Genomic DNA, 57671 nt, shown 5'->3' on the forward strand with positions numbered 1-57671 from the left:
ACGTCTGTGATGGCGGGATATAAAGACGTATCGGGTCAGGCTGGAGTGGGTGCTGACTTAGAGTCAGTGGTGCAGCCAGTTCTTGTGATGCCGGAAATAGCTGACTTGCTGACGGGCAGCGATGGAGCGAAGGCGTTAATGGTGTCAGGGACTTCGTTGGGCTTTAAAGCGAATACGAACTTGTCAGTTGTGATAGAGAGTGACAATGGCGTTGACAGTATGCCTACGCTTGTTGCACCGGTGGCGACAGATGGCACCTGGTCGACGACGGCGCAGAACCTATCGGGTTGGAAGTCGGGCACTTTGACGATTAAGGTGAGTGGTAAGAATGGTGAGCCAGGTAAGCAGCAGACGGTGGAGGCTTCTCAAGACGTAATACTCAGCGATTAAGTAGCCATTATTTACATCACGAGGAAGTAAAAAGAGCAATTACATAGCTAATTGCTCTTTTTCTTTATAAATTAATTGTTTGCACTCAAAATAACTAATAATCATTAGGTCAATTTACCTTTATATATAATATTCATCATTAATATGGATTTATTGTTCTAGTCATATTGGTATTTTGAATTAATAAATGATATTAATAACCTTGGTGATTGGTATATCTTATTTCATTTAAAATACATATTTATTATTTTTGTTGTTTTATTTTTTTAATGTATTGGTTTGTATTTATTTATTTTAAATTCAAATTGAATTATGTTGCTCACTTCTAATTTTTCAAAAAAAACATTCTAAGCAATTTTTATAAATATTCATTAGTAATCATTTCTACTGTTCTAATAGTGAAATTTGTTTGTATATAAATCTATTTTTTATTTGTTTGTATATAGATCGCCGTTCTTATTCTTATTATCTCTGGTTATTTTGCCGCGTTGTCATTATTAAATCGAGAAATATACTTTAGCCACTTTTTTGCAACGTCACATCGGCACCATGTTGGTATACAAAAATATAGCTAAGTTTTTTCTCACGATCATAGTCATCCTGTCACTGAGTTCCTGCGGTGGTGGGGGCGGTGGTGATTCATCACCAAGAGCCAGAGACAAGGGAACGATATCTGGAATCGTTTTTGATGCGCCTGTCACTCAAGCTGTGGTTACTGCTTATGAATATCAAAATGGCAAAGTGGGGCGTAAACTCGGCTCAGCAACGACTTCTCCATACGGCGAGTACTCAATCGAAGTTGATGCATCGTCAATGCCTTTGTATATCGAGGCAAAGGGCGGGGCTTATAAAGACCCTTTGACAGACGACATTGTTGAGACGAGTGAAGGCAAGCCGATACGTATAGTCAGTGTGATTAACTACGGTGAAGGAAATGATCAGGATGTAATGATCACGCCTTTAACCTACATGGTAACAGGGCTAGCCGAATATAAGATCCAGAACGGTATTGAAGCATCGTCTGCAATTGATGATGCGTTAAACACCATAAACGCTATGTATGGGTTTAATGTGAACTCTGTTAAACCGATCGATATTACCCGAGGCGGAATTAGTGGTTCTGCTACTGAAGGGCATCGCTATGGTGCGTTATTGACGGCTTACTCTTCTTATGCTTATGACTTTATTGATGAAAATGGTAATGCGGGTAATGTATATAGTTCTTTGAATCTGTCCGATATTGGCTATCGAGATATTTCTGCTGATGGTTACCTCAATGGTCAAGAATTGGATAGAACGGGGTCATTTTCCGAACCCATTTATTTTGGCATAGAGGAAGTTACATCTGATACGTATACCAACCAAATGGCCGAGCATACGTTAGTTGTCGTCAGTGATCCAAACCTTAACGTTTCCAAAACACCTATTGATGATTACCTGGCGATGACTGAGCACCTTAATGCATTGGGAACAAATGGCTCTGCCGATGGTGCCATTCCAGAGCGTGAAGAAACAGTGATTGATGATCAACCTCCGGTCGCAACACGATCTGATGAAGGTGTTTTGAAAGGTATAGCGTCTATTGACGTAGCTCTAACTGATGCGGTGGGAGTAAAGTCGGCGAGCGTAACTTTAAGACACAAATTTGACGAAGGGGACAGTTGGAGTGAATCAGCCTGCTCTTCGACACCTAATGAAGGTGATATATGTTGGGTTGATGTTAGTGAGTTTGTTGAAGGAACAAGGGAAACAAGCCTAACCGTCTATATTGATACAGAGCAATTGGATCCTGTTGAAGTCGAGCAATCGCCAGAGGCATATTTGTTAATCCAAGCCACGGATGTTATGGGTAACAGCAGTGGCCTCCTATCAGGCTCAGAGATTCCATTTGAGTGGGACAACATTGCTCCAATCATTGAAATAACCTCAGCTGAAACTATTAATAGTGAGATGAAAACCTATGTCCTCAAAGGACTGGTCAAAGAAAACCCTGAATATTTGAAAGACAAAAACGTACATGTTTCGTTGTCTAATGGAGAACCAGAATCTTATCCTTGCACCAAAATCTTTGGAGATGAAATCTGGTGTGAATTTGAAACTATTGGTTATTTGACCGAAAATTTTGGCGACAAAGCCAACTTCAGAGTCACCACAGAAGACATTCACGGTAACGTTGGTGTTTTGGACTTTACATTATATAACGATAACACTCCGCCTACGATATATCTAACATACCCCAACAAGCTCTTTTACGTCGAAGATGAAGTGGGGGATGTGTACCAAATTGATTATTCTGATACTACTTACAATCATGAGTCAGTAGAAAGTGCGACTCAGTACTTAAAAGTGCTCTACGATTACGCTTCTAAAGGTTTGGCCGCCACACTAGGTGCCATTGACCCTGATCTTGAATTTACAGATTTCATAGGCCAAGACTTAGTTGATCAATCCGTACCATACGTGTCTGCGACGATAAGTGATCAAAGTGATGGGGAAACGTATGGCTCTTCAGCGGAAAATTTGACGTTGAGAGTGAAGTATTATTCCAAAAAAGAAGGCGACGAGGAGTATCGCTATCACTATACCGCAGAGCAAGTCGCCAGCGACGCTGTGGAAGGTGAGAACAAAGGGATTCCTTTCGAAAAATTAGAATTTGAAGATGATAATACCGTACCTCGTATGACGTACATTATTCCCTATGTTAAAGAAGTACTAGGGCTGACCTATGGGGATAAAACATCGGAAGACATCCAAAAATTGGTTATCTCGGTTTTGGATGCTTCTGGCAATGAAAGTGAGCCGGAAGAAGTCTACTACCGTACTTCATTTGACATGCCTGAAGTGACGGTCGTTACTCCGTTTATTGATGCTCAGGTAAGGTTAGAAGGTTTAAGCTCATCTGGTTCCTTCAATTATTTGAATTCATGTGACACAGTACAAGTTGATGGTCAAAAGGATGTAGCGAGTTGTACAATTCCTTACGACTCGTCAGGTTATGAGTTCTTTAGGGTGTATTTAGGTAGCAAGAGTAATACACATTATTATCAATGGAGCCTAGACCAAAGTGCTTCAGTTTACATTCCCGCATCGGTCAATGTTGGAGCTTACTTTTCAGAAGTAGATAAAAATACTCTATACATAACAGAGTTTTCTAGCTACCACACAGGGCTATTTGATAGTCAGTGGAATAATTTAGACGGTGCTGACAAAACTGCAGAAAAAGCCCGCCTTATTCTGAATGAAGTCAATTCTGCCCTAGATACGCAGGAACGTTCAATGCTTGGGTTTGATCCTGTTACAACGGAGTATGCGACTAATCGAATGTTAAGTGCGCAACTACCCGATCCATTGACCGATAAGTTTATCTACCGTTTCTTACTGGAAAGCTTAACTAACATGGCAGAGGATAACTCGGCAACGAATTCGAGCACCTTTGACTATGCTTCCGCTTTTTATCGCGACTTGTCCTATGATGGTTTGGCTAATGGCGAAGACGCAAGCGGTCCAATAAAAATCGGTAACTACACACTATCTTCTGACACGTATCGCAATGAACTTGCTCAGGGCTACTATGATGTTGCGCATGGTATACACGGTGTAGAGTCCAAAGTAGCGTTAGAACAGGCCGACCACTTTGCGACAGCATATCCGGAGTTTGCCGACCAAAATGTTTTTGAAGATGAAGGTGGTAGTATCGATCAGCAGGCTCCCTCGGTTGTCGTTGCTCCAAATGATGTGCAAACACATGGATCATTTACAGAAGTAGGTAATGATACAGATTACAATATCGCTGGCATCATCCATTCCAAGGTAACGATTGAAGATATCGCAACAGTAAATGATCAACAGACCGTATTATCTGCCTATTGGATAGGTAACTCAAAAAAAAAGACGCCAACCAGTATAGAGTTTACTCTCAATGATGCCGAATCAACAGAGTATATAAAGGTCTACGACTTCATCATTAACTCTTTGTTACCCGAATATGATGGAGTCGAGAAATTTGAAATCGAAGCGACAGTCGAAGATGGAATTGGTAATAGCGAAGGCCCTTATATAGCATCAACCTATTATGTAGACAACGAACCGCCTGTTGGCAGTCTTACTACAGTGGCTCCTGAGCATCCAACTGAAGCAGATGATGTAACGGTAACACTACAGTTCGACGAACCAGTAACCGCGGTCGCTGCAACATTTGACGACATCGATATTGATTTTGGTGAATCTAAAGACTTCAAAGAGCTATGGACTGGAACAACGTCGGAAGTTATTTCACTCAACGCTGATGAGAATTCAAAAAAGTTAGTGGTGAGTGCCTATCACGATGAACTCAATAATATTGGTGAAGCGTTCTCGGAAGATGTCATCGTCACGCCAACTATCACCATCGATGATGTGACGGAAGACAACGAAGTGAACAGCGCAGATGATAACGTTAATAACATCAGCTTTAGTGGTTCAACGACAGGATTTTTAAAGGATAGTGAACTTTCAGTCAATGTGGTTTCAGACAAGCGCCCGAACATCGATAAGTTTGAATTCACTGAGGTCAAAGTAAACCAAGAAGGCATTTGGTCTATATCGAATCAAGATATGTCCAGCTGGGAAGAATCGGACTTCACGATTGAGGTGACAGGCCGAAATAGCGAAGAATCTGAGTATGTGACTGAAGAGAAGCCCTCCAAGTACGTTGATAGCATTGCCCCGGAAGTCATCCAATCTCAAATCTCCATGTCCGGTTCCGCGGTGACTTTACTTCCTGTTAATTCGGAAGAAGTGCTGATTGATGGGGAAATCGCGACGGTCACGTTGACCTTCAGTGAGCGAGTGAGTAAACCTGAGTCGCTCCTAAACGGACAACTCATAACCTTTAACCAGCCAGCCGATGGTGATGTTGCCAAAACTTGGATGGGGACGAGCCCAGAGCTTGTCCTTCCTGAGAGTGAATCGACATCGAAGCTAGTCGTTACAAACTACACAGACACAGCGGGCGAACCAAATTCAGGGGCTCCTTATGAGAAGACGGTTGACGTTAAACCCATCATCCTCATGCAGGACATTGAAGACTTAACGACCACCGAAGCGAGGGACTTTGTGGTATCAGGGACGGCGCGAGGGTTTGAGAATAGCGCTCAGTTAAGGGTAGTGGTTTCAAGCAGCAGCCCGCTTGGTGAGGACTTCAATGAGACAGTAGAAGTGACCAACGGGGCTTGGACGACGACGCCAAAGGACATTTCCTCATGGGAAAGCGGCACCTTGACCATCACGGTGGACGGCTCGAATGACGGTGGTCAGGCGGCGAAACAAGCGTCTCAGGAAGTCGTTCTAGAGGATGATATTGAGCCAAAGGTGAATGGGATTACCGTGAACTCAGGAGACCCTATCATCGATAACCAAACGGCCTTTGTCAGTCTGACCTTCAGCGAGCGCGTGGAGAATGTTGTTGCAGACGTTGGCGGTGTGGAGGTGCTGTTTACCTCTCGAAATGGGGCGAAGACGGTCTGGGAAGGGACCACGTCGGGTGTGGTGACGCTGAACGCCAATGAGATGTTCAAAACCGTGACCGTAACGGAATATCAGGATGCGCAAGGCAATAGCGGTGAGGAAGATTCAAGTGAAGCGCCGGTGAAACCCGTGATTGAGATTACGGACCGAGGTGACTCGATTGGTGAAGATGAGTCGAGTCGGGTGGTGATTTCTGGTACTGCACGAGGCTTTCAAGCGGGCGATACAGTAAGAGTCGTTGCTCAGTTGGCTGATGACCCAAGTAATTACAATTTTGATGAAACGAGAGTGGTCGCTGAAGATGGTGCTTGGGCGACTTCAGAGCAAAACATTCGTGACTGGCCAAGTGGGGATATTAATCTCACGGTTATTGGTCAGAATAATAATGGTGTGGAGGCGGATAACGCAAAAGACACTATTATCTACGAGGATGCCACGCCTCCAACAGTTGATGGTGAGATAGTCTTTAGTCCAGAATTTCCTGTGGATGGTCAGAACGTAACGATTACGGTGAATTTCAGTGAGCTAGTGACGAATGTGACGGCGACTGTGGGTGGTGTGGCAGTGAAGTTCGAGGGTAACGACCCCGCCCAGCAGTGGGTAGGTGAAACAGAGGGGCCGGTTACGCTATCGTCCAATGAAGACACGATTACCGCGGTGGTTAATAGGGGCTATCATGACCTCTCGGGTAATGAAGCGGGCAGTGATAAAGAGACAGCAACTGGGGTGAAGCCAATCATCCTTCTCTCGGACATTGAAGACTTAACGACCACCGAGGCAAGGGACTTTGTGGTATCAGGGACGGCGCGAGGGTTTGAGAATAACGCTCAGTTAAAGGTAGTGGTTTCGAGTGACAATCCAGTTAATGAAGGTGAGGAGCTTAATCTTACCGCGCTAGTGAACAACGGGACTTGGACGACGGCACCAGAGGACATTTCATCATGGGAAAGCGGCACGTTGACCATCACAGTGGACGGCTCGAATGATGGTGGGCAGGCGGCGGAACAAGCGTCTCAGGAAGTCGTTCTAGAGGATGACATTGAGCCAAAGGTGAATGGGATTACCGTGAACTCAGGAGACCCTATCATCGATAACCAAACGGCCTTCGTCAGCCTGACCTTCAGCGAGCGCGTGGAAAATGTTGTTGCGAATGTTGATGGTGTCGATGTGACGTTTATCTCTCGAGATGCGGCGAAGACGGTATGGGAAGGGACCACGTCAGAAGTGGTGACGCTGAACGCCAATGAGATGTTCAAAACCGTGACCGTAACGGAATATCAGGATGCGCAAGGCAATAGCGGTGAGGAAGACTCAATTGAAGCGCCCGTGAAACCCTTGATTGAGATTACGGAGCGAGGTGACTCGATTGATGAAGACGAGTCGAGTCAGGTGGTAATTTCTGGTACTGCACGAGGCTTTCAAGCGGGCGATACGGTAAGAGTCGTTGCTCAGTTGGCTGATGACCCAAGTAATTACAATTTTGATGAAACGAGAGTGGTCGCTGAAGATGGTGCTTGGGCGACTTCAGAGCAAAACATTCGTGACTGGCCAAGTGGGGATATTAATCTCACGGTGACGGGTACGAACGCTAACAGCCAAGAGGCGAAGGATACGTACACCGTTGCCTACGAGGATGTCACGCCACCAACAGTGACGGAGGAGATAGAGTTTAGTCCAGAATTCCCTGTGGATGGTGAGAAGGTAACGATTACGGTGAATTTCAGTGAGCTCGTGACGGATGTGACGGCGACTGTGGGTGGTGTGGCAGTGAAGTTCGAGGGTAACGACCCCGCCCAGCAGTGGGTAGGTGAAACGGAAGAGGCCGTTACGCTGTCGTCCAATGAAGACACGATTACGGCGGTGGTGAATGCGGGTTATAAGGACCTATCGGGTAATGAAGCGGGCAGTGATAAAGAGACAGCAACTGGGGTGAAGCCAGTACTGTCTCTAGATACCGTGGAAGATAACAATCAGATCGACTCTCAAGAAGCTGAGCATGTTGTTATCCATGGAACAGGCATTGGCTTCGCTGGAGATTCGCAAATGATTACCGTTACAGTGACCTCGCAAAAAGAGTCATCTTTTAATTGGCAAGAAACTGTGTCTATTTCTGAAGATGGAGTTTGGACTACAAACAGTAATGGTCAGGATATGTCCGATTGGCCATTAGGGTTCATTACAGTAGAAGTCTCTGGCTCGAACCAAAAAGGGATAGCCGCAGAGTCTGTGTTGAATGATAAGGTATCTATTGTGGATACCTTGCCCCCAAACGTAACGAGGGTGGAATCTCTCACGCCATCTGAACCTGAGTTTGATAGTACAGTGAGTTTAACCATCAATTTTGATGAACCTGTGAAAGAGTTGTCAGGGACCTTTGCTGGCGTGCCGATGAATTTCACTAAAGTCAGTATGATTGGCGAGCTATCTGATCAGTGGATGGCAGAAACGGGAAGTAGGATTGATTTGACGGCGGGCAGTGCGACGGAAGAGTTCGTATTGAACGCTTTTGAGGATGCTTCAGGTAATGCCGCAGTGCGAGAGTATAAAGAATCGTTTTTTGTTAAACCACTGATCGAAATCGACTTAGTAACAGGCGATAACGTTATTGAATCAGACGAAATTAGCGAGTTTTATATCACAGGGCAATCCAAAGGTATCGAACACAATGGCACGCTAACCGTGAAAGTTAAGCGGAACTTTAGTACCAAGCTTGATGAAGTTGTGACAGTAGAGTCAGATGGCTCTTGGTCTACCGGAAAGATCAATGCTTCAAGTTGGAACACCGGAGACTTTAATGTTCAGGTAACAGGAAAGAATAATGGAAATGTGAGTGCAAACGAAGCGACTCAAACAATTACCGTTCAATAATGACTAACCTCACCTGAGATAAAAAAGAGTAAATACCCTGCGTATTTACTCTTTTTTATTAGCCTTTTTCGCAAGAAAGCTGGTTTCCCGATTGCGCCGTCATTGAAATTTTACTTTCATTCACTGCCTTCAATTTCCATTTTTCGGTTACGGTAGGAAAAAGTTTATCAGTGATAACTTTCTGCAATTCTTCAGGCGAGTTGTCTGAAAAAGTAGTTTCCAGCTTATCAATCACTTCTAGTAACGAAGCGTTGCGTTTCATCCACTTCCCGCTACTGAGTATGTTGACGTCATAAGTGATGTCGGTGTCTAAATTGGTTATTTTCAGAAGTGACTCTTTTTCATAGTGTCCATCTTCGAAGTAATGGACGTTGTCACTGTACTTGAGGTTAACGAGTTCGATGGTTGATTCTGCGGAGCATTGCCACTGACCAGAGATGTCTTGTTCAAACTTTGGTGTGGTAACGCAGCCGGATATGGCAAGCGTAGCGGTTAGAATAGATAGCGATTTCATGATTTTAATATTCCGACCCAATACATCAGTGGAAGTGTGTTGGTATTTGTATTGATTATTTATTTGGTGGAATTCTATCAGTATTGGTTATGCTGATCGATATTGATAAATCACAAATCTATCAAATGGTTAGTCGTAAAAAAGCCAACCTTACGGTTGGCAAAGAAGTTACAAAGGACAAATGGTTAAATCGGCTTTGTGGCCGAATTCAGCCAATTCTGGGTATCTGAATCCAAATATGGGCTGAGTTGTTCTAGGCATTGTTGATGGTAAGTGTTGAGCCAGTGAACTTCGTCTTTCAACAGCAACGATTTATCCAACATGTTAGTCGCAATGGGCGCTAAAGTTATGGTTTCGAAACCATAAAACGTCCCAAACTCGTTTTCTTCCAGTTCAACCACTTTGAGGATATTCTCAATGCGAATCCCGTATTGATCTTGACGGTAAACGCCCGGTTCGTTGGTGATCACCATCCCCGGCTCTAAAGCAACTTCTGCTGGGTTTTGAGAGAAGTTCTGCGGCCCTTCATGGACATTCAGACAGATGCCAACGCCATGCCCAGTACCACATTTGTAATCTATACCGTGTTGCCACAGAACGCCGCGTGCCATGATATCCAAATTAGCACCAGTGGAGCCTTTCATAAAACGGGTTTGGGTGAGACGAATCACGGCCTTGAGCACTAAGGTGTAGTCTCGACGTTGTTGTTCCGATGGTTGACCAAAATGGAAAGTGCGGGTTATGTCTGTCGTCCCCCCTAGATATTGACCGCCTGAATCGACTAGAAAGAACTGGCTTTCATCAACGCGGTAATTGCTCTTATCGTCGGCAGCATAGTGCATTTTCGCACCATGCTCGGCGAAACCAGCAATGGTTCGAAAGCTCTCCCCAATATAGCCGTTAATTTCCTTGCGATATCCCATTAAGGTTTGTTCAGCGTTGAGCTCTGTCACCTTACCGCTGGGCACTTGTTCGTCTAGCCATTTCATAAACCTGACGACGGCGGCGCCATCTTTGCGTAACGTCTCCTCCATGCTGGCAAGCTCATTGTGATTCTTACGTGCTTTCATAGCAGTGACTGGGCAAGCCATATTGAGCAAATGTACTTGAGAAGGAATGTGACTGATCAACAAACTGTCGGTGTTTCTGCGATCATGAATGAGTACTGAATCAGGAGTGATAGCCGTTAACGTCTTGCTAAGCTGCGTGTAGTCTTCCATCTCTATGCCGTGCTCGGTCAGAGTAGCGAGCACGTCAGTTGTCAGCTTTTGCTTGTCGACAAAGAGTTGGCATCTCTTAAGGGTAATCAGCAAATAACTTTCAGAAATTGGACAGTATAGGGTGTCGCCGCCGCGAATATTGAGCGCCCACATTACATCATCAAGAGTGGAAACGAGCAGGGCATCAGCCGCTTTTTGCTCGAGTACGCGACGAATTCCTGTGATTTTTTCACTCGCTGTTTGTCCTGCAAATTCGAGTGGATGATTGAACAAAGCCGCGCTCGGTCTTGCAGGGCGGTCGGCCCATATTGGGCTGATCAAGTCCTGATCAAGTACCAGCTGTATCGACTTGGCTTTAAAGGCGGCTTTCAACTCCAGATAAAATTGCTGGCTGATGCTCCGTCCATCAACACCTACTCGACTGTTTTGCTCTAAACTGCTTGCAAGATACTGTGCAATGGTAGGAGTTTCAGGTAAGCGGGCTTTAAACAAGGCTAACCCCGAGCCCTGTAATTGCTCGGCAGCTTGGATATAGTAGCGTCCATCTGTCCACAGGCCGCCAGATTGTGTCGTGATGACGGCGTTACCCGCTGAGCCAGTGAAGCCTGAAATCCACTCTCTTGCCAGCCAGTAATCTGCCGAATATTCGCTGGAGTGCGGGTCATTGTTTGTCACTATGTAGGCGTCAAATTGGTGCTCAGCCATTTTCTCGCGCAGAGCATTAAGGCGCTGAGGAACGGTCGTTAAGGTCATGGGTTATAAGTTCCTATTTGTGTATGAGTACAGAAAATCTGATGGTCTGAATGTCCGCTAAGTGTGGGCTTTTGTTGAGCGCACTGGTCACTGGAGTCCGGGCAGCGCGTTCTAAACACGCAACCACTTGGCGGATTGAGAGGCGAGGGAAGGTCGCCGGGCAATAGCTGAACGTTCCTCTGTCTTGCCAAGGTAGGGTTGGCAACCGGGACCGCAGATAACAAGGCTTTGGTATAAGGGTGATGAGCGTCATCAAAGACTTTGTCGTATCGACCAATCTCCATCGGCTTACCCAGATACATCACCATGACTCGGTCACTGATGTGGCGCACCACGCTAAGATCATGAGCGATCATCACCATGGTTAATCCCATCTCTTGCTTAAGATCATCAAGAAGATTGATGACCTGCGCCTGAATAGAAACATCCAGTGCACTAACGGGTTCATCACAAACCACAAGATCGGGCTTGAGAATTAACGCTCTGGCAATCCCAACTCGCTGACATTGCCCGCCTGAAAACTCATGGGGGTAGCGGTTACGCTGGCTGGCTAAAAGACCGACTTTATCCATCATTTTAATCACGCGATGCTCCACTTCTGAGCGCGACAGGCTGGGCTCGTGAGTCAATAGAGGCTCGGCAATACACTCTGAGATCGTGAGTCTAGGGTTGAGGCAGGCCGATGGGTCTTGAAAGACCATCTGAAACTCACGCCGCTTATCGGCGAGTTGATGTTTCCCCAACGCTAACAGATCTTGCTCTTTCCAATGCAACTGCCCGCTTGAAGGTTCAATGAGCCTTATTAGCGCCCGCGCCAGTGTTGATTTACCGCAACCCGATTCGCCAACAATACCGAGTGTCTCGCCACGATAAACATCGAGGTCGATGCCATCCACCGCTTTGACCACTTTGCGCTTACTCGGCAGGAAGTGTTTGTTGATGTTAAAGTGCACGCGCAAATCACGCGCTGAAAGCAATACTTGCTGTTCCATTTCGCTCTCCTATGCTCGACGCGCTATCTGACTAACTGCCTGAGGTCCATTAACATGACAAGCCAGAGACTGATGTTGAGATAATGACCGAAATGGTGGTACTGACGCGTTACATTCTGGTCGATATTGATTACAGCGCTCTTTAAATGGGCAGCCTTTACGTTCTGTGAGAGCGCTCGGTGGGTTACCGGGAATGGTGGGAAGCCTGTCCATATCTTTAGTGATGGAAGGGATGGCTTCGAGTAGGCCTTGGGTATACGGATGAGCAGGATGGTTGAACAGAGAATCTGTATCCGCTTCTTCCATCTTCTGCCCACCGTACATAACCAACACCCGGTCGCACATCTCAGCAACCACGCCCATATCGTGCGTAATCAACAAGATTGCCGTGTGAAATTCAGACTGCAGATCGCGTAATAGAGAGAGAATCTGCGCTTGTACCGTCACGTCCAAAGCGGTGGTGGGCTCATCAGCAATCAGAAGTTCCGGCTTACACAATAAGGCCATCGCGATCATCACACGTTGTCGCATGCCACCAGACATCTCGTGAGGGTATTGAGCCATACGTGTGGCGGCGGAAGGGATCCTGACGGCATCAAGCATGGTGATCGCTTCGCGGTTTGCCTCACTGCGGTTCATGCCTTTGTGAACCATCAACACTTCGGCAAGTTGTTTACCGACTTTCATAAACGGGTTCAGCGATGTCATCGGATCTTGAAAGATCATGCCGATTTTTTCCGCGCGGATGTGGTTAAGCTGTTTTTTGGACATGCTGAGTAAATTCTCGCCATGAAAACTCGCTTGACCAGAAACAATACCGTTATCGGCAGTCAACCCCATCAAGGCAAAAACGGACTGACTTTTCCCTGATCCAGACTCACCAACAATACCCAGTGTTTCGCCTTTGTGGATGTTGTAGGACAGATTACTGACGGCATGAACTTCACCATCAGGCGTTTTGAAACGCACATTCATATCTTTGATCGTTAAAATACTCATGGGAGCTCCTTAGCGATCTTTAGGGTCGAGGGCGTCTCGCAGCCCGTCACCGATGAAGTTGAAGCAAAACAGGGTGGCGACTAAGAATATGGAAGGGAACATCAGTTGCCACAAAGCCACATCAATGGTCTTAGCGCCTTCCGCAATCAGAATGCCCCAGCTTGTATCGGGCGGCTGAACGCCGAGTCCGAGAAAACTAAGGAAGGATTCAAACATAATAAAACCGGGTACCATAAGTGAGGAGTACACCATCACAATGCCCAGGACGTTAGGCAGTACATGGCGGCGAACGATAGTGAAACGGGAGACACCAATGGAATGGGCGGCTTCGATAAACTCACGTTTCTTGATACTAAAGGTCACGCCGCGAACAACGCGGGCAATCCCGAGCCAAGACACCATGCCAATCACAACAAAAATCAGATAGATGTTGTTGCCGAACAGGGTGACAAACAAAATGACCATAAACATGAAGGGTACTGAGTCGAGTACTTCAATGATTCGCATCATCACACTATCGACCATACCTCCGATGTATCCGGATAATGCTCCCCAAGCCGTGCCGATAATCACGGCAACCAGTGCGCCCATAAACCCGACCATGATTGAGAGACGCCCACCTTGCATGGTGCGGGCAAAGATGTCCTGACCAAGATCATCGGTACCAAAGTAATGACCTGAACTAAACGATGGTTTACCTAGCTCATAGGGATCGACGACGACATTCCAGTCAATCTCATCATGGCCGAATGCCGCGACCTGCGGGCCAAAAATGATGCATACGATGATAAACATCAAGACATAAACCGACGTCATGGCGGCGCGGTTTTTACGAAAACGTGTCCAGGCATCCTGCCATAGACTCCTGCCTTCAACCGCTTCAATCTGAGCACTCATTTGCTCTGTCAGTTCCGTGGCATCAATGCGTTTGGTTAACATAGCGACGCTCCTAAATTCGAATGCGTGGGTCGATGATGGTGTAAAGGATGTCGACCACCAAATTGAAGAAGATGGTCAAAGAGGCGACGATCAGCGTTATGCCCATCACCAAACCGTAGTCGCGGTTGAGGGCACCTGAGACAAAATGCTGCCCCATGCCGCCAGTGCTGAAAAAGATGTCGATGATGACCGAACCTGTTACTACCGCGACGAAGCTGGGGCCGAGCATGGCAATGATAGGAATGAGTGAAGGGCGAAGCGCGTGATGAAACAGAATGTAGCTGGTCGACAGGCCTTTCGCCTTTGCAGTGCGGATGTATGGCTGATTGAGCGTCTCGATCATGGCACCGCGCATCACGCGCGCAATGCTGGCAACGGATCCAATCGCCAAGCTCAGCACGGGTAAGATCAAGAAAGAGAGCTCACCCCCTTCCCACCCACCGGCGGGTAGCCAACCGAGTTGAATCGAGAAAATCGTGACTAACACCGGAGCCAACACAAACGCTGGGATGACCACTCCGGTCATTGAAAGTGACATAAGTAAATAGTCAACTTTTCCATTGCGGTTCAAAGCAGCGATAGTGCCAACTAACATACCTAATGGCACAGAGATGCAAAACGAGATAACACCAAGGATCGCCGACACTGGCCAGGATTGAGCAACAAGCTGAGTGACGGTGAAATCCTGATAGACAAAGCTTGGGCCGAGATCGCCTTGAAGGAAGTTGGTGATGTAAATGAAAAACTGAACCAGAAAGGGTTCGTTCAAGTGAAATTTGGCTTCGATATTTGCCCGTACCACTTCTGGCATTGGACGTTCCATATCAAATGGGCCGCCGGGCGCGATATGCATTAACCAAAACGACACCAGTGCAATAAACAGCAATGTGGGTATGGCAATCAGGCAGCGGCGCAATATGTACAACAACATGACATTTCCTTGCGTAGAAAAAAGCCCGTAGCCTGTGCTAGGGATAAGTGACAGGCTCGGGCAAACTCGGGTTAATGTGCTTTCACATAGACATTTTTGCGGTAGTAAGAGGATTCTGGATTGGTACGCTCATAGCCACCAATGTAATCCTTGATCAGGTATTGATCGTTGCCATTGCGATACATAGGGATGATCGCCATGTCCTGAATCAGAAGCTTTTCCGCAGCAATGTATTCCTGTGACGGGTCACTGAGGCTTTTCGATTCAGCCATCAGGCGATCATATTCTGGGTTGTTGTACTTTGAGTCATTGTATTCACCGGTCGAGACAAAGATGTCCAGCCAGGTTGAGGCTTCGTTATAGTCAGCCGTCCAACCACCACGGTTAATGTTGCCCGGATCTTTCAGCGCATAGAATACCTTTGGCTCAAGTTGCTTAATTTCGACTTGTGCGCCTAACACACTTTTCCACATGCCCGCCATCGCGGTGGCCATTTTGACGTCTTTAGAAAAAGTCGGCACGGTGAAAGTGAGCTTAAGTGGATTACTCTTGCTGTAACCGGCCTTTTTAATCAGCGCTTTAGCCTTGGCGTTACGTTGTTGTTGAGTCCAAGTTGCGAATTCTGGTGTGTGAGATTTGAAACCATCGGTTTGAGGGGGAACCAGAGTGAACATTGGAATGCCGCCATTTTTGGCGATGGCTTTTGTGATGATGTTTCGGTCGATTGCGTAGGAGAGTGCCTGACGGACACGAAGGTCTTTGGTCGGGCCCTTAATGGTGTTGAGATAGTAGAACGTTGAGCCAAGTGATGCGCTGGTGTCCGCCACTTGCTCTGGATATTGTTTTAGAAGCTTGTTCTTTTGAGCCGCGGGAATCGACAGAGCTTGGTCAATTTCGCCGGCTAAGTAGCGGTTTAGTGCAACATTGGCATCTCCGATAGGTAGCCAAGTGATTTGGTCAAGTATGACGTTGTCAGCATCCCAGTATTTCTCATTCTTTGTCATCACCATTTTTTCGTTTACTTTCCACTCAGACACAGTGAAAGCGCCATTGGTGACGATGTTTTTTGGCTGAGTCCACTCGCTGGCGTATTTTTCTACCGTGGCTTTGTGAACTGGTGCAAGGACAGGGTGGCTCAGAAGTTTGATGAAGAAAGGTACCGGCTTTTCTAATGTCACTTCAAAGGTGTGATCATCAATGGCGCGCACGCCTAAGGTGTTAGCTGGTGCTTCACCTTTCATAATCTTGGCGGAGTTTTTGATTCCGGGAATCGCAGCAAACCAAGCATAAGGTGACGCGGTTTTCGGGTCGATAAGGCGCTGCCAGCTATAAACAAAATCGTGTGCCGTTAATGGGTCACCATTCGACCACTGAGACTGACGCAACGTAAAGGTGTAGACAGTGTTGTTGTCATTCGCTTGCCAGCTTTCAGCGATGCCGGGAATGGTTTTGCCTTGCTTATCCTGTACTGTCAGACCTTCAAACAAGTCTCGCCCTAGATTGAACGCTGGCTCTGCGGCCTGTTTTGCCGGATCAATTGAAGTGACCTCAGCTCCATTGTTTAAAACAATCTCTTGTTTTTCAGCGAGCTGCGTTCCTGATGGGTATGGTTTGGCGAGAGCATTGCTGGCAAATAATGCCGTTGCAATAGCACTCAGTGCGATCAGTTGTTTTGCTTTCATAGCTTCCTCGTAATGTCCTTATCGGATGAAATCCCTATCATCTGAAGGGAGGGAAATCAGACACTCAAAACGACCGGATTGGCGAGTACTGCACAGAGTGAAAGGGATAGAGAAAATGTATATTGTATAAAATCTTTCAACAATCGATATTTAACATTGTTGTAACAAGGTGGCAGTTTCAGAGACTTGTGGTCTTATAAAATGAGACTGAGCGAAAAATGAACAAATGAAAGTCTGAGAATGAATCCAGAGTCACAGAAAGTTGATGAAAATGATACGTCAAACTCGCTCTGGCCCTAGCGTCTGCGGAATTTTGCGGAAACCTGTTTAAGTAGCTCCCCATCTATCTCTGGTAGTCCGTCCGAGAAATAGATCTGCTGGCCGGGCGTCATTCGAAACAGCACATTGGTGAACTCACCCTCTTCGTTGGCGCAATTCGCCGCGTGCATTTCACTGACTTTACGATCCACTTCCTGTTCGAGTTTGAGCCTCTGCTCTTGGGTCAAACGCACTCTGGCCTGACAAACTTGAGAAAGGGTTGAGTCGTCCATCGAGATTGTTTCAAAACGGCGCTTGAATAAGGTATCGAGTGCAGTGCCTTCTTCCATGATAAATCGCCTGCCAGAGCGATACACGATCTTGTCGCCGTGCGCTTCCATATAGCCAAGGATTTCAGCAATGCTCAGGTAGAATCTCAGGCTGGTATCTGAGAGTTGGTACTGATCGGCAATTTGCTGCGGTGTTTGGTTACGTGAGGTGATGAGGTAGATAAAGTCGAGAAGGTAAGGGTGTTCAACAAACAGAGCGTTTTGCTCATCAGAGAGGAACTGCTCATTGTCTCGTTGGATCTGCACCGCCAATTGCGTCAGTTCCATCAGATCACTATTGAGGTGGTTGGTGTACATCAGGATCTTGTCCAGACCCAATGAAGGATTATGCAAATGCCGCTTTATGGTCGAAAGCGGCACCCCAGTTTTCTCAGACAATTCGCTATAGCACAAACCTTCGTTTTTGATTTTCTGGCGGATGGCAGCCAGCAAAAATTCTGGTCCTATATGCATGGGTTTCAGCCCTGATTGTTTTGGCGCTCGATAAGCAAGTTGCGAATATCAGCACCTGCTTCGAGGATGTGTTTTTTCAGCATGTATTTCGCCCCTTCAATATCACGGTTCTGGCACATTTCCAGCAGGGCGATATGCTCCTTGTCGGCTTTGACGATGCCTGATGTAAACAGAAGCTGCATACGAATATAGCGGTCACACTTTGTATTCAGGTTGTAGATCACATCCATGGTTTCTGGCATTTCGGCGGGCTCATACAAGGCTTTGTGCAACTCATAGTTGTAGTTGCTCCACTCTTCCACTTCATCTCCGCGGCTGACAACATCTTCAAATCGCTGACGAATTTCATTCGCTTTAGCGAGATCTTCATCGGTCATTTTCTGGATAGCACGTTCCAGAATAAAGCATTCTACGACGGCGCGAAGTTCAAATAGCTCATCAATTTTCTCAGGTGATAGCTCGGTAACGGTGGCGCCTTTATGCGCCTCAAACGCAACCAGTCCTTGTGCTTCCAACTGCATCAGAGCTTCACGCACAGGAATTCGGCTGACGTTGAACTCTTTGGCGAGGGCATCTTGACGTAGGGGTTGGCCCGTCTTTAATTCCCCTTTGAGGATCTTGGTTCGGATCGCTTCTTCGACCAACTGCGTTCGAGTTTTAAAAACAGGTTTTTGCGACATCCAAGTCTCCGCTCACATCATTCTTATTCAATATTTTATTCAATATACCATTAGCGTCCGGCATTGCGACCCTTGCAGCCGTTCACCTGTTTGTTTTTAGGGATGGGTCAAAACAAAAAGGTACCAGCTGGTACCTTTTTGAACAGTGACTACTGACCATCTATAGTCCGACGCACGTTAAGTGGGTTTGCTTGCTGCAGAGCCTGAGGCAATAACTGGTCCGGCATGGACTGATAAGCGACCGGACGCAACCAACGTTTTATCGCTTCCGCCCCCACTGATGTGCTCGCAGGCATGGTTGAAGCTGGGTAAGGACCGCCGTGCACCATGGCATAGCTGACTTCAACCCCGGTGGGCCAGCCATTAAACACTAAGCGACCAGCGACTTCTTCAAGCTCAGTCACCAGTGTCGCTGCGAGTGCATAATCTGCTTCTTCTGCCTGAATGGTAGCCGTCAGGCTTCCGACCAGATTTTGGCTCAACTCAAGCATGTCTTCGATGCTTTCACATTTGACGATAATGGATTGAGGACCAAAAATTTCTTCCTGCCATTGTGGGTTGCGTCGCCACTGTTCACTGGTGGTTTCAAATAGATACGCGGGTACACCTTGTTCAGGCTGGGATTGGGTGAGTGTCAGCCCTTGCTCGCGAGATCGCAGCTCACTTTGTTGCAGGTAACCCTGTTTGATCCCTTCTGTAAGCATGATCTGCCCAGGCTGGTTTTGAATCCCTTGGCGTACCGACGACAGGAATTGCTTGCCAGCGTTATCATCGACGATGAACACCACCGCAGGCTTAGTACAGAACTGACCGCAGCCCATGTTCATCGACAGCAGGTATTCTTCGGCTAAAGACTGACTATGCTGCGCCATACGTTGGGGCAGGATGAAGACAGGGTTGGAAGCGCCCAACTCACCGTAAAACGGAATTGGCTCTGGGCGCTGCTGCGCAATATCATAAAGTGCACGTCCGCCAACAATCGATCCGGTAAAGCCGACCGCCTTGATTTTAGGATGAGAAACCACGGACTGGCCTAACTCATGGCTGGTTCCTTGCAGCAGAGTAAATACCGCTTGAGGCAAACTCATCTCATTCAATGCTTTGGCAATACACTCAGCGACTTTCTCACTGGTGCCAGGGTGTGCCGGGTGCCCTTTGACGATCACTGGACAACCCGCTGCCAATGCTGATGCGCTATCCCCGCCGGCCGTGGAAAAAGCTAGAGGAAAGTTAGAGGCACCGAAAACCGCAACCGGGCCAAGAGCAATGTTCTGACGGCGAATATCCGGTTTTGGTAGTGGCGAACGTTGAGGATCTGCGGTGTCGAAAATCGCTTCCTGCCACAAGCCACTTTCTACGACATTGGCGAACAACTTAAGCTGCGCAGTTGTACGGCTTAGCTCGCCATTAAGTCTTGCATGCGGCAGTGCTGATTCAAGATGAGCTCGTTCCACAATACCTTCTCTGGCTTGCTCCAGTTGGTCGGCGATACAGTGTAACAGCTGAGCTCGAATCGCTGGGGAGGTTTGGCGAAATGATTTAGCTACCTCAGCCGCGGCATTGGCCGCAAAGTCGACATCAGATTGCTGATGCTCTGGAAATTGTCCTTCCAATACTTGCTCGTTTGCAGGATTGAGGGCAGAAAAAGTGCTGGTTTTATTCATGGTTGTGTCCTGTTGATCTTGGGCTATTTAAGTTCAAATCCAAATGCATATGGGTCGTCATCATCCACCCAGATGGTGTTGTGTCCGGTAACCTGCGCCCAGCCTTCAATACTGGGTAAGATGGCAGCTTTCCCATTGACTTCCGTAATGCCTTCGATGCGGCCAGTAAACAGACTGCCAATGATGCTTTCATGAATAAAATCATCACCTTGCTTTAGTTTTCCTTTAGCGTGCCATTGTGCCATCCGGGCGCTGGTACCTGTGCCACAAGGGGAACGATCGAGTGCTTTCTCACCATAGAAGACAGCGTTGCGAGCGGTAGCTTGGGGCTGAGTTGGTGAGCCAGTCCAGAGTACGTGTGAGACACCACATACTGTTGGATCGTCGGGGTGGATGCATTCAACGGCATCGGATACGGCTTTACGTACCCGAGGGCTAAACATCAGGATTTCGTCCGATGTGTAATGCTCCAGCCCCAGATAGTTTTCCTGAGGATCAACGATAACGTAGTAATTACCGCCATAAGATACGTCAACGGTGATCTCGCCAAGGCCTTCCACATCGACGGTGACATCTTGATGAGCGAGATAGGCAGGCACATTGAAGATCTTCACAGAAGTGATCTTTTCGCCATCGCGTTGATAGTGCACTTCTATTTGACCTGCTGGAACGTCAAGGATTAGTCGGCCTTCTTCTCGTGGAGTAATCAATTTTTGTTCTAATGCTGAGGTGACTGTGCCGATAGTGCCGTGTCCACACATAGGCAGGCAACCACTGGTTTCGATAAACAAGATCGAAGCATCAGCGTTTTCGCTACAAGGTGGCAGGACAACAGAACCAGACATCATGGCGTGACCGCGTGGCTCAAACATTAAGGATTGGCGGATCCAATCATAATGCTTAAGGAAGAACTGCCTTTTCTCACTCATTGTCTCGCCCTGCAGTGGCGGTACGCCACCCGCAACCAGACGCACTGGGTTACCACAGGTGTGTGCATCAATGCAGAAGAAGGTTCCTTGTCTCATTTCTCGCTCCTTGGATACGAAATTGGTTGAACTGCTTTGGATGAATGTTATCGTGATGTTAAGTATATTTTATACAATTTATTTTTTGAAACGTGATAAGGAGCAAAATAAATGGTGAACAAAAATTCCTCACAAGCGCAAAAAATTGCGGTCATTGGTGGTGGTATTATTGGACTTTGTATTGCGCTCAAGCTGCAAATGAATGGCGAAAAAGTCACGATATTTGAAAAAGACAATGCGGGAGAAGGATGCTCCAAAGGCAACGCTGGCCACTTCGCAACGGAGCAAATTTTTCCATTAGCAACACCGGCACTTATCCCGCAACTTCCTAAGATGTTATTGAGCCCATCAAGTCCGGTTTCTATCCGTTTTCAAGACATCCACAAAACGCTGCCATGGATGATTCGCTTTCTGATGAAAGCGAGAAAATCAGCCACTGAACACGCGACTCAAGCATTAACTGAACTCAATCATTCGGCGATGGAAAGTTGGCAACGCTTGTTAGAAGAGATTGGGCTGAGTCATCTAATTGTGGATGAAGGCTCACTACTTGTTTTCGAAGATTCTCAGCTATTTTCGGCTTACCAATCCACTTTGAATGCCATGGATGAGCAAGGAGTGAGTTATCAGGTTTGGGATAGAAATACGGTACGAGAAAAAGTGCCTAAACTTTCTCACTCGGTGAATCACGGTGTGTTCTTTCCAAAAACCTCACATAGCTTGAGCCCTTATGATATGTGCGTTGAGCTTAAGTCTTACTTTCAAGGCTTATTGGGGGAGTGGAGCAAAGGGGAGGTCGAAAACATCCAAGAAAAGGACGAGAAAATTGTCGTCACTGTTCAGGAACGTTCGCAGAGTTTTGATAAGGTCATTGTTGCCACAGGGGCAGAATCCGCTTCCCTGGTTAAGCAAATGACGGGAATAAAAGTGCCACTACAAGCGGAACGCGGCTACCATCTAATGATGCCAGATCTGGCGAAAACTCTGCCGTTTCCGGTGAGCTCAGCCGACAGAAAGTTCATCATGACGCCCATGCAGAATGGGTTGAGATTAGCGGGTACTGTCGAGTATGCCGACCTGAATTCACCAGCCAATATGCGCCGCGCAACCATGCTAAAAGATCTCGCGAAATCGGTGCTTAATCCAGAATGTAATCTGGAAAATACAGGAACATCCTGGATGGGAAATCGACCTTCATTACCGGATTCTTTACCTGTCATCGACAGCCTGAAAAACGGAAAAATGCTGTTTGCTTTCGGTCATCAACATCTGGGGCTGACTCAAGCGGCGGTGACTGCAGATTTAATTGTTCAACTTCATCGTGGCGAGCAACCACATATAAATTTAGCGCCATTTTGCCTAAATCGATTTGGCTAAAAAATTTTAAAATTTAATATTGTATAAAATATACTGTCGTATTATGTTAATAAAAAGTTAATGTGAATTTGGTGCCTAACAGCGGTATTCAGGCGTCTGAAAAATTCGGGTTAAACCTGATAAGACAACAACAAAGGAGCACAACATCATGTCAAGCAAGACATTTACACCACTGGCTTTATTGATAGCCATAACGCTGTTAGGTACGGCTGGTTCTGCCGTGGCGGGGGATAAGTTGACGATCGTTTCATGGGGAGGCGCGTTTACAAAGAGTCAGGTGGAGGCCTATCACAAGCCATACATTGAGAAAACTGGGGTCGAACTGGTGTCCGAAGACTTCAGTGGCGGCTTGGCGGAAATCAAAGCCCAAGTAGAAGCGGATAACGTTCGTTGGGATCTGGTGTCTTTGGATAAACCCGATATCGTTCGCGGTTGTGCGGAAGGGTTGCTCGAACCCGTTGATCCAAGCATTTTGCCAGCGGGCGCAGATGGTACTCCAGCGCAAGAGGATTTTATTCCCGGTGCGATCCATGAGTGTGCAGTGAATACCATCGTCGTATCTACAGTGCTTACCATTAACGAAGATGCATTCAAAGGTAAGTCGGCGCCTACCAAGCTAGTGGATCTTTTCGACTTGCAAAAATACCCAGGCCGACGTGCGTTACAAAAAATGCCACAGGGCAATTTGGAATGGGCACTGATTGCCGATGGTGTAAAGCCGGAAAATGTGTACCAGATGCTGGAGACTCGCGAAGGCCGACACCGCGCATTTGCCAAACTTGATAGCATCAAGCCTTACGTGGTTTGGTGGACGACAGGCGCACAACCGCCTCAGATGTTGGCTGATAAAGAAGTGATCATGGCATCAGCGTTTAATGGTCGTATCCATAGTGCGACAGAAGAAGAAGGCCAGCCGTTCAAAATCATCTGGGATCATCAACTTGGTTATATGAATGGTTGGGCGATTCCAAAAGGCAGCCCGAATACCCAACAAGCCCTAGATTTCATTAAGTTTTCTTCCGGGACTAAGCCATTGGCCGATCAAGCGAAGTACGTCGCTTATGGCCCAACCCGCAAGTCATCCTCTGCGCAGATCAGCCCAGAGATATTAGCCAGCCTGCCAACCGCACCAAACAACTTTAAAACGGCCTTTTTGATCGATGATGAGTGGTGGTCTGACTATGCCGATGAACTCAACGAAGAGTTCAATACTTGGCTACTTAACTAACGTGCAGGTCAGAGGCTGTGGCCTCTGACCATTTCTGGAGGATCTATGATTAATATCGACGCGCAGCAAATCGTCAATTGTCTTTCGATGCGAGGACTTATCGAATCGATGCGCCAAACCTACACTGAGCAGGCAACCATTCCGCAGCGTCGAGTGATGCCGCTTGAAGACGGTAGCTATGACGCATTTGCTCTGCTTCCTGCATGGAGCGAGTCGCTGATCACCGTTAAAGCGTTCACGTATTTCCCTAACAATGCTGAGCAAGGCAAAGACAGTCTGGCGTCGAAAATTCTCGCTTTTGATCGCGCTAACGGTGAGCCGCTTGCGCTACTCGATGGCAAAGTGTTGACCTTCTGGCGCACAGCGGCGGCGTCAGCGCTCGCGGCGGATTATCTGGCCAGACAAGATGCAAGCAGGCTGCTGATTTGCGGCACTGGAAATCTCGCCCCATACATGGCGTGGGCGTACGCAGCAGTACGACCTTTGAGCAAGGTATTGGTTTGGGGACGCGATGAAGCAAAAGCTCGTCAAACGATGGATGAGATTTTATCCGCTAGCGAATATCAAGCGTTGCCTGATTCAAAACGTTTTAGTGTTGAAGTGGTTGACTCCGTTGATCAAGCGCTGAGTGAAGTGGATATGGTGACGTGTGTAACAGGCGCGAGTCAGCCGCTGTTTAATGGAAGCAATGTTCGAGCTGGCACACACATCGATCTGATTGGCAACCACGACAAAGACAAACGAGAGTGTGATACGCAAGCGGTCACTCGCTCCACAGTGTTTGTCGACAGCAGAATCAACGTACTGGCGGAAGCCGGCGACCTATTGATCCCTATTGAAGAAGGTGTCTTCAGTGAGCAACAGATAAGTGCGGAACTGCCTGAACTGTGCAGTGGGCGCCATGTTGGCCGCGAAGACTCACAGCAAATCACACTCTATAAATCCGTGGGCAGTGCGCTGGCGGATTTGGCTGCTGTGAAGTTTGTTTTAACGCAGAAACAGGTTTTTTAACTCTGAGTGGCATGACTACTCATCACGTGGTTTCGGCCGCTATTTTAAATTGCATACAATATACAAGTGGAAGGTTATTGATGAACGTAGATTGGAAAGGTGTATACCCGGCAGTAAGTACTCAGTTTCGCAAAGATCAGAGCATTGATTTAGATGCGACACAAACGGTGATCGACAATCAGATTAATGATGGTGTCAATGGCATTATCTGCCTTGGAACCGTGGGTGAGAACTGTGCGCTGTACCCGGAAGAAAAACGTCAGGTGCTTGCAGCAGCACACGAAGTGGTTGCAGGTCGAGTGCCCCTGATTGCGGGCACTGCGGAGTCTATTACATCAGCATCAATTGATTACATGCAGGATGCACAAAAGATAGGAATCGACGGTTGTATGGTGATGCCTGCCATGGTGTACCGTACTTCAGACAGTGAAACGGTCGATTACTATTCCACTTTAGCGCAAGCGACTCCGGAAATGCCCATCATGATCTACAACAACCCGGTCTCTTACGGCGTTGACGTTAACCTAGATTTGATGGAGAAACTTGCTGAGTACAACAGCATTGTTGCGGTAAAAGAGTCAACGACAGACACCCGCCGCATTACCGAGCTCTACAATCGATTTGATGACAGATTCACAGTGTTCAGTGGCGTAGATGACATTGCACTAGAGTCGTTGATGCTGGGCGCTACCGGTTGGATCTCTGGTCTGACGAATGCTTTTCCAGAAGAGTCGGTAGCGATCTATAAGTTAGCCAGCCAAGGGCGCTACGCGGAAGCGCTGGAAATTTACCGCTGGTTCCTGCCTTTGTTGCGTCTGGATACGATTCCGACTCTGGTTCAGTGCATTAAATTGGCTGAACAGGTTTGCGGCCGCGGATCCGAGCAGGTTCGAGCACCTCGACAGAATCTAAAAGGAGAAGAGCGCGCCAAAGTGATCGCTATGGTTGAGCACGCCATTGCTACGCGTCCGGACCTGACTAAATACCAACTTTAACTCTAAATTGGGCGGTTTAAACCGCCCATTTAATCCAGTTACGTAAGCGGCTTATGAAGATGTTAAACCCTTTACTTAGCTGGATTGCTTTCGCATTTACAGCAACCAAAGGGATAAATCATGACTGCGCAAAAGGAATACGTCAGTTTTCAGCATGTCCAGAAAACGTATGATGGCGAGAATCTGGTGGTTAAGGACTTCAACCTGTCGATAAAGCCCGGTGAGTTTGTCACCATGCTTGGCCCATCAGGCTCAGGCAAAACAACTTGCCTGATGATGTTAGCTGGGTTTGAAACCGCGACACGCGGCGAAATCTATATTGATGGAACACCCGTGAATAACCTTGCGCCGCACAAGCGGGACATTGGCATGGTGTTTCAGAACTACGCTTTGTTTCCCCATATGACCATTGCCGAGAATCTCGCCTTTCCGCTCAAGGTTCGCCATATGAGTGAAAAAGAGATTGAGCAAAAAGTGGCTACCGCTTTACAAATGGTGGAACTGGAACACGTTGCGACCCGTTACCCCAAGCAACTGTCTGGTGGTCAGCAGCAGCGTGTGGCCTTAGCGCGAGCATTAGTGTTTGAACCTAAGCTGGTGCTGATGGATGAGCCTCTGGGGGCATTGGACAAACAGCTTCGGGAGCAAATGCAGCTAGAGATTAAACGCCTGCATGAGAAACTTGGCATTACTGTGCTGTACGTGACCCATGATCAGGATGAGGCGCTGACGATGTCGGACAGGATAGCCGTATTCAATCATGGGGCTGTCCAGCAGTTAGCATCACCATCTGAGCTTTATGAAGCTCCCAGCAATGCGTTTGTGGCGCAGTTTATTGGTGAGAATAATCAGATAACAGGGCAGGTGATATCGCTTCAAGGGGATATTTGCCAAGTGGAGGTCGGGGGCCACCAGATACACGCAAAAGCGGTGAAAGTATCGGCAGTGTATCAGCAAACAACCTTGTCCATTCGTCCTGAAAAGATCATGGTAGAACCCGAACAAACAGAATGCGACAACCATGTCTCAGGTCTGCTGCGCGAGCTGATTTATCACGGCGATCATTACCGACTAGTCATTGATGTGGATGAGATGGGTGAGCTGATTGTAAAGGTGCCTAACGATAGCCGTCACGCCCGCAGTTTTACCCCCGGACAAACTTGCCAGTTGGGTTGGCATAGTCACGATTGCCATGCGCTTGATGGCCAAGAGCCGCTGAGAGTGGAAGGAGAAGCCGCATGAGTCGCGAACTGACAGGTTTGGGCTCGGTACTCGCATTGCAGAGAAAGCTCTCGCGCTCAAACAATGATCTTAGATCCCAGCTAAAACGTGCTGAACGCCATAAACAGATCCGCTCCCTTTTACTCATTCTTCCTTTGGTCTGTTTTATCTGCGTGACGTTTGCTTTTCCTATCATCGAAATGTTGTATCGCAGTGTCGATAATCACGCCATCCCGAAAGCCTTTCCTCAAACCGTGGAGGCGATGGAGAGTTGGGATTATCAGCAGGTGCCTCCTCTTGAAATTCAGCAAACCTTTATGAGCGAGCTGCTGGTGCGATATCAGGATAAATCGTTGCCCAAACTGGCGAATCGTATGAACATCGAAGTCTCTGGGATGCGTAGCCTGCTGATGAAATCCGGTCGTAAGCTGAGCAAGATGGAAAGCCTTCCTCAAACAACTCAAGAAATAACCAAGCTGGATAGACGCTGGGCAAAACCGCAATACTGGGCGACAATCAAGAACCTTAGTCAGCCTTACACCCTAAGCTATTATCTGGCGGCGCTAGACCTGCGTTTTGATGAGCAAGGTCAGGTCGTTCAGCAACCAGAAACTCGACAGGTTTACGTCGATCTGTTTACCAAAACCTTCGGTATGTCACTGGCGATCACCATTATCTGTTTGGTTATGGCGTATCCGGTGGCTTACCTGCTGGCGAATCTCCCTGACAAGCAGGCCAATTTGCTGTTGATTGTGGTGCTATTGCCTTTCTGGACCTCACTATTGGTGAGGACGACATCGTGGATTGTGTTACTGCAAAATCAAGGTGTGATTAACGATCTCTTGTTATGGTCGGGCATTGCAACTGAACGTCTTGCCATGATCCACAATACCTTCGGCACTATTGTGGCAATGGTGCACATTCTGCTTCCGTTTATGATTTTGCCACTGTATAGCGTGATGAAAGGTATCAGTCCGAGCTACTTTCGTGCTGCGCGCTCTCTGGGTGCGACGCCCGCAAAAGCTTTTGTCAAAGTGTATATGCCACTGACGATGCCGGGCGTTGGGGCTGGCGCGTTACTGACATTTATTCTGTCGATTGGCTTCTACATTACTCCTGCTCTGGTCGGTGGGCGCAGTGGGCAGATGATTTCCAATATGATTGCGTACCACATGCAAACCTCTTTGAACTGGGGCATGGCGGCGGCGTTGGGAGGCTTGCTGCTTGCCGTGGTTCTAGCACTGTTCTATCTGTTTAACCGCGTGGTTGGCATCAATAACATTAAGGTTGGAGGTTGATCATGGCGTTACCTGTATATTGCAGCAAAACCGAGCGCATCGGCTATTGGGGTTACTTGCTGTTTTGCACACTCGTCTTCTTGTTCCTGATTGCGCCTATTTTGATCATTGTGCCGTTATCGTTTAACGCGACGCCTTACTTCACTTTTACGGAAGGCATGCTCAATCTCGATCCAGACGCGTACTCAGTTCGTTGGTATGCGGATATGTTTACCAACAGTAAGTGGCTGTCGGCGCTGAAGAACAGTACCTTGATAGCCGTTTGCGCCACTTTGGTCGCGACCGCGCTCGGTACTTTGGCTGCGATGGGACTGGCAGCTAACAATGTTCCGTTTCGCAATACCATCATGGCATTTTTGATTTCGCCGATGATTGTTCCGGTGATCATTTCCGCTGCCGCGATGTACTTCTTTTACACTCGGCTCGACTTATCTCAAACCTTCATCGGAATCGTTCTTGCTCACGCGGCACTTGGGACGCCTTTTGTGGTGATTACCGTGACCGCTACACTTAGTGGGTTTGATCATTCACTGGTGAGAGCCGCTTACAGTTTGGGCGCGAGTCCGGTTTATACCTTTCGCCACGTCACGTTTCCGCTGATTCGACCGGGAATGATTTCCGGCGGCCTGTTTGCGTTTGGGACCTCGTTTGATGAAGTGGTGGTGGCACTGTTTATCACTGGTGTTGAACAAAGAACCGTTCCTCGTCAGATGTGGTCAGGTATCCGAGAACAAATTAGCCCAACCATTCTGGCCGTTGCCAGCTTGCTGATTTTGATGTCCGTTCTGCTGTTGCTGACATTGGAAATGTTACGCAGGCGCAATGCCCGAATTCGCGGAATTACCGAATAATACGATTCCATACTTTGCAGGATTCTTATGAGGTGAGTGACGAGTTTTAACGGTGAACTTTGCGCCTCTAACTTTCCCTGTACGCCCTGATTTGTCCCAGGGCGTTATTTTTTCTACCTGAGCGGATGTGACTCGGTGAGTCGCCGAAGCGTTTTGTTATCAGTTTGCTCAGATAACTGGTATCGCAGATCGCTACTTCATCGGCGATTGTGGTCAGTGGTGTACTGGAGTTGAGCAGTCGCCAGTAGACATACTGAAGCTTCATTTCAAGCCAGTACTGATGCGCGCTCTGCTGAGTTTGGGCCTCGAATAGGCGATCTAACTGGCGTCGACTCAGGCCTACTGAATCGGCTATCTGTTCAATGGTCTGCTTCTTATCCAGTTGTTGTCGCATGGTTCGGATAGCTCGGTTAATAATGGGGTGATGATATTGCTCATCTTTGTCTGAACGAAGCTGGTGGAATGGTTCTCGGCTCTCATCAATCAGCATGTCTGCTAGGCCTTTCAGCGCACGAGATTTGTCAAATTGACGCGAGAGGATCTCCGCCGCGAGATCGACACTGGCACTACCACCGCTACAGGTAATTCGCTTGCGATCAAAACTGAATAATCGGTCTGAGTGCACCTGTATCTTAGGGTGCAGGTCACGAAACTCTTGTTCGTGGCGCCAGTGGATCGTTGCTTCGTACCCTTCAAGTAAGCCAAGCTCGGCAAGGGTAAAGGTTGCGTTATCAATCGCAACCAGCGGAATGTTGTGAGCGGCGGCTTTTCGCAACCAACTTGCATACAGGGAGGCACATTGATGAGCTTGTCTGGCGGTGCGTGAGCCAAACAAAACCAAATAATCAAAGTGTTGAAGCTCTATGTCATCGATCAGGTGATCGACTTCGATATGAATGCCACAGCTGGCAAGCTGGCGATGCTCATGGCCTACCACTGTCCACGAACACAGTTTCTGTTCACTCAGATCGGCTTCGTCTGCGGTAAAGCGCAGTTTGTCGATAAACCCTCCTAATGCCAGCAGGGAAAAGCTTTCGCAGGGCAAGATTAAAAATCGAACTTTCGGAGTGGTGATCATGAGTGTATTCCGCTAAGCAATCTTCCTACCACTATAAACGACCAAGTAATATTTTCACTTATTACGTCCAAATTTTACCAAGTCACAATACAAGATTGACGCTATCGTCAGGCTATCAAGTTAACAATGAATGGGAGAACGTAATGCAATTTGAGATGTGGCTTGTCTATCTGGTAGCAGTGATTGGGGTGAGCTTAGCCCCCGGCCCAAATGGCATTCTCGCCCTGACTCACGGGGTAAATTACGGTCGCCGTGCCGCGAAATATACGGTGCTTGGCGGCATTACCGGATTTGTCGGGCTGATATTGATTGCCAGCATTGGTGTCGGCGCCTTAGCCATACTTTCTCCCGCTGTCATTAATGGTTTGAAGGTCGCAGGTGCGTTGTACTTGATCTGGTTGGGCATTGGGCTGGTGAGAACGCGCACGCTGACTAAAAATGAAGATGAAGAGAATGACGCTCAAGCGACTAAAGGTCTGTTTCGACGTGGTTTTTTTACAGCAGTGGCCAATCCCAAAGTATTGTTGTTCTACGTTGCGTTTTTGCCCCAGTTCATTGGCCCAGCACAGCCATTGGCGCAACAAATCCTCGTCTTAGTCGTCACTTTTGCCGTAGTGGAATTTGCGGTTGAGTATGGTTATGTACTGCTCGCGCACCATATGCAGAGCTTTCTTCATAACCACGGTGGCACGTTCAATCGTATCAGTGGCGGCGTTTTTGTTTTATTTGGCTGCACGTTACCGTTCATATGATTGAGAGAGTGGTCTGGCGCACTTTTAGTGTTGACTTTGCTTGATAGTCAAACTAAATTGATTTTCAAATAATTTGATAATCAAACTAAAGGTCCCATTTTGAAATTTGCCACTGAACATCATCACGATTTTTCTTCACACAACCAGCAAGGGGAGAAGAGGACGTTTTACGTGCTATTGCTGACATTGGCGACTATGGTGGCTGAGATTGTGGCAGGTACGGTTTATGGCTCGATGGCACTGTTGGCTGACGGCTGGCATATGGGGACTCACGCCGCGGCATTTTGTATTACTCTGTTTGCCTATCGTTATGCGAAGAAAAATGCCGGCAACGCTCGATTCTCGTTCGGTACAGGCAAAGTTAGTGTACTTGGTGGGTACACCAGCGCCATTGCTCTTGGTATTGTCGCTTTGCTCATGGTTGTGGAGTCTGTACACCGACTGTTTAACCCGGAAGCGATTCAGTTCAATGAAGCCATTATGGTCGCGGTGATCGGTTTGTTGGTGAACGTCGCCAGTATGCTTCTACTTCATGGGCATCATCATGATCACGGCCATCACCACCATGGCGAGCATGAACATCACCATGATCACAACTTAAGAGCTGCTTACATGCATGTGTTGGCGGATGCCCTCACTTCCGTACTGGCCATTGTTGCTCTGTTTATGGGTAAATTCTATGGTTGGAACTGGCTCGATGCGGTCATGGGTATTGTTGGTGCCATCGTCATTGGTAAATGGACTTTTGGGTTGATTCACCAGACCAGCCCAGTGTTACTCGATGAAAGTGTTGAGCCAGATTACAGAGAAAAAATTGAATCTGAGCTGGCGGGCTTCGCTCTGGTAAAAGATTTCCATATGTGGAAAATCAGCGGTGATCATTACTCGGCAGCGATTGCGATTGAGTCATTCACAGACAAATCCTTATCAGACTATAAACAAATGCTGGCGAAGTTTGATAAGATTCATCACCTGACCCTTGAAGTTCATCCAGCGAAACTATGCGCAACCTAGAGTTACTTAACCAAACACTTACCGAGTTCTACGACAAAATGTCCTCATGGGAGCAGTCCGTCGTCAAAGAAACGGGTTACTCTCTGGCACAAATTCATACTATTGAAGTGCTGGGGAGTTTTGGTGCACTGCGGATGAAAGAGTTGGCGCAAAAGCTGGGGATTACCACAGGCACCTTGACGGTACAGATTGAAAAACTGGTAAAAGCTAACCTGATTGAGCGTTGTGACCACCCTGAAGATCGCCGCGCGATTGTCGTCAAGTTGACGGAAGCAGGCGATGAAATTTATCAGCATCACAACCAGCTCCACCTAGCGTTAGTCAAGGATCTGACTAGACATATCAGCGATGAGCAGTCTGAGATGCTTCTAGAATGCCTGAGCAAAATGAATCAGGAATTCTAGTTCCCGTTTCTATTTCTCTATCAGTTTCTTCACACTGGCACGATAGGCTTCACTGGCTCCTGCCTCTATCGGGCTGCCGTGAGAAGGAATAAGGGCTTCAAACGACCAGTCAAAAAAGCCATTCAGCTCACTCAAATTGGGTTTTACGGCCTGCATCCAGCCCGGCCCAATCCCTGCGTGGGCAAAGAACCCCATTTTCTTCATCATAAACTTGGCGGTAAGGTTGAAGAACGCATCCGGCTCCGTCCAGTTTTGCAGACTGTCTCCGGCAATGGCGATACCTTGATCCCTTTCGAGCCAAAACAGCCCTTCGTTGAGCTTCCCTGAACCAATTTCAAAATAGCGCAGCCCTTTTAGCGGAGGCAGATGATCCACAGAGAGAATTTCGTCAGGAGTGAAGTAACGACTGTCAGCTTGATTCGGATTAACGCCATGAAAGTAGGGCGCATCCACCGACCACATAGTGGCACCGTAACGCTGCTGATAAAAAGGGTCATCCATTCCGTGAAATGCCGCCAGTCTGACAACGTGCTTAACCTCGCCTAAGGTTTCCAGCTCTTTCAGTGTCTGTTCATCTAATCGGACAGAGTTCACCAGTGTCAGCTCATCATTGTCACGAATGATGGTCATATTGCGGCTGAACTGCATGGTAAGCGGGCCGAACTTAGGGTGAGGTGCTTTGAGTTTTACGCACCCCTGTATCCAATAGAGGTCATCTCGAAACTTGGTGAGTGAGCCATGTTTTAGCGCTGGAGGAAGTGCCATCTCAAATCCCTGTATTTAAAGCTAGATTATCAGACTATATCGCTAGGCTGACCTATGCGAGAGCAGCCAAATGATTCGTGAAGCGGTTCTCATCTGGTAACCAAAAGTTAACCCTTAGCTTAGTAAGCTACTCGTACTGAAGCAGAACACCGCTGAATTTGTTACTTGTGAGAGGCTTTATGCAGCGTTTTATTCCCGAGCGATGGAAAACCATTCTGGCTTTACTGATGGCGGTGATCGCCCTAAAGCAGAACTTGTTTTTCGTCTGGGGAATGTTCTGTGTGTTTTGGAGCTGGGAGAATTTCCGCTCAAAAGAAGCTTACTTTGTCGAACGGATCGAGCTGAAGAAAAATCCAATTCTGTTCTGGATTATCGTATTGAGCTGGCTGGCAATGGGCGCGTTGTATTTCTTCATGGATAAGAACATTTTTGATTTCTTTTACCGTCTGTGAGTTGAGGGGGAACGATGAATATCTATCTGGTTAAAGCATCTGCTGGTAGCGATTACTCCAAATACAAAGCCGAAACGGGTGGGCCGCCGCAGAACATCTTTGCTGCCGCCGCGGCCACACCGAAATGGTATGGGATTGGTATGGTGGACGAAACCATTGGAATGAAAGCAGATTCTTCTCCCGATGCGGATTTGGTAGTGATTTTTATGTCGACCCCAGACGCATATCGAGCTTATGAGCTGGCTTCGCATTATCGTCAGCAAGGTAAGTGGGTGGTTTTGGGTGGCTTGCATACCAAGTTCAATCCTGAAGAAGCAGCTGAATACGCGGACAGCCTAATTTTTGGTGAAGTGGAGAACTACTGGGTTCAGCTGCTCAATGATGCAGAGCTCGGGCAACTTAAGGCTCAGTATCAAAGCAACGAACCTGTTGATTTGAGCTGTTTGAATCCATATCCAACCGACATAATTCCACCATCGGTTTACGATTATACGTGGTCGGTGGTTGTCACCCGGGGTTGTCCTTTTAAGTGCAATTTCTGTTTGGTTCCTCGATTCTTTAACAAGTTTGAACAAAGGCCCATCGCCCACATTGTGGAAGAAGTGAAGCAGCTAAAAACGCTGGGTGTCGAGTGGGTGGAACTGCATTCAGACAATCTGACTCATGATAGACAGTACGCCATGGATCTGTTTGCTGCGTTGGAGCCACTCAAAATGAATTTTTACGGTGAGACAACGGTGCTGATTGCACGTGATGAAGCGCTCTTGGCTGCTGCGAGCCGAGCCGGTTTTAAAGCGGTATTACTCGGGATTGAAACCCCGTCTGAAGCAGCTTTAAAAGCGCAAAAGAAAGGCTTCGTGAAACCAGAAAAAATGAAGGAGTACATCGCCAAAATCCGTCGTCATGGCATTGAAGTGTGGGGCGATTTTCTGTTTGGTTTTGATGAGCATGATTCGACGATTTTTAAGCAGACTCAAGCATTTGTGAAGGACATTAAAGTCGATAAAGTGATTCCACATTACATGATTCCTTTTCCGGGAACCGAGACTTTCAAAAAGCTGGACGAAGAAGGACGTATTTTGACCAAAGACTGGTCCAAATATGACGGAAGTCATCCCGTCTATAGACCTAAAAACATGACCGAAAGCGAATTGGAAGAAGGTATCTACTGGATCTGGAATAAGAATACGAGCTTCATCGACAAAATGAAGTACTGGCTGAATTAATTTCTCTTTGTTTAACTGCCAAACTTAGGTGCCCGTCTGTCACTCAGACGGGTTTTTTTTGTTTATTCTCTACCTTATTCATCATCTCTACGTGTTAACCATTCGTTTACGTTCCGCTTTCTATACTGGCTCGGTATTCACGATTAAAAGGAACTGATATGCACTTACATAAAGCCGTTTACTTACCGTTACCCCTGCTGAGTTTTAACCTTATCGCTGCGCCTGCCGTTGATGAAATGTTCGATTACTTTGATACCGATAAAAACGGATCTTTGAATATTCAAGAATTTAAAAATGGTGGCGTGGATGCGGAAGGAGAACATTGGAATCAAGGACTCTCCAAAGTGTGTTCTGAGAAAACGTTACAGGTCGCCGAGCCTGAGTTGGTCAAAACATTTAAACAACTGGATAAAGATGGCAACAGTCAGGTTTCTAAATCAGAATTCACCAAGCAAGGTACTGTGATTTACAACGCCTATTGGCAAGCGTCGTTTGACAAGGCGGACACCAATAGCGACAAGTTTCTAGGCAAGGACGAATATCTGAAACAAGCCAATGCGTATGTTGAGAAGTTGAAGACGCAATACGCTGATGCCAACATTCCGGTTGAGTGTAAAGCGGACATGGAATATTGGCAGGAGTACTACCAAAATCTCAATCAATACGCTGCGTATGCCTTTGATTACCTGGATAACAATGCGGACAAAAAGTTGAGCTACCAAGAGTACATTGGTGAGCATCTCAGATAACGCTGTGATGCATGACAAAAACAAAAAACCACCATACTTGGTGGTTTTTTTCCTATCTAGATTGCTATTTCAGCAATCCGGATAGTTTATCTTTCTCACCTTTAATCCGGAAATTTTTGAGGTTAGGCAGTAAGCGATGAAGCTGTTCTTCACTGGCGCCAAACCAACGGGCGAGCTCTGCGTAGAGCTCATCAATGGCCGTGGTGGGTATCAGCACGCCATCCCCGACATCCAGCGGGTTTTTGTCCCCTAATGTCAGAGAAGGGTAGTCGCCGTATACTTTACCGCCATTAACCGCGTCGCCCATCACTATCGTATTGCCACCCCAACCGTGGTCGGTGCCGTTACCGTTGGAGGTCAGTGTGCGGCCAAAGTCGGAGCCGGTAAACGTCACGACTTGTTCGGCAATTCCCAATTCATCAAGGCTGCGTTGAAACTCCCCAAGAGCCTTACTCAGAATGGCGAGCATGCTGGCGTGGTTGTTCAGCAGTTCATCATGGTGGTCCCAGCCAATGTAGCGCAGGAAAAAGGTTTGCTGCTGGTGGCCGAGGTTGTCGGCCGCCTTAATTGACTGAGCCACTTTGCGTAGCTCTTTAGACAACGGCGAATCAGAGAAGGTCGTTTTAACCCTGATCCCCTCAACTGCTTTACGGTAGATTTCGTGCTGAGCTTGGGATTCGCGAGTGATGGCCAAATAACTTTGTTTAAAAGGATCGTTGAGGTAGCTCTGATTGAGGCTGCTCTCAAAGTTATCCAGCAGCAACTTGTTGAGCTCGGTTGGGCTCTCATTAATGATTAACCCAACGCTGCCAGATTCCGTGATCGAATAAGGCGCGGACTGCAGGCCGTTTTGCATGATGTTGCTGCCAGCGAGTGAGATGTTCATCGGAATCGCTTCAATCGGTTTATTGGATTGAAGGGCATCTGCGAAATAGCCAAACCAGCCACGGTTGATACGCTCCCCTGGTCTAGCTGTCTGCCAGTGTTTGAACTGATCAGAATGGGACATCAAACCAAGCGGCAGAGGCACATTCCCGCTGTAAAACTGTGATTTTTCAATCGGCTTGATCATAGGGCCAGTGTTAGCCACAAAAGCGAGCTTGTTGGTATCAAACAGTCGCTGCACTTCTGGCATGCTGGGGTGAAGACCAAAACGCCTCCCTTGAGCATCCTTGTAGCCACTCAGGGCAAGAAGTTCGTTCTTGTTTAACGCCAGATTGCTGCGCGATGTTTGGTAGTCACGATAGTGACGTTCAGAGGTGGGAACCAGCATGTTGTAAGAATCGTTGCCACCATCAAGCATGATGAACACCAGTGCTTTTTTTGCTGGTTTGATGTTACCAAGTGTGTTTTTGACTGGTTTAGGCACGGCATAAACCGGCGCGGTGCCAGCAAGCATCAGCCCTGCGCAGGCAGAAGCGGCGGTGGATGATTTAATAAATTGTCGTCTTGAAATACCCATGGTTTACGCCTCCTGCACCGTGAATTCAGATGAAATTGCAATGAAGAATACGATGGTTTGAACCACCCATTCTGGCTGATCTTTGTATACAGCAAACGAAGACAGAATTTGCGGCTTGATACTTAACTGGGTTTTCCCCGTCAACAGTAGGCTGATTTCATCAATGAGAGCGCTGTGGTTTGAAGGATCTTGTGCTTTGCCAATGTACTTAGCAAAGTTGAGTTTAAGGCGATTCGCTTTGTTCGCCTGAAGAGTTTCGATGTCCAGCTCAGCGACGTTATGAATACCCGGCTGGCGACTTATCTCGGTACTGACCGCAGGCAAATAGCCACCAAAGAGCCAGTAGTACATGTAGTTGACATAAGCGATGGACGTGGCCGAGTTATGCAGCTCAAACTCCGGCGCGACCAGTCCACTGTCTTCAATGGGGCCATGTGGTGTGTAACTCGGTTTGTAGAAGTTGAACACGGTAGGAGAGGAAAGCGGGTGTTGCTCTAGTTGATCTTCAATGTCATCACCAATCACCCACAATTTATTTGACTGGTTAGAGGCATTAAATGCCCGTAAGAGCTGAGTGACTCGAAGTACAGGAGATTTCAGTTTTTGCGATTGAACCAGAGTGCTATGTTCAACGGCTGCGCTGAGAAATCTCACTTTACCCACCGGGTGCTTGAGTGGATATGTCAGGATCTCGTGAATGGCATTCTTGAGGTTACCCTGTGGACCAAACGCAACGGCTACGGCTTCGACGTACTCTGCACTGGGGTTGGAAGTCACCAACTGGTTAATGAGCTTAGTCGCGATAAACGGTGCCGTACTCGGGTAAGAGACCAGTTTATTTGCTACAGTGCGAATTTCTTGTTGAGCAGAAGTATTCCTGCGCAGCAAGATGTGTCCGTTGAGCAATGATTTCTCCTGTCTGTCATGATAGCTCTCTTCAACTTCCATTGGCTGAGTCATATTCACAAATGGGATAGTTTTGTAGCGCTTGTCGATACCGTCTTCAAAGCTGACTTGGTAACCGTTGTAATCTTTACTCCAAAAACTGTTTTCCCACTCAAACTGATAACTCACTGCTTTGAGGCCAGTGAAGACTCGGGCGAGTTCTTTGATATCTCGATTGTCGTAGGTAGCGATTGGATGACCATGTTGGTTAGTTTTACGAGTGCCATCAGGATTGAGCTGATAGAGGCCAATTGAAAACAGCTGCATGATCTCACGTGCGTAGTTTTCATCAGGATGGATACGCTGTGAAGGATCGGCTTTACGATTGTTCATGTGACTAAGGTAGACCCCCATACATGGGTGCATGGAGACGTCATAGAGTAAGTCAGCGTAGCTGCCAAAAGCGTGTTTGTAGAGCAGATCGTAATAGCTCGCCATACCAATCGCATCTAACTCAAGTACAGAGTTGTCGGAAATAACCAGAATTTCACTCAGTGCCTGTGCGACCCGATGACGAAGCAGATTTTCGTTGTTTTCCAGCGTTTTTTGCCACCAAGCCATATGGAAATACCACTTGTACGGCAAAGCTGGATTGTTGCCATCACCATCTATCGCTCTTTGACCATGGGCATTGACGAGCTTGCTTCTGAAATACTGCCAGATCTCACGAGTAGTTGACTCATATGAGTGACCTAGAGAGGGCGTTGATTTGAACTCGTTCGCCAACCATTTTTCGATCCCTTGTTGAGAGACAGAGTCGATAAGCTTTTGATCCGCGCCAAGTGTGGCTTGCATTAAGAATCGACTGACCTGCTGTTTGGTGTGCTTCATCAGATTGTCCTTGTGTTGATAACGCTGGAGCCAACAAGGTCACGTTGGATAACGTAGCACTGCGAAACCTGACTCCAATTCGTCCTTCTTTTTCAGTGTAAGATCGAATGATAAAAACAGATGGGTTAACTTTTGGTTATCTCAATAACAACAGATGGGTTGCCTATAACAAGTTATTTGATAGGGTGAAATTATTAACCGTGTGGATTTATTTATGCTGTTGATTTGTGATCTTAATTCGCTTTTTCAAAGCCTTATCAATGCCATAAGCATGAAATGCGTATTGGTTCACGGTTTTGCTGGGGAGTAAATTTACACTGCGAAAAAATTAATCGACACAGTTCGAACATAACAACATCAGGACCTCTACATGAAAAAGAACATCATTGCCCTTGCTCTTGGTGGCGCGCTGGCGCTTACTGCTGCTCCTTACTCTTTGGCTGCGAACGACGCGACGGTTCAAGCGTCAACGGACTACGCGCAGTTCGTCACTAAACGCCAAGTGGTGGATCAATTGTTGGCAGATGCAGTCACTGCATTTAAGTCACCAGCGCGTATCTCACACGCTGGTTTTACGGCAAAAATGCCAAGCAATATGGAAATCGTTACGAATCGACTTCTGGAAGCGTATGAGCTTGAGCCTTACCGTACCGATTTGCTCATTTCGGCCGCGAATGCGCAGATCTACAACAAGAATGTTGACCGAGCGATTGAACTGTTTGAACAAGCTTTGGCAGTGGCGCCTGATGATGTTGATTTGCATGCCTACTTAGCCGTTTGGCAACGCTTTAAAGGCAATGATGCTGAATCAAGCAAGCATATGGAAAAGCTGAATACATTAAATGCAGGCAAAGCGGCTGACATTACTCGTCTCTTTGAAACCGTAGATCGCGTGTTGGCGACACCGCTGAAAGACTCAGCGGACAAAGGTAAGCTGGATGACAAAGGGGCAATTGTGACTTTGGGCTACGCACTAAATCCAGATGGCTCGATGCATGAAATTTTGATTCAACGCCTAGAAACAACGTTAGCTATGGCGAAAGCCAACCCTGATGCATTAATTGTGTTAACGGGCGGGGTGCCAAAGAACCATAAAACGGAAGGCAAACTCATGGCAGATTGGTTGATTTCTAAAGGTGTAAGTAAAGATCGCATCATTGAAGAAAACTATGCGACCAGCACAGTCGGTAATGCGTTGTTCAGCAGTTACGCTTTGGCTCGTCATGGCATCAAACACGCCACTATTATCAGCTCTGCGAGCCACGTACGACGTGGGCAGACTCTGTTTGAAGTGGCAAGCTGGCAAACAGGCCCGCAAGGTATTACGTTCGACACGGTAGGCTACCCAGACAAACCGCTAAAAGAGCTGGCAAAGGCTAGCGATAGCGAGCTGCTGGGTATTTACCGAGATGCTCTACGAACTTACGGTATGTGGAGTTACCGTTCTTACCCACTTGAATCACGCTAAGTCACCTTATATAAAACACCAAGGCTACATCAGTAGCCTTGGATAGCTGTGAGCCATTCATGCAGAACCAAGGCTTGCCTGCGATTACTGGACCATAGTGATCCGCCAATAGACTTGCCCGCTTATCATAATCGGACAAACAGAGACACTGAAATAAATTCAATATATTGAGTTACTTACATTTCAAAATACACCCTCTTTTGTAACTAAATTTTACCTATCCCTTACCCCAAATTTCATTCTGTAAATAGCTACTTTAACGCGTACATAAGTTATTTTAACTCGATAACTAACTAGGCATGAAATAGCTAAATCGACGTGATATTAGCCGCATAACGACACGAATACAGCGTATTGACCAGATAATTAGGTTGGAAAGTGCTAGCTTATTTTTAGATCATTATTTATCTGATTAGTGAATCTAAAAACCTTATTCAAGCGTGAAGTAAACAATATAAAATTAACTTAAAGGTAAACTTATGTTTAGGATGAACAAGATAGCGACTACGTTGGCGTGTATTGTTTTAAGCGGCAGTTTATATGCGGCGGAACCTTATGACTCAACCAAGGCCTACTCCGGTGGCTCACAAGTCACAATTGATGGGAAGACATATGAAGCCAAGTGGTGGGCTAACGCTGGTCAAAGCCCAACGGATGAGTATCCAAATGAATGGGACTCGCCGTGGAAATTGATCAGTGATACAACGCCGGACCCAGACCCGACACCGGACCCAGACCCGACACCGGACCCAGACCCGACACCGGACCCAGATCCGGCACCGGACCCAGATCCGACACCGGACCCAGATCCGACGCCAGACCCAGATCCTGCCCCCGGACCAGTTGATGACTTATGTGTTGAATTCAATGTGTATCCGAACTGGACGCGTGGAGATCATGCGAATGGTGGGGACATCATGGTGAACGACAATGTCGCTTATAAAGCGAATTGGTGGACTGCTTCTGTTCCTGGTAGCGATGATAGTTGGGGACATCACCTGAATTGTGATAGTACACCTCCGGGTACGGCACCGTTACTGTCACTACCAAATCCAATGGACCCTGTGCGTCTTGAAGTGAGCGGGTGGCCAAGCAATTTTGTCGTGACTAGCCCTGCGACATTGAATGCACCTGCGACGCTAGTGATCGATACTATCGGTAGCTCGGATCTCTCTGATACAACGAAGTTAACTAATGCGTTTGTATCTCTTATTCAAGCAGTAGAAGTTGCGGGTTCAACATCGGTCATTATCAATAGTGATGTACTGGATGCTGCGACTGCAGACAAAGGCCAAGCATTAGGTGCCATCGCGGTTAAGCAAGCGCTTACTGCTGCTGTTGATGCGACAGGTAGCCAAATTGATATCAATGATATCAATGTGCTAAGTGACGATGCACAAGGTTGGGCTCAGGCGTACAATCTGGTTATCTCAACACTTGCGCCTCAAGCCACGTTCGGTTGGACATTAAGTATCGGTGATTTTGTTTACGATACTCACTCTGGTCGCAGAGCGGTTTGGAATGCAGCGTCAGGCGCAACGTCCGATTTATTGTCTAGCTTTGAACTGTATAAAGCTGAGTCGTTGACCAAAGCAGACTTTGTTGCTTTCACCAAATCAAGCACATCGCCTGCTCTTACTGATGAGCAGTGGCATTACGCTTTGGAATACGTCAAACAAGTAACTGATTATCTCCAAACGCCAGCACTGCTGTCTTCCCTTCCTACCACGCAAACCGCGTCTTACTTCTTGGGGAATACGAATGGTGACCGCCATATTCGTAAGGCCGCACACAGCAATATCTTCGCCATTTCGTTTGATACTGATACGGCGGATTTGAGTGATAAAATTGCTCGCTACCAAAGCGCCACTGTTCCGCTTTATTATGCTGGAGAAAGTGTCACGAATGGGCCGTTAACTCGCATTGATTCATTGAACAATGAGTTAGCCAGTGCAGAAACAGCAATGAACAACCAAGCATTCCTGTTTGAAACACCTCAATCACAGTGGATTCCTTCAACGGTGTACAAGTGGGCTGATTTCTTAGCGGGCCTTAACTCTATGCACAACGTTGGTGTAGCAGGGAATACCTTCTGGCTGTTGGATGACGTGGCAGATGATGCAACGAATACTATTTATGCCAAAGTCGCCATTGCTGCATTCTTGTCGCAGAGTATGCAAGAGACGATTCGTTACAATGCTTGTGATGAAAACAACTGGTCTGAAGTGAGATACGGTGCACCTGTTAACTACCCTATGACTGCAAGCTGTGGTCAGCTAGGTCAGAAGTATGCTGACTATGGTATGGATCCGGTGACGGGTCAGGATCACCCATACTCTTGTCCTCGTGATCCGAAGATGGAAGTGAGCGCACTAACCAATGCCAAGTGGTATGGTGCACCTGCCCCTATCTTCGCAGCTCCGGACTCGGTGTTGGAAGAGCAAGGACTGTTAGTGAACGGTAATGTTGGGCGCTGGACGAACAGCGGTCACTGTAATGAAGTGCCAACTGTTGTCGATACGTCGAAACAGGTATGGGAGCGTGATGAATGTAAAGTCTACGCTGATCAAAAAGCAGGCTCGTTTATTTGGGACGGCACTGATACTAACGGTACTGTCCAAGGATGTGGTTGGTGGGGCCGTGGTGTTATTCAAACCACAGGCCGTCAGAACTTCGGTACATTGAACCACTTCATGGGCCGTTCGCACGTAGACCCTGATACCGTCGGTACAACAGTGAATGGGGTTACGGTAGAAGCACCACCTGCTAACCCACTTTATGCTGACCTTGATTTCTGTTCTAACCCTGGGCTGATTTGTAGCTCGGAAGAGAATAGAGAGATCAAGTGGATTGCGGGCTTGTTCTATTGGGTAACCTCGGTACAAGCGTACAACGATGAAGGTGGTCCATACGCACACTGGAACTATCACACTGAGTTGAAGAAGTATGTAGACGGTGGCTTGCAAGGTACTGAGTTTATTGATGCAGTATCCGGTATCGTCAACCGAGGTTGTCCGGATCACACTTGTCCGGTGAGTGGTGAAGTTCACGCGATTAAAGAGCGACAAGATAACTTCAAGCTTGTTCTACAAACTCTTGGTCTTAACCCTCAGTAAAGGTGCTTGGGGGTAACCCTTAGCTGATACCTTCACAACAAATGGCTCCCAATGAAAGGGAGCCATTTTTATACCCATCTCTAGCTTCTACCCACTGATTTTATATTGCTACTGGTATTACTTCTTCGCCTATCCAGTATTGGTTAACCCTATGGGGGGACTGTTGCTGGGTGTCCCGGTTTAATATCAAGATTACGTTTCTCTCATTCTCATCGAGTCGCGAATATTAAATTGTTATGTTATAACGTTTCATTTGTTGCATTATATTTAACTTAGGACGTCAATTTATGCCGAAAATAAACCAAGTGCTTCTTGTGGCAGGCACTCATGGTAATGAGCTAACAGGCCTTTATCTCCATAAGCTGATCAGAGATGGACATTACCCTGCCGACCGATCAACGTTTGAGGTTAACAATGTAGTAGGTAACCCTGAGGCGGTAGAGCGTCGTGTTCGTTTCGTTGAATATGATTTAAACCGCGAGTTTTCAACAAAGACATTACCTAGAGCTTCAGAGTCAAAGGAGTCTGAACTTGCCACAAAATTTTCAGAACGATATGGAGATGCGCGAAACCAACTGATTATTGATTTACACAACACGACCAGCAACATGGGCGCAACGCTGATCCTGCTGTCAGATGATCCTTTTTACAATCAAATGGGGTCATACGTGAAACTCCGCATGCCCAGTGCCAATATACTATTTGAAGATCGTAAACCATGGCATGAGCAGCCCTACTTATGTTCGGTTGGACAGTATGGTGTGATGTTAGAAGTCGGTGCGCAAGCACACGGTGCTTTGACTTATGAAACATTAGATCTGATGAAAAACTTACTTACCGTAGTGTTAGACTTCATTGAACTACACAACTTAGGTAAAACCGTTCACGGTGCCGAGTATGATGCATATCGTTACTTAGAAGACGTCGCATTTCCTCTGGACAATGATGGGATGCGTATCGCGACGGTTCACCCGACAATTTGCGGGAAAGACTTTGAAGTTGTTAAGCCCGGAGAGCCAATCCTTGCCACGTTCAATGGATATGATGTGCATTGGCAAGGGAGCAATGAAGTGTACCCTCATTTCATCAATGAAAGTGCGTATTGTGCCAGCAATATAGCCATGGCATTGGCCGAAAAAGTACGTGTAAAATTGTAAAGTGGATGTGTAGAGGGTAGGCGGACTGTCTACCCTCTGAGACTTTGTTGATTAGGCTATCACGCAAGCCAGCAGTTGGGCTTCAATCGCATCGTCAAGGTTGTCTGAGATAAACTCTACGCGGCTTTCAAAGCCATCATCCAGAATCACTTCGGTTAATCCGTCTGACGTCATGTTGTAGCCTAAAACGCCCATATCGGTTATGAATACAGCCTTCATACGTTCAACGTTCAGTTCAAGTAGCATTAACGCCAGTTTTCGTCGGCTGAAAACTTTGTCTGGTGAGAAGCGCCAGCCAATGCTTCGAAAACCTTCACCTTCGTTTACTGCTTTGATGATACCACTCTCTGGCATAGGTAGGTCAGCGGCCATAGGTTTTGATTGGCCATGGTGGTGATGGTGACCGCCTTGTTCGTTAGCTAAAGTAGGCCCCTCAAATTCATCAAAAGGAATATTGCCAAATTCGGCGAAAATCACTCGTTTGTCCGAGCCACCCAGCTTTGTCACATAAGCGTCTAACTGCCGTTTCTCATCGCCTTGATATAAATCGACTTTGCTGCCAACTATGGTGTCTGAAATCGCAATCTGCTGGTTGAATGTATCATGAAGCGTGTAACGTTCATCAGACAGCTGCCGTGCATCAACCAGCGTGAGTGTTTTTTGTAAAGACAGTACTTCTTGATAATGTTTAGAAGAGAGCACTTGCAATACTTCTTTAGGGTGCCCGAGGCCAGTCGGTTCAATGAGAAGACGGTCAGGCTTGGCTTCGGTAAGTAGTTGGTTAAGAGCAATTTGCATGGGTAGCCCAGCTGCGCAGCACATGCACCCCCCGGGAACTTCACGAATAAATACTTGCTCTGTTCGATTATGTTGGCCTTGAAACAAGCTTCCATCGACACCTATTTCACCGAACTCGTTAACCAGAATTGCCCAGCGTTCGTCAGCCGGTTTGTGCTGCATTAACTTGAGGATTGCGGAGGTTTTTCCTGCGCCGAGAAAGCCAGTAATGATATTTGTCGGAACCGCCTTGATTGGTTGTTCAGAGCTCATTGGCCATTCTCCTATACCCTTTCACAAGGGTGTGGTTGGCAGAGACAACGGACTCTGAAAATGCTGAATATTCAGGCGGGACTTTAGAAATGCTACTTAAATCAAAGCCTGCGCCAATATTGGTCATTGGTGGTACATGAAATTGCTCAGGCAAATCTAAACCATCAACAACACAGTTATGGCGAATGACACAGCCTTTTCCTATCGTCGCGTTAAAAACGACCGAGTTGAAACCGATAAAAACGTCATCGCAAACTTCACATGGGCCGTGGATGATAGAGCGGTGAGCGATAGAAGAGCGTTCACCAATGGTCACTGCTGCGCCTGCTTTGGAGTGGATCACAACGCCGTCTTGGATATTGGTATCCTGCTTGATGACAATAGGATCCATCTCTCCCTGCGCGTTAACTTCATCAGCTCGTATCACCGCGTAGGGGCCAATAAATACATTGTCTTCAATAATCACTTTGCCACAGATGATGGCGGTTGGGTCAATGAATGCCGTTTCGGAGACGACAGGCATATGCCCGTTTGGGTTTCTTCTTAACATTTTAATATCTCAGTGGATAGGAACTGCTTCTAACGTGTGAACGACAGGGCACTGGCGATTGATGGCTCAAAAGTCACTTGTTTCCCGTCGAATACCTTCTTGCCGTTCACCCAAGTACTTTGGATCTTCGACGAAAAGGTGTGACCTGCGAATGGACTCCAGCTGCAGTGATACAGGCTGTTGTCATGAGTGACGCTGGTGGAATTGTCTCTGTCGACCAGCACCAGATCGGCGTAGTAACCTTCGCGAATAAATCCTCGGTCTTTGATCGCGTATCTGAGTGCTGGATTGTGCGATATTTTCTCGGCCACCTGAGTCAAGCGCAGCCTTCCTTTGTCGACGTGATCGAGTAAGCTCAGTAGGGCATGTTGGACCAATGGCATACCCGCGGGAGCCTGTTCATATGGCACCTGTTTTTCTGACAAGGTATGCGGTGCATGGTCGGTAGCGATGATATCAATCTGATTGGTGTGCAAGGCTTGGATCAAGGCATCTCGGTCGCTGGCGTACTTAATCGCTGGATTGCATTTAATCAGGTTGCCTCGCTCAGCGTAGTCCTGATTGCTGAACCACAAATGATGTACACACGCCTCGGCTGTGATGTGTTTTTGTTGAATGGGCCCTGGTTCAAATAGCGAAAGTTCTTTTTCCGTAGTGATGTGAAGAACGTGCAGCTGCGTGCGGTACTTTTTAGCTAATGAAACGGCGTATGATGAAGACGCAAAGCATGCGGCATCATCACGGAGTACCGGATGGTCTTCAATCGTGAATACCGAACGAGATTGTCGTAATTTTTCGCTGTTTTGGGCGATGATAGGGCTACTCTCACAGTGTGTTACTACCAACGTGGGCGATTCCTCAAAGATTCGCTCTAATGCTTGTGGGTGCTCGACCAACAAGTCTCCTGTTGAGGCTCCCATAAACACTTTTACGCCACAGTGCTTTGTTGGATCCAGCTGTTGTATTTGAGTTAGGTTATCCTCGGTAGCGCCAAGGTAAAACGCGTAGTTGGCGCAGGAGTGCTGGGCTGCAATCGCGTATTTCTGTTCGAGCGCTTTAATGGTGGTCGTGGAAGGATTGACGTTTGGCATCTCCATGTAGCTGGTAATACCGCCGGCTACTGCCGCTCGTGACTCTGAAGCGATGGAGCCCTTGTGTGTAAGGCCAGGTTCACGAAAATGCACCTGATCATCGATCATTCCGGGTAGTAGGTAACCTCCCTTTGCATCTACAATTTCGTCACTCGGGGTGGCGACAATATCTGCCTCTATTCTCTCTATTCTTTGACCGACAATACGCACATCCATTTGACTCACGATACCGTCGCTGACGATGTGTGCATTCTTAATTAGTATTGAGGTCATAACGTTGAACCGACTCCTTTTGGCTGAGTTACTGAGTGTTAATCGGAATTCTGGCTGCATTCACTGCACAGGCAATCGATCTCAAGTTGCGGTGTTAACACCTTAAACCCGACTTGCTTGGCATCTGACTCTAGGTTGGTAATAAGGGATGGGTCTAAAGTTTGTTCCTGAGTCTTGTTACATTGGCGGCAAATCAAGAATTGGGGGACGCCATGTTCGTGCTCATGATGGATATGAGCACAGGCGACATATTTGCTTGAGGCGTTGAGCTTATGTGCCAAGTGCTCTTCTTCCAAAAACTCCAAGATTCGGTAAGCAGACATGGCTTGAACCGTTTGGCCAAAGTGAGTTTTTGCGTAGTCAATCAGCTCGTAAACAGACAGCGCTTTATCAGCATGAAGGAGCGCTGTGAGTACTTGCTTACGTTTTGAAGTGAGTCGCTTTCCATTTGCCAGGCAGCGCTTCTCTGCCTGTTCAATCATTGTCTCGATTGTGTCCATAACATTCACCCAAACCGTGTATTTTCTGATGTTCCATTATTATTTCCTTATGTTATAACATAACATTTTAGCTCGCAATAAAGCCTTTCAACATACTTAGCGAACCAGAAAATACGTGTCTGTGGGTTTTATTTGTTTTCCCGCTTTTGGCTATATCTGCGGGACTAAAAAATGCTATTGACCTCAAGCTAGGTTGAGCTTTTATAGTGCCTGGGATTTGAACTTAAAATGGCTAGAAGGTAAAAAAATGTCCAATAAAACAATTACTTTTCATAATCCCTCAGATTTATTCAATCCAACACCGTATGGTTTTTGTCACACAGTAACGGCTCCGTCTGATGGGCAACTCGTTTATATCTCAGGTCAAAGTGGTGGAGAAGGCGTCGAGCACCGCTTGAGTGAAGATTTTCGCCAGCAAGTGCGGAGTGTGTTAACCAACTTAGATATTGCTCTGACTGCCCATGCAATCAGCTTCGGCGATGTTTTAAAAATTACCGTGTTAATCGTCGATCACGATGAAAGCAAACTGAAGGTCTGGAGCGATGAGATGCTCACGCGTTGGCCGTCTGATCGCTTACCTGCCAGTACGTTGATCCCAGTACCTAGGTTGGCGCTTGATGGGATGAAAATAGAGGTGGATGCGGTGGCTTTTAAAGCGATGTAATCGATATTTCCACCGAACTTATCTCAACAACGACAACATACACATCTAGTGAAAAATGATGCACTTTAGGTAATCACGTCATGTTTAAAAACTATTTAACTCTGCTTGCGATCGGGCTCATCTGGGGCTCTCAGTTTGTTTTCCAGAAATATTCTCTAATGGGATTTGACCCAGTATGGATAGGTACATTCCGCGCTATTCTCGGTGCACTAACATTAACTCTGATATGCAAAATGATTGGCATAACCAGTGTGAGCAGGCAATGGGGGCTGTTTGCAATAATTGGCCTTTTGGAGGCGGCAATTCCGTTTGTTTTGGTCCCTTGGGCACAGCAGGAGTTATCAAGCTCGATTACGGCGATATTGATGGGAACATTGCCTTTCTACGCATTATTGCTTGCGCCTGTATTTATTAAAGGCGCGAGAATCAGTATAGGTAGTGCGATTAGCGTTATCGTAGGATTCGGTGGGCTGCTGGTGTTATTTTATCCTGAGCTTGTCACTGAGACAGGGCGTATCGACCTTGTTAGCTCGATGGCGATTGTGTTCTCTGCTATCTCTTTTGCTATTGCGTTGCTGTTACTTAATCGTGTCAAAGGTGAGCACCCACTTATTGTGGCGCGTAATGTTCTATGTATGGCCAGTGTTCAGCTGACTGTGATTGCTTTGATGACGGCACCGATCAATCAGTCGCACCCGAATACGTCATCAGTTATGTCTTTGCTTTATCTAGGTGTGATATGTGCTGGCGTCGTGTATTACCTCTATATGATGAGTATTAAAAATGCGGGCGCAGTTTTCACTTCAATGACCAATTATTTGGTCCCTGCCGTCGGTGTGTTGATTGGTGTTTTTCTTACCGATGAGTCTGTCCAAGGCAATACTTGGCTAGCGTTAGCCATTATTTTGTCAGCCTTGTTTATTAATCAGATGTTCGAAGGCAAACACAGTAAGAACGAGCGATAGTCTCACGTTGTTGCCACGGCTAGTTGAGCCGTGGCATCTAATTTCTGAAAGAAACACTATTGGTTAAGCAGGGAGCTCAATATCTAAGTCTTCGACAGTGTTTTTTGATATGAGAATCAAAAAGCGATGATTATCTCAATATGGGTTTGAGATTAACCCAATAACCCTGTTTGTCACTTAATGCATTGTAATTTAAAGATTTTATAATTGGCATGTTCTCTGCTGTATCGATTGAATGCGCAAGTCGTTACTGAGGAGAATGCCTATGAAGGCGATGAATAAAACTGCTGTCGTGTACTGCGTAGTTGGCTTACTTCCTTTTCTCGTTCCGCTCGTTTTTACCATGCAGTTAAGCAGTATATTCACTTACTACTTCGCGCTGATGAGCGTGTTGCTACTGTTATTTATCATGACGTTTAAAGGCTGGCTGGGTAAGGCGACCAAGCTTCTATTCGTTCTATCGTGCTTGTTCAGCATCGTTTCTTTAGTTCTGACGGGAGGCCTTGTTTCTACGGGGGCGTTCCACTCAATACTGCTGACACATAGCGAAGAAGTTATCGGTTATTTTGAACTCGTTAACTGGTACATCATGGTTCCGGTCTTTCTATCCACCGCGATAGGGCTGTATTGTTTCTGGAAAGCCTACTTGCCTATTCAGGGATGGCGCCGAATGACTTTATTGTTGAGTGTTTTGGTTGTGGCTACCGCCTTACCTGTTTTTAAATGGAACTTTGACCCTGAAGCCAAACAGCAGATAACTGAAGATTACGTCCATACTTTGTACCTTTATCAGGACACGCCCGCATACAATATTTTCAGAGTTGCTGTCTTGGCTTTTTATGAGCGTTATCAGAGCCACTTGAGCTATGGACAAGATTTGCCAGAACATGTATTGCCTGATTTTTCTCTCGCTATTCCCACTAATATCGTCATTGTTATTGGAGAGTCTTCACGAAGAGCATCCTATTCTCTCTACGGAAGTCAGATAAATTCGAGCCCAAAGCTGAAGGCTCGCTATATCGAAGACAGTAACCTTGTCACCGTGGTCGATGGCGTTTTTGCTCCTGCCCCCAATACTCGAGAATCCGTCCCTCGTTCGTTCTCATTTATTTCGGCGAATCAAATGTTGTACCAAGGGTTGCCTTATGTGAACTTAATTGATGTTGCTCGGATGATGGGATACGAAACTACCTGGGTTACCACCCAAGCACTCTACACTCGCTGGGACTCGTTCACCGCTAAAGTAGCGACTTCCTCAGATAATGTTATCCATACTGGTGAGCCAGGACAGCTTTGGCGAGATATTGATGCAGCCAAAGCGGTGGTAAAGCAGCTAAACAAAGATGATGGACATCAGTTTGTTGTACTGCATTTATCTGGCGAGCACGCTGACTACTCAGTGAGAAATGGTGAAGCATTGCCTCAAGCCCACTTTGATGCCATCAAGCAACAACTCACGCTTGTTTCTGATGTGTCACCCATTGAAATCGCTTACTTGAGCTCTGTTCATTTCACAGATTCGATTTTGGATGCACTGATTTCTGGGCTGTTTAAAGATGAACCCAACAGCTTACTGGTTTACTTTTCTGATCATGGTGAAGTTATAGGTAAAGGGCATGGGCTACAACCTATTCGTGTCGAAGACGAGCTTGCGGTGCCTTACCTTGTTTTTGGCTCGCTAGGGAAAAATATGTCTGAGGTGATTAACTGTTACCGGGATAACCAACATCTGCTGTTTAACAGCGCTTACTTTCCTGAAGTCTTGTTATCAACACTCGGTATGAAAATAGAGCCACCAGAGTCAACCAGTGAGTTCACCTATTACTCTGTGCAGGGTGTGACGAAAACCTTACCTAGTGACTTTTCATTTGAGTTTTATTATCCGGGGCAGCAGCAATGCAGATACAACGCTCATTAATTTATCTTTTAATTTTCACATCTGTTCTTATCTTGCTGACGTTCGATAAGCTGAGGCCGATCAGGGTTTTTGCCGTTTATTCCAGCTGTAAAGTCGTCGAGAAAGTAGGGTTGGTTGCAAGCTGTGATCAATTACCCGTTGTCACTATTTTGGAACAAGGTAAGTTAGATGCTGATTCATACGGCGTTGAAGATCCACTAGCGTTATCTTTGTTCTTTGAACGCTATCGTATTCCTGAGCATGTTTATGCTCACCGAACAAACAGTCCTGAGCGGGCAAAAACGTACGCTAAGTATTATCAGGCATTCGAGTTTGATGCGGTTTGGAATGTGGACCAAGAGGCGCTGGATATTTACCACTATCCTGAACATGCATCAATGGCGTTCTACTTCCATCAGCTTGTGGATATTGTACCGATAAGCAGTCGTTTATGGTTAGATCTGAAAAATCTAACGCCTGAAATTAGCCCAACTATTGTAGGCTATCTGAACCGCTACTTTACTCAGAAGAAAGACAGGCAACGTCTAATTGTAGAATCTAAAAACGCGGCTGCACTCGCTGATTTTCATGCATCAGGGTATAAAACATCCTACTACTTGCCGAGCCCAGAGCTCCTTGCGGGGTGTGAGGAACACCGTTCTGTCCAAGAATTGATCGCAAACATTAATCAGTGGAAAACCGATTTTATATCGTTTCCTTACACTCAACAGCAATTTGTAGACTTGTGCGTTTTACCCTATGTAAGAGCGGTTCCGCAGCTCTCATGGGGAGGTTTGCCGTTCGCGATTCCTGAAGGTGCATTAGAGCGATATCAAGGTTATATCGTCGATCACTCATTACACCTAGAGAAGCTCGAATGAGTCTTGTGTGAAACTGGTCGTCGGCTAAGATAGTGTACTTCAGCTGTGGTTCAATCTCATACCTTGAAGAAAGAGATCTTCACTTACATTGACGTTATTTTATACTAGAGACATAAACTTGAAGTTTGTTCATGTTAATAATGAGAAACTATCACTTTTGTCTACGCATTAATGTGATTGAATTGCCTTAAGGGTACTTAGCAGTATAGAAGTCCAAAATGAACAAAGTTACGATACTTGACGGCGGTATGGGTCGCGAATTAAAACGCATCGGAGCGCCATTCTCTCAACCTCTCTGGAGTGCTCAAGCTCTGATTGAATCCCCACATTATGTAAAGCAAGCTCATCAAGGTTTTATTGATGCAGGGGCAGAGGTCATCACAGTGAATAGCTATGCTTGTGTTCCTTTTCATCTAGGGGAAGAACTGTATGCGTCCAGAGGCAAAGAGCTGGCAAAAAGTGCAGCTCAAATTGCTCGTGAAGTGGTGGATTGTTCAGGAAAAAATGTGGTGGTTGCGGGCTCGCTTCCTCCTCCTCTGGGCTCATATCGTCCTGACCTCTTTGAGGAAGCTAAGGCCCATGAAATAAGTTCGTTGTTGTTTCAGGCTCAAGACCAGTATGTAGACGTATGGCTGGCGGAAACTGTATCGAGTTTGGCAGAAGCAAAGGTTGTTTTGGACGTTTTCTCGCAGACGGATAAACCTTATTTTGTTGCCTTCACCTTGATGGATGAAGTGAATCAACCAGCTCGTCTTCGATCTGGTGAGTCGGTGTCATCAGCAGTAGAGCTTTTGTTGAGTAGTGAGGCTAAAGGAATATTCTTTAATTGCTCAATTCCAGAGGTTATTGAGCAAGCGATCAAAGCGGTGAATAACGTGGTTGGCCTACTGGAGCGTGAGCTAGCGATTGGTGTGTTTGCAAACAGTTTTACGCCAATAAATACCAGCCATGAGGCGAATAACACTGTGCAGGCGCTGCGTCATTTTTCTCCTCAGGAATATTTAGAGTTCGTAAAAACATGGCATTCGCTCGGCGCTAGTATTATTGGTGGATGTTGTGGCATAGAACCAAGTCATATTGAAGTGCTATCGGCATGGCGAGATGGAATGGAAGAGTCTTAATTACTCCTCAAGACATACATATTTAATGCTCTGGTTAAAAATCCCTCTTCGAATAGGGATTTTTACTTAATTAGCCAGTTTTGGTCCCGAAATGATCAGAAGAACACCCTACAAAACCGTTGGCGCCATTACATCGACGTATTGGAACTGAGGGAATTTGGCAACGGGGCTACCTTTGGTTATCGCAACGATAGCACCTATAGCCATTGATGCCGAAATTGATGAAGAAATGGCGAGCTGCGAGTCGTATTCCACTTGTTTTGCGTAGTAAGTCTCTGCGCTCTTTACCAAATAGTCGGACATGGCACCGGAGTGAAGCAAGTGCATCAGAATAGCCTGTTTAATCTCGGTGTGATGAGCGACTTGATAGTGCTCCAGCCAACCTGGCGTCGTGTGATCGAGCAATGTCATCCCAGATCCGAAGCCTAAATTGATGGGAAAAATTTCCACTTTCTTATGTTCTTTGCAGATCTGGTGTACGAGAGGGAATTCAGGTGCATCAAAGTCTATGGTATTGATGACAAAGTCATGCTCAGGGATGTGTGTCTTCAAGTCTGACTCGTCCAGAAACTTGTCTATGACATTAATTGACGCTGTTGCATCTATTTTTGTCAGTCGGTCTCCAATTGCTGACGCTTTGTTCTTACCAAGCTCGTGGGAAGTAAAGTTTTGTCGATTAAGGTTGCTTGACTCAATGGTATCGCCGTCGGCAATGGTAATATGCCGGATGCCAGTGCGAAGAGCCAGTTCTGCCACGACCCCACCGATTCCACAGCCTACGATCAAAAGTTTGGTAGAGGCTAGTTGCTGCTGTTCCGTAGGCGAGACGAACAACCAGTTACGTGAGTAGTCCATCACTAGGCTCCTTCGGTAGATTGTTCAGTGACAGCTTCTTTGGTTTGATAGGCTGGTCCAGAGCTAACCATTAAAATCAATCGATAGAGACTGATTTGAATCCAGGTTTTGAATGCAACCCAAGTGTTAAATATGCCAACTTGCAGAATGTCTTCTCCCTTTTCAGTATCAATCCACGTCATAACAAAGCTGTTTACGTTGTGGCGTTTTGCTCTGGGTAGCTGGCGGTAGTCTTTCTCAAACCCCATTTCATCGGTTTCTGAACTGAGAACAAAACGTTTCGAGTCAAAGACAACGGATTCCGGATTGTGGAAGTATTTTTTGACATAACCATTTACCAGCGTTTCTGCAACTCGAGCATAGATTTTAGAAGGTGGTTTGATTTGGTTGGACTCCGCGGTAGGCCATCCTTTTACAGTAAAACGGCTGAAATTTTCTATGATCCTGGGCGTTGCAGATATGTTGGTGGTATAGACTCGTCGATATTTTCTGTAAATGACTTTGGCTAAGCCTGCGGTGGCGAGTGCCAAAAGATTCGTCCCATTGTTTTCTGCGATAACAACGAGTCCTGCGTGAACAACGGTTAACTTACCTTCGCGAATAATGGGGCTCACCAAAAATCCGATAGGCACTTGTTGCTCTTTATACAAGATGCCGACAACCATGCTTTGGAATTTGTTACGTATCGCTTCTACATCATCAGCGGCATCTAACAGTCTGTGATCAACCGGTTTCTTGGCGCGTCCATTGATTGAGAGTAACTCATCGTAAATCTTTAAAAGTGCTTCGTCGCTCAAGTACTTTCCTGGATTAAAGTAATGATGTGTAGTTGTTGGTCCAAAGTGATCTATGTAGGTGTGCGTCATAGCAGCTAGCCTCGTTGTAATCATCATTGCTGTTTTTATGTACGACCTCGGCCTTATAAATAGTGATAATTTACTTTGTATAATTATCATAAATATAAATAAAAACAGGAGTTTAATAAAAATTTTGCATATGCTACTGGTTTTATATTTTGGTGAAAGGCAGTAGATCACAAATGATGAATGCAACCAATGTGATATGGAAAATTGAACGGCTTGAAAAGGTGGCTATACATGAGGAAGTGTGGTGGGAGTTGTTGCGACCTCTCGTTGCATTCTATGCTTCGGTGTTAGCTTAACGAGCAACTTATCGCTTAATAAATCGATGAGTTGCTGGCGTAGCTATCTGTAATTATTTGAAGTTAAGGATTGATGCCTGCTTAACCTTCTGAAGGCAGGTTTCTCTAAAGACTAGTTATGTTGGGTAAGTTTGGTTATTTTTTGAGGCCAGTAGACCGCCTCAATGTTGAGGGGGTGTTAAGGATATTTTAGTGACTCACCTTACCGCGCAAGGATTTAGTTTGTGACTTTATCCCTTTGGCTTTTAGGCGTCTTTCTTTCGAAGCTCTTGTAGGTTTGGTTGCGCGGCGTTTTTTCTGTACGACTTTAGCGGAGCGAATCAGTTCGGCGAGACGATTAAGTGCGTCTTCTTTGTTCTGCTCCTGAGTGCGGTATTGCTGCGCTTTGATGGTGATAACGCCTTCTTTCGAGATGCGTGAATCATTTAAGGCCAGCAAGCGCTCTTTATACACCGCAGGAAGTGTTGAGTGCTTTATATCAAACTGCAGGTGTATCGCAGAAGACACTTTATTCACATTCTGGCCGCCAGCACCTTGAGCGCGAATTGCCGTAAGTTGAATCTCCCATGCCTGAAGCGTGACTGTGTTTGAAATAGTGAGCATTAATGAAGTGGAATTGCGGAGTAATAAGCGAAGTGTAAAGCGAATAGCGGCTAAATACCACGAGCTTTGATAAAACCAAAGCCCGTGAATCTGCGTTTATGCTGAAGTGGCCAGTCGCTGAGTGGTAATACGTTGACGAATCGCGTCGTAAACCCAGTTGAATCCGATGGAGTAAAGGACGAAGAAAATCACCACGCCAATATCCATGACTAATACTGACCAGAATCCGAGTTGCAGTGTCCACATTAGAACTGGGAAAGAGATGATCATCATGCCCAATTCAAATCCGAGTCCATGCAGAATACGCACTTTGGCGGTTCGCTTACTGCGGTCTGCGCCGAACACTTTGTCGTAACCATAGTTGTAAATGTAGTTCCAACCCATCGCTATCAGCGATAGTGCGATTGCAAGCCCCGCCATTTTGCCCGCGCCGTTTCCAGTGATCAGCGTTGCTAGCGTCGCCATTAAAATCAAGGCAACCAGTTCAAATAGCACCATATGTAGAATGCGTTCTTTATGTGACATTGTTTCTCTCTCACTTATGTACTGATTATTTGCTATAAATAATATCGGTATTTATGATTGAATAAAGATAGTAACTATCACGAATGATGATATGTACAACATTGAGCAACTAAGGATGTTTGTTGAAGCCGTTGAGCAGGGCTCCTTTTCCGCTAGTGCGAGAAAGCTGGGCAAAGTGCAGTCAGCGGTGAGTCAGGGGATCAACAATCTAGAGATTGACCTGAATATTCAGCTATTTGATCGTTCGACGCGTAAGCCGACGCTGACCCGTGAAGGGCGTCAATTGTTTAAGCAGGTCAAAGCGATTGTCTTGCAGGTGGAAGAACTGAACGCATCAGTGGAATCGATTGAAAACGGCGATGAAGAAGTCATTCGCCTTGCCGTCGATGATGCGCTCATGGTGCCGAGTTTACCGAAGATACTTCTCCAGTTTGCGGAGGCCTTTCCGGCGACAGAGATTGAACTGATTTCGACCGCCAGTATGGATGTCGTCGAGTCTTTGACTTCACGTCAGGCAGACATTGGCATCATGTTTACTGATTTGGATTTTAGTCAGGACATTCATCCGTGCTTTATTGGGCATTTGCCGTTTAAAGCAATCTGCCATCCAGCTCACCCTCTGGCTGAGCTGGATACGGTCACGATCACTGATGCCATCAAATACCGTCAGTTGTTACCGCGTGGTAACCAAGGCGCCACCTTACAGCAATTTCCCGTGCTGGCGTCCAAAGTGTGGTGGTCAAACAGTTTTAGCTCGATTAAGCACACTATTCTGCACGGCAACTTAGGTTGGTCCTATCTGCCTGCTCACATGGTGGATCCTGCTATTGAGTCAGGCGCCTTGGTTGAGTTACGTGTTTCGATTGATCACAAAACTTGGAGCCCACCTGTGGATGTGGCGACCTTGAAAA

General features: G+C 46.7%; 47 protein-coding genes (1 of these 47 running past the window's edge). 24 read left to right on the forward strand and 23 right to left on the reverse strand.

Annotation, left to right across the window (positions count from 1 at the left end):
* Both QMA41_RS21585 and QMA41_RS21590 read left to right on the forward strand, forming a co-directional pair.
* The coding region (locus QMA41_RS21585) for a hypothetical protein (protein WP_281630575.1) at positions 1-390 on the forward strand (390 nt) is incomplete at its 5' end.
* 528 nt (positions 391-918) lie between these two features.
* Positions 919-8763, forward strand: a complete 7845-nt coding sequence (locus QMA41_RS21590) for a tandem large repeat (RefSeq protein WP_281630576.1) — start codon at positions 919-921, stop codon at positions 8761-8763.
* Positions 8764-8821: 58 nt separating this feature from the next.
* Here QMA41_RS21590 and QMA41_RS21595 read toward each other — a convergent pair whose 3' ends face one another.
* The 11 genes from QMA41_RS21595 to QMA41_RS21645 all read right to left on the reverse strand — a co-directional run bounded on the left by QMA41_RS21595 (position 8822) and on the right by QMA41_RS21645 (position 21223).
* The gene (locus tag QMA41_RS21595) at positions 8822-9277 is read right to left on the reverse strand and encodes a hypothetical protein (protein WP_281630577.1); all 456 of its coding nucleotides are present in this window, start codon (positions 9275-9277) and stop codon (positions 8822-8824) included.
* A 185-nt stretch (positions 9278-9462) separates the two neighbouring features.
* On the reverse strand, positions 9463-11250 hold the full coding sequence (locus QMA41_RS21600; RefSeq protein WP_281630578.1) for an aminopeptidase P family protein: 1788 nt from the start codon (positions 11248-11250) through the stop codon (positions 9463-9465).
* Complete coding sequence (locus tag QMA41_RS21605) at positions 11247-12242, reverse strand: oligopeptide/dipeptide ABC transporter ATP-binding protein (protein ID WP_281630579.1); 996 nt, start codon at positions 12240-12242, stop codon at positions 11247-11249. Before QMA41_RS21605 ends, QMA41_RS21600 begins: the two co-directional genes overlap by 4 nt.
* 9 nt (positions 12243-12251) lie before the next feature.
* On the reverse strand, positions 12252-13241 hold the full coding sequence (locus QMA41_RS21610; RefSeq protein WP_281630580.1) for an oligopeptide/dipeptide ABC transporter ATP-binding protein: 990 nt from the start codon (positions 13239-13241) through the stop codon (positions 12252-12254).
* 9 nt (positions 13242-13250) lie between these two features.
* The gene (locus QMA41_RS21615) at positions 13251-14180 is read right to left on the reverse strand and encodes an ABC transporter permease subunit (RefSeq protein ID WP_006960247.1); all 930 of its coding nucleotides are present in this window, start codon (positions 14178-14180) and stop codon (positions 13251-13253) included.
* Between the two features lie 10 nt (positions 14181-14190).
* The gene (gene oppB / locus QMA41_RS21620; protein ID WP_281630581.1) at positions 14191-15111 is read right to left on the reverse strand and encodes an oligopeptide ABC transporter permease OppB; all 921 of its coding nucleotides are present in this window, start codon (positions 15109-15111) and stop codon (positions 14191-14193) included.
* A gap of 71 nt (positions 15112-15182) precedes the next feature.
* Positions 15183-16793: a peptide ABC transporter substrate-binding protein gene (locus QMA41_RS21625; protein ID WP_281630582.1), complete on the reverse strand. Its 1611-nt coding sequence runs from the start codon at positions 16791-16793 to the stop codon at positions 15183-15185.
* 296 nt (positions 16794-17089) lie between these two features.
* The gene (locus tag QMA41_RS21630) at positions 17090-17854 is read right to left on the reverse strand and encodes a transcriptional regulator (protein ID WP_281630583.1); all 765 of its coding nucleotides are present in this window, start codon (positions 17852-17854) and stop codon (positions 17090-17092) included.
* A gap of 5 nt (positions 17855-17859) precedes the next feature.
* Entirely contained in the window at positions 17860-18534 is a 675-nt protein-coding gene (locus QMA41_RS21635; RefSeq protein ID WP_019274401.1) for a GntR family transcriptional regulator, read from the reverse strand.
* A 149-nt stretch (positions 18535-18683) separates the two neighbouring features.
* Complete coding sequence (locus QMA41_RS21640) at positions 18684-20198, reverse strand: aldehyde dehydrogenase (NADP(+)) (RefSeq protein WP_281630584.1); 1515 nt, start codon at positions 20196-20198, stop codon at positions 18684-18686.
* A gap of 23 nt (positions 20199-20221) precedes the next feature.
* Positions 20222-21223, reverse strand: coding sequence for a 4-hydroxyproline epimerase (locus tag QMA41_RS21645; RefSeq protein WP_281630585.1), 1002 nt, complete (start codon positions 21221-21223; stop codon positions 20222-20224).
* 111 nt (positions 21224-21334) lie between these two features.
* Here QMA41_RS21645 and QMA41_RS21650 point away from each other — a divergent pair, with 111 nt between their 5' ends.
* The 7 genes from QMA41_RS21650 to QMA41_RS21680 all read left to right on the forward strand — a co-directional run bounded on the left by QMA41_RS21650 (position 21335) and on the right by QMA41_RS21680 (position 29204).
* The gene (locus QMA41_RS21650) at positions 21335-22600 is read left to right on the forward strand and encodes an FAD-dependent oxidoreductase (protein WP_095561712.1); all 1266 of its coding nucleotides are present in this window, start codon (positions 21335-21337) and stop codon (positions 22598-22600) included.
* Between the two features lie 148 nt (positions 22601-22748).
* Positions 22749-23828 carry a polyamine ABC transporter substrate-binding protein gene (locus tag QMA41_RS21655; RefSeq protein ID WP_281630586.1) on the forward strand — a complete coding sequence of 360 codons (1080 nt, stop codon included), beginning with the start codon at positions 22749-22751 and terminating at the stop codon, positions 23826-23828.
* A gap of 45 nt (positions 23829-23873) precedes the next feature.
* On the forward strand, positions 23874-24839 hold the full coding sequence (locus tag QMA41_RS21660; RefSeq protein WP_019275366.1) for an ornithine cyclodeaminase family protein: 966 nt from the start codon (positions 23874-23876) through the stop codon (positions 24837-24839).
* 80 nt (positions 24840-24919) lie between these two features.
* The gene (locus QMA41_RS21665; RefSeq protein WP_281630587.1) at positions 24920-25834 is read left to right on the forward strand and encodes a dihydrodipicolinate synthase family protein; all 915 of its coding nucleotides are present in this window, start codon (positions 24920-24922) and stop codon (positions 25832-25834) included.
* Between the two features lie 120 nt (positions 25835-25954).
* Positions 25955-27076 (forward strand): ABC transporter ATP-binding protein, encoded by a 1122-nt coding sequence (locus QMA41_RS21670; protein ID WP_281630588.1) that lies wholly within the window; start codon positions 25955-25957, stop codon positions 27074-27076.
* Positions 27073-28353, forward strand: a complete 1281-nt coding sequence (locus QMA41_RS21675) for an ABC transporter permease (RefSeq protein WP_281630589.1) — start codon at positions 27073-27075, stop codon at positions 28351-28353. Before QMA41_RS21670 ends, QMA41_RS21675 begins: the two co-directional genes overlap by 4 nt.
* Positions 28354-28355: 2 nt before the next feature.
* On the forward strand, positions 28356-29204 hold the full coding sequence (locus QMA41_RS21680) for an ABC transporter permease (protein ID WP_281630590.1): 849 nt from the start codon (positions 28356-28358) through the stop codon (positions 29202-29204).
* Between the two features lie 67 nt (positions 29205-29271).
* On the opposite strand, the gene QMA41_RS21685 is transcribed toward QMA41_RS21680, so the two are convergent.
* Positions 29272-30282, reverse strand: a complete 1011-nt coding sequence (locus tag QMA41_RS21685; RefSeq protein WP_281630591.1) for a helix-turn-helix domain-containing protein — start codon at positions 30280-30282, stop codon at positions 29272-29274.
* 143 nt (positions 30283-30425) lie between these two features.
* Here QMA41_RS21685 and QMA41_RS21690 point away from each other — a divergent pair, with 143 nt between their 5' ends.
* The 3 genes from QMA41_RS21690 (at position 30426) to QMA41_RS21700 (ending at position 32452) form a co-directional block, all read left to right on the forward strand.
* Positions 30426-31034, forward strand: coding sequence for a LysE family translocator (locus tag QMA41_RS21690; protein WP_281630592.1), 609 nt, complete (start codon positions 30426-30428; stop codon positions 31032-31034).
* Between the two features lie 99 nt (positions 31035-31133).
* Positions 31134-32048, forward strand: coding sequence for a CDF family Co(II)/Ni(II) efflux transporter DmeF (gene dmeF, locus QMA41_RS21695; protein WP_281630593.1), 915 nt, complete (start codon positions 31134-31136; stop codon positions 32046-32048).
* Entirely contained in the window at positions 32036-32452 is a 417-nt protein-coding gene (locus QMA41_RS21700; RefSeq protein WP_045987554.1) for a MarR family transcriptional regulator, read from the forward strand. Before dmeF ends, QMA41_RS21700 begins: the two co-directional genes overlap by 13 nt.
* Before the next feature lie 9 nt (positions 32453-32461).
* Here QMA41_RS21700 and QMA41_RS21705 read toward each other — a convergent pair whose 3' ends face one another.
* A complete protein-coding gene (locus tag QMA41_RS21705) occupies positions 32462-33217 on the reverse strand; it encodes a hypothetical protein (RefSeq protein WP_281630594.1) in 756 nt (251 codons plus the stop codon).
* A 179-nt stretch (positions 33218-33396) separates the two neighbouring features.
* Here QMA41_RS21705 and QMA41_RS21710 point away from each other — a divergent pair, with 179 nt between their 5' ends.
* The 3 genes from QMA41_RS21710 to QMA41_RS21720 all read left to right on the forward strand — a co-directional run bounded on the left by QMA41_RS21710 (position 33397) and on the right by QMA41_RS21720 (position 35644).
* Complete coding sequence (locus QMA41_RS21710) at positions 33397-33669, forward strand: hypothetical protein (protein ID WP_019275375.1); 273 nt, start codon at positions 33397-33399, stop codon at positions 33667-33669.
* A 14-nt stretch (positions 33670-33683) separates the two neighbouring features.
* Entirely contained in the window at positions 33684-34895 is a 1212-nt protein-coding gene (locus QMA41_RS21715) for a radical SAM protein (RefSeq protein WP_019275376.1), read from the forward strand.
* Positions 34896-35053: 158 nt separating this feature from the next.
* A complete protein-coding gene (locus QMA41_RS21720) occupies positions 35054-35644 on the forward strand; it encodes an EF-hand domain-containing protein (protein WP_277685767.1) in 591 nt (196 codons plus the stop codon).
* Positions 35645-35708: 64 nt separating this feature from the next.
* Here the strand turns inward: QMA41_RS21720 and QMA41_RS21725 are convergent, their stop codons facing one another.
* Positions 35709-37106, reverse strand: coding sequence for a DUF1501 domain-containing protein (locus tag QMA41_RS21725; RefSeq protein ID WP_281630595.1), 1398 nt, complete (start codon positions 37104-37106; stop codon positions 35709-35711).
* A 3-nt stretch (positions 37107-37109) separates the two neighbouring features.
* Positions 37110-38882: a DUF1800 family protein gene (locus QMA41_RS21730; protein WP_281630596.1), complete on the reverse strand. Its 1773-nt coding sequence runs from the start codon at positions 38880-38882 to the stop codon at positions 37110-37112.
* A gap of 370 nt (positions 38883-39252) precedes the next feature.
* Here QMA41_RS21730 and QMA41_RS21735 point away from each other — a divergent pair, with 370 nt between their 5' ends.
* The 3 genes from QMA41_RS21735 to QMA41_RS21745 all read left to right on the forward strand — a co-directional run bounded on the left by QMA41_RS21735 (position 39253) and on the right by QMA41_RS21745 (position 44623).
* A complete protein-coding gene (locus QMA41_RS21735; protein ID WP_043010810.1) occupies positions 39253-40350 on the forward strand; it encodes a YdcF family protein in 1098 nt (365 codons plus the stop codon).
* 479 nt (positions 40351-40829) lie between these two features.
* Positions 40830-43466, forward strand: coding sequence for a cellulose-binding domain-containing protein (locus QMA41_RS21740; protein WP_281630597.1), 2637 nt, complete (start codon positions 40830-40832; stop codon positions 43464-43466).
* 287 nt (positions 43467-43753) lie between these two features.
* Positions 43754-44623, forward strand: a complete 870-nt coding sequence (locus QMA41_RS21745; RefSeq protein ID WP_281630598.1) for an aspartoacylase — start codon at positions 43754-43756, stop codon at positions 44621-44623.
* 51 nt (positions 44624-44674) lie between these two features.
* Here the strand turns inward: QMA41_RS21745 and QMA41_RS21750 are convergent, their stop codons facing one another.
* Genes QMA41_RS21750 through QMA41_RS21765 form a run of 4 tightly spaced genes read right to left on the reverse strand, consistent with a single transcriptional unit; the run spans position 44675 to position 48087 of the window.
* A complete protein-coding gene (locus tag QMA41_RS21750; protein ID WP_281630599.1) occupies positions 44675-45673 on the reverse strand; it encodes a GTP-binding protein in 999 nt (332 codons plus the stop codon).
* The gene (locus QMA41_RS21755) at positions 45663-46223 is read right to left on the reverse strand and encodes a carbonate dehydratase (protein ID WP_031342569.1); all 561 of its coding nucleotides are present in this window, start codon (positions 46221-46223) and stop codon (positions 45663-45665) included. Before QMA41_RS21755 ends, QMA41_RS21750 begins: the two co-directional genes overlap by 11 nt.
* Before the next feature lie 29 nt (positions 46224-46252).
* Positions 46253-47587, reverse strand: a complete 1335-nt coding sequence (locus tag QMA41_RS21760) for a dihydroorotase (RefSeq protein WP_281630600.1) — start codon at positions 47585-47587, stop codon at positions 46253-46255.
* A gap of 38 nt (positions 47588-47625) precedes the next feature.
* The gene (locus QMA41_RS21765) at positions 47626-48087 is read right to left on the reverse strand and encodes a transcriptional repressor (protein WP_281630601.1); all 462 of its coding nucleotides are present in this window, start codon (positions 48085-48087) and stop codon (positions 47626-47628) included.
* Between the two features lie 247 nt (positions 48088-48334).
* Here QMA41_RS21765 and QMA41_RS21770 point away from each other — a divergent pair, with 247 nt between their 5' ends.
* From QMA41_RS21770 to QMA41_RS21790, 5 genes are all read left to right on the forward strand, one after another.
* Entirely contained in the window at positions 48335-48751 is a 417-nt protein-coding gene (locus tag QMA41_RS21770; protein ID WP_095561694.1) for a RidA family protein, read from the forward strand.
* 80 nt (positions 48752-48831) lie between these two features.
* Positions 48832-49716 carry a DMT family transporter gene (locus tag QMA41_RS21775; RefSeq protein ID WP_281630602.1) on the forward strand — a complete coding sequence of 295 codons (885 nt, stop codon included), beginning with the start codon at positions 48832-48834 and terminating at the stop codon, positions 49714-49716.
* A 265-nt stretch (positions 49717-49981) separates the two neighbouring features.
* A complete protein-coding gene (locus QMA41_RS21780; protein WP_281630603.1) occupies positions 49982-51634 on the forward strand; it encodes a phosphoethanolamine transferase in 1653 nt (550 codons plus the stop codon).
* On the forward strand, positions 51613-52494 hold the full coding sequence (locus tag QMA41_RS21785; protein ID WP_038157422.1) for a hypothetical protein: 882 nt from the start codon (positions 51613-51615) through the stop codon (positions 52492-52494). The genes QMA41_RS21780 and QMA41_RS21785 overlap by 22 nt, the downstream gene beginning before the upstream one ends.
* A gap of 218 nt (positions 52495-52712) precedes the next feature.
* The gene (locus QMA41_RS21790) at positions 52713-53615 is read left to right on the forward strand and encodes a homocysteine S-methyltransferase family protein (protein ID WP_281630604.1); all 903 of its coding nucleotides are present in this window, start codon (positions 52713-52715) and stop codon (positions 53613-53615) included.
* Between the two features lie 108 nt (positions 53616-53723).
* Here the strand turns inward: QMA41_RS21790 and QMA41_RS21795 are convergent, their stop codons facing one another.
* From QMA41_RS21795 to QMA41_RS21810, 4 genes are all read right to left on the reverse strand, one after another.
* On the reverse strand, positions 53724-54470 hold the full coding sequence (locus QMA41_RS21795) for a ThiF family adenylyltransferase (RefSeq protein ID WP_019275390.1): 747 nt from the start codon (positions 54468-54470) through the stop codon (positions 53724-53726).
* A gap of 2 nt (positions 54471-54472) precedes the next feature.
* Positions 54473-55267 carry a hypothetical protein gene (locus QMA41_RS21800; RefSeq protein WP_043010797.1) on the reverse strand — a complete coding sequence of 265 codons (795 nt, stop codon included), beginning with the start codon at positions 55265-55267 and terminating at the stop codon, positions 54473-54475.
* Positions 55268-55821: 554 nt separating this feature from the next.
* Positions 55822-56235, reverse strand: a complete 414-nt coding sequence (gene arfB, locus QMA41_RS21805) for an alternative ribosome rescue aminoacyl-tRNA hydrolase ArfB (protein ID WP_281630605.1) — start codon at positions 56233-56235, stop codon at positions 55822-55824.
* A 96-nt stretch (positions 56236-56331) separates the two neighbouring features.
* Positions 56332-56760, reverse strand: a complete 429-nt coding sequence (locus QMA41_RS21810; RefSeq protein WP_038157432.1) for a PACE efflux transporter — start codon at positions 56758-56760, stop codon at positions 56332-56334.
* A gap of 91 nt (positions 56761-56851) precedes the next feature.
* Between QMA41_RS21810 and QMA41_RS21815 the strand changes: the two genes are divergently transcribed.
* Positions 56852-57671, forward strand: the 5' portion of a protein-coding gene (locus QMA41_RS21815; RefSeq protein WP_281630606.1) for a LysR family transcriptional regulator. The gene runs 62 nt beyond the window's last position; only the first 820 of its 882 coding nucleotides appear in the window; the start codon lies at positions 56852-56854; its stop codon lies off the right edge, out of view.

The organism is Vibrio sp. St2, from assembly GCF_947311885.1.
Classification (GTDB): Bacteria; Pseudomonadota; Gammaproteobacteria; order Enterobacterales; family Vibrionaceae; genus Vibrio; species Vibrio coralliilyticus.

Coding starts and splice junctions, on each gene's coding strand:
- QMA41_RS21595 (WP_281630577.1), bottom strand. CDS start 9,277: ATGAAATCGCTATCTATTCTAACCGCTACGCTTGCCATATCCGGCTGC.
- QMA41_RS21600 (WP_281630578.1), bottom strand. CDS start 11,250: ATGACCTTAACGACCGTTCCTCAGCGCCTTAATGCTCTGCGCGAGAAA.
- QMA41_RS21605 (WP_281630579.1), bottom strand. CDS start 12,242: ATGGAACAGCAAGTATTGCTTTCAGCGCGTGATTTGCGCGTGCACTTT.
- QMA41_RS21610 (WP_281630580.1), bottom strand. CDS start 13,241: ATGAGTATTTTAACGATCAAAGATATGAATGTGCGTTTCAAAACGCCT.
- QMA41_RS21615 (WP_006960247.1), bottom strand. CDS start 14,180: ATGTTAACCAAACGCATTGATGCCACGGAACTGACAGAGCAAATGAGT.
- oppB (WP_281630581.1), bottom strand. CDS start 15,111: ATGTTGTTGTACATATTGCGCCGCTGCCTGATTGCCATACCCACATTG.
- QMA41_RS21625 (WP_281630582.1), bottom strand. CDS start 16,793: ATGAAAGCAAAACAACTGATCGCACTGAGTGCTATTGCAACGGCATTA.
- QMA41_RS21630 (WP_281630583.1), bottom strand. CDS start 17,854: ATGCATATAGGACCAGAATTTTTGCTGGCTGCCATCCGCCAGAAAATC.
- QMA41_RS21635 (WP_019274401.1), bottom strand. CDS start 18,534: ATGTCGCAAAAACCTGTTTTTAAAACTCGAACGCAGTTGGTCGAAGAA.
- QMA41_RS21640 (WP_281630584.1), bottom strand. CDS start 20,198: ATGAATAAAACCAGCACTTTTTCTGCCCTCAATCCTGCAAACGAGCAA.
- QMA41_RS21645 (WP_281630585.1), bottom strand. CDS start 21,223: ATGAGACAAGGAACCTTCTTCTGCATTGATGCACACACCTGTGGTAAC.
- QMA41_RS21650 (WP_095561712.1), top strand. CDS start 21,335: ATGGTGAACAAAAATTCCTCACAAGCGCAAAAAATTGCGGTCATTGGT.
- QMA41_RS21655 (WP_281630586.1), top strand. CDS start 22,749: ATGTCAAGCAAGACATTTACACCACTGGCTTTATTGATAGCCATAACG.
- QMA41_RS21660 (WP_019275366.1), top strand. CDS start 23,874: ATGATTAATATCGACGCGCAGCAAATCGTCAATTGTCTTTCGATGCGA.
- QMA41_RS21665 (WP_281630587.1), top strand. CDS start 24,920: ATGAACGTAGATTGGAAAGGTGTATACCCGGCAGTAAGTACTCAGTTT.
- QMA41_RS21670 (WP_281630588.1), top strand. CDS start 25,955: ATGACTGCGCAAAAGGAATACGTCAGTTTTCAGCATGTCCAGAAAACG.
- QMA41_RS21675 (WP_281630589.1), top strand. CDS start 27,073: ATGAGTCGCGAACTGACAGGTTTGGGCTCGGTACTCGCATTGCAGAGA.
- QMA41_RS21680 (WP_281630590.1), top strand. CDS start 28,356: ATGGCGTTACCTGTATATTGCAGCAAAACCGAGCGCATCGGCTATTGG.
- QMA41_RS21685 (WP_281630591.1), bottom strand. CDS start 30,282: ATGATCACCACTCCGAAAGTTCGATTTTTAATCTTGCCCTGCGAAAGC.
- QMA41_RS21690 (WP_281630592.1), top strand. CDS start 30,426: ATGCAATTTGAGATGTGGCTTGTCTATCTGGTAGCAGTGATTGGGGTG.
- QMA41_RS21700 (WP_045987554.1), top strand. CDS start 32,036: ATGCGCAACCTAGAGTTACTTAACCAAACACTTACCGAGTTCTACGAC.
- QMA41_RS21705 (WP_281630594.1), bottom strand. CDS start 33,217: ATGGCACTTCCTCCAGCGCTAAAACATGGCTCACTCACCAAGTTTCGA.
- QMA41_RS21710 (WP_019275375.1), top strand. CDS start 33,397: ATGCAGCGTTTTATTCCCGAGCGATGGAAAACCATTCTGGCTTTACTG.
- QMA41_RS21715 (WP_019275376.1), top strand. CDS start 33,684: ATGAATATCTATCTGGTTAAAGCATCTGCTGGTAGCGATTACTCCAAA.
- QMA41_RS21720 (WP_277685767.1), top strand. CDS start 35,054: ATGCACTTACATAAAGCCGTTTACTTACCGTTACCCCTGCTGAGTTTT.
- QMA41_RS21725 (WP_281630595.1), bottom strand. CDS start 37,106: ATGGGTATTTCAAGACGACAATTTATTAAATCATCCACCGCCGCTTCT.
- QMA41_RS21730 (WP_281630596.1), bottom strand. CDS start 38,882: ATGAAGCACACCAAACAGCAGGTCAGTCGATTCTTAATGCAAGCCACA.
- QMA41_RS21735 (WP_043010810.1), top strand. CDS start 39,253: ATGAAAAAGAACATCATTGCCCTTGCTCTTGGTGGCGCGCTGGCGCTT.
- QMA41_RS21740 (WP_281630597.1), top strand. CDS start 40,830: ATGTTTAGGATGAACAAGATAGCGACTACGTTGGCGTGTATTGTTTTA.
- QMA41_RS21745 (WP_281630598.1), top strand. CDS start 43,754: ATGCCGAAAATAAACCAAGTGCTTCTTGTGGCAGGCACTCATGGTAAT.
- QMA41_RS21750 (WP_281630599.1), bottom strand. CDS start 45,673: ATGAGCTCTGAACAACCAATCAAGGCGGTTCCGACAAATATCATTACT.
- QMA41_RS21755 (WP_031342569.1), bottom strand. CDS start 46,223: ATGTTAAGAAGAAACCCAAACGGGCATATGCCTGTCGTCTCCGAAACG.
- QMA41_RS21760 (WP_281630600.1), bottom strand. CDS start 47,587: ATGACCTCAATACTAATTAAGAATGCACACATCGTCAGCGACGGTATC.
- QMA41_RS21765 (WP_281630601.1), bottom strand. CDS start 48,087: ATGGACACAATCGAGACAATGATTGAACAGGCAGAGAAGCGCTGCCTG.
- QMA41_RS21770 (WP_095561694.1), top strand. CDS start 48,335: ATGTCCAATAAAACAATTACTTTTCATAATCCCTCAGATTTATTCAAT.
- QMA41_RS21775 (WP_281630602.1), top strand. CDS start 48,832: ATGTTTAAAAACTATTTAACTCTGCTTGCGATCGGGCTCATCTGGGGC.
- QMA41_RS21780 (WP_281630603.1), top strand. CDS start 49,982: ATGAAGGCGATGAATAAAACTGCTGTCGTGTACTGCGTAGTTGGCTTA.
- QMA41_RS21785 (WP_038157422.1), top strand. CDS start 51,613: ATGCAGATACAACGCTCATTAATTTATCTTTTAATTTTCACATCTGTT.
- QMA41_RS21790 (WP_281630604.1), top strand. CDS start 52,713: ATGAACAAAGTTACGATACTTGACGGCGGTATGGGTCGCGAATTAAAA.
- QMA41_RS21795 (WP_019275390.1), bottom strand. CDS start 54,470: ATGGACTACTCACGTAACTGGTTGTTCGTCTCGCCTACGGAACAGCAG.
- arfB (WP_281630605.1), bottom strand. CDS start 56,235: ATGCTCACTATTTCAAACACAGTCACGCTTCAGGCATGGGAGATTCAA.
- QMA41_RS21810 (WP_038157432.1), bottom strand. CDS start 56,760: ATGTCACATAAAGAACGCATTCTACATATGGTGCTATTTGAACTGGTT.